Origin of the sequence: Polynucleobacter aenigmaticus (genome assembly GCF_002206635.1) — a bacterium.
GTDB classification, from domain to species: domain Bacteria; phylum Pseudomonadota; class Gammaproteobacteria; order Burkholderiales; family Burkholderiaceae; genus Polynucleobacter; species Polynucleobacter aenigmaticus.
The window spans coordinates 1-55,197 of sequence record NZ_NGUO01000009.1; the positions used below are offsets into that span (position 1 = coordinate 1).

Below are 55,197 nucleotides of genomic sequence, written 5' to 3' on the forward strand. Positions count from 1 at the left end.
GTTACGCTGCAGTAAATTGGGAGCTGTTTTACCAACAGCGCCCCTATAGGACTGATAGCGCTTAGGGCGCACGGTGGATTTAAGCCCCAGTTGCCCCATCAGCCTTTGCACTGTCTTGGGGTCAAGGTAATGCTGCTCATTGCGTAATGCCAAGTGCACCCGTCGATACCCATACCGCCCCTGATGCCGGTGGAAGATCTGATGGATCTGCGCCTTCGCCTCAAGATGGCGATCTGCTTTACTAAGGGCACTCGCCTGGTAGTAATAGACACTTCTAGGCATCCCAGCCATCGCCAAGATGGCTGGTAACCGGTATTTTTGCCTTAACCCCGTAATTACTTGGACTTGTTCTTGCTTGCCAAGTGCTTTTGCTGGGCTAAGGCTTCGAGCTTTTTTAGGTAATCGGTCTCCATCCTGCGGTACTCAAGCTCTTGCATGAGCTCATCTGGAGTCATCTGAGTCACTGGCTTATTGGTTGGGGTGAACGGTTTGAAGGGTTTGGGCATGGGAGCTCGTCCTTTAGGCTTAGCTTGCAAGGCTGCAAGACCACCTTCATTGTAGAGTTTTTGCCATCTCCCAAGGGTGGCAGGAGAGGCGATATTAAAGTGGGCGGCAGTCTGGTTAATGGAGAGCTGGTGCTCGGCCATATATTGCAAAACAGAATGTTTAAAGATGTCCGTGTAGGTTTTATGGCCTTGAATCAAGCTACTTTGCCCATGTATCTTGAAGGCATAAACCCATTTTTTTATAAAGGCAGGGTTGACCTCGTAGAGGGTTGCCGTTGATCTAAATCCGTCCCTAGTTGATAGGTAGTGGTTAATAACGGCTAATTTGAACTCTTTGCTGTATTTGGACATGAAAACTGCACCTTAGTGGGTTGGAGGGGTGTCCAACTTTTGTGGTGCAGTTCAATTGCGGGCCTTTTCTTTTGCAACAAAATACTAAACTGCTAGTTTTAGACCTCTTTTATTGCAGTATCGGTGGAAGCTCTTTTGTGAGTGCGCCACGCTGAGCGGTGGCGGAACCTAGCAGAGCAAAACCTAATAGCTTGCCATCACTGGATTCAAAGCGCGCCTCGAGTCCATCGTTCAGGGAATTGATTTTCCAATCACCTACTGCACCTTTGGCTGGTGGCGAGACAATGGTTGGGAGGGCTGGAGTCTTCACCATGACTGGCATAGCTGGGTAGCTAAGAGCGGTTACTTGGCCAAGTAGAGTGGGCGCCAAAGCTCGTGCAGCCTGCATGATCGGCATGACGTAAGGCAGAACCAAGCCATCCACTTCAGCACAATCGCCGATGGCAAATACATGTTTAGCGCTAGTTTCAAGTTGGCGATTAACGGTGATGCCAATGTCCGTTGCAATTCCGGCGGCTTTAGCTAAATCAAGGCGGGGCTTTAGGCCAACTGCTGATAAAAATACATCGCTGCTAACGATCGATCCGTTTGCGAGAGTGATTGAGAGGGATTCGCCATTGCGATCTATCGATTGAACGGTGGTGGCAAAGTGCCAGCGTACTCCAGCCTCACTTAATTTTGATTGAAGAGCCTGTGCTGCTGCTTCAGGAAGTAAGCGACCTAAAGCTTGTGGCGCCAGATCAATCACATCCACTTCGTAAGAGCCTAAAACCAAATCATTCGCAAACTCACAGCCAATCAGGCCGGCACCTAAAATAGCGATTCGCTTCTTACCTTCAATTGCCTGGCGAAATTGGGCATATTCTTCAAGGTCGTTTACCGTGATCACTTCATTAGCTGCATTGCCTTGTAAGGGTAGGCGAATTTGATCGGCACCCAAACCGAGCACTAGCTTTCCATATGAAATTACTCCTTTGGAGGTTTCAATGGTTTGTGAAGCGGTGTTAATAGCAGAAACATCGGCATCCCCCAGAATGGTAACTTCCAGTTGAGCTGCCATGCCCTCAGCACTGGTAGACACCAATTGCTCTGGAGTCTTCTTGCTAGCTAGTGCTGTAGAAAGCATCGGCTTTGAATAGAAGTAAGCGGGCTCACGGGTCAACAAAGTAATTGGAATAGTTTTGTTGAGTTTGCGAACCTCGCGAATGACGGTATATCCGGCCAATCCGCTGCCAATAATGACGATGCCCGATTGAGTAGATTGATTCTGATGATCCAAAGCTGGGCCCCCTAATAATGCAGTTAAATATTTTTAATTAATGTTGATAGAGTCTAAGTAGTTTGCGGGTGAATTAACCCATCTGAACCATCTCAAAGTCAGATTTCGCTACGCCACAGTCAGGGCATTCCCAATCCTCTGGAATGTCGGCCCAAGTAGTGCCGGCAGGGATGCCGTCTTCAGGCAAGCCTTTTGCTTCGTCATAGATAAACCCACATACGATACATTGCCAAGAGTTCATGATATTTCCTTTAAGATAATTGCATTAGTTTAGATTTAATTACGTTTTATTTCTGAGTTTGCTCAAGCAGCGGTAAATGCTTTAGCTTTTTCCAAGGCCTTCTTATAGTGATTAGCGTGACGCTCCTCTACATTGGCCAGGGCTGCAAAGCGTTTTGCTGCTTTCGACAACATCGCCTCGAATTGCTCGGCATGCTCTTTTGACTCTGCAATTTGCTCATCAATTTCTGCTACAGCCGCTGCATTACCTTCATCTACCGCAGTTTTACGGAAAGAAGGATACATTTCGGTGTATTCATAAGTTTCACCCTCGATAGCTATCTCCAATGCGCGAGTTGGGGTAATGGTGCTGGCGGGATAGAGTAAATCTAGATGGCCAAAGGCATGCATCACTTCTTGATCAGCGGTTGCCTCAAAGATCTCGGCAGTTTCAATATCACCAGCGGCGCGAGCCAATTTAGCAAAATAGCGATATTTAATATGTGCCATAGATTCACCTGCAAAGGCGGATTCTAAATTTTGGATGGTTTTAATTTCTGGGCGAGCCATTTTCATTCCTTTTGGGTTGGTTGGTAGGGGGTGTTTAAGCACCATGGAATGAATTCTGAACCTAAAATGTCAATCATTCAATTAAATAATAATGATATTATTTATCTAATAAATTGATTATAGGGATAAAGGTAAATTATGACCGCTCTTCCTTCATTGCGTCAGCTCCGCTATTTTGTGGCTATTGCTCAAGAGCTCAACTTCACTCGGGCTGCAGAAATCTGTTTTGTAGGGCAATCGACCCTGAGTGCGGGCTTAAAGGAGCTTGAGGATGGTCTAGGTGTCCGCTTGGTGGAGCGGGATAGGCAAAACGTGGCGCTTACTCCAGTCGGCTTTGAGATTCTAGATAGGGCAAAGGCAATCTTGGCAGCCTCTGAAGATTTGGTGGAATACGCTGATGCCGCCGGTAAGCCGATGGCTGGAACGATCCGACTTGGGGTGATCCCAACCATTGCACCATTTTTACTGCCGAATGTATTGCCCGATATTCGTACGCGCTGCCCCAGTTTGAAAATTGCCTTACGTGAGGATTTGACAGCCAACCTCTTAACTAGGTTGGCTGAGCACCAATTGGACTTTATTCTGATTGCATTGCCCTATGAGACCTCAGGCCTGCTTGTTCAAGAACTATTTGATGATGAGTTTTGGTTGGTGGCCAGAGAGGATGATCCAGCGCTCAAAGGAAAAGAAATTCATTTGCCAGCAAAAATGGCTGAGCGTTTATTGCTCTTAGAGGAGGGGCACTGTTTGAGGGAGCACACTTTGCAGGCATGTAAGCGTTCCGATATTCGCAAGGCTGATGGCATGGAGGCTACTAGCCTGCTTACACTTCTGCAGATGGTGGACTCTGGTATGGGGATTGCACTGTTGCCAGAGATGGCTGTTAGAGGTGGCCTATTAAATGGTACGAGCTTGGTGGCACGACCCTTGGCGCCTCCTGCGCCTAAGCGAGTCATTGCCTTGCTTGCTCGATCCTCTACCGCTCATTTAGAGGAGTTCAAGGTATTTTCTGATTGCATCCAAGAGCGCTTCAAAAGGGGTGCAAAGAGTAGTCGTGGAGCAGTGAAGGGCTTACGCAAAGATTAAGTGAGCCTCAGCAAGAACCCATCTTTCTTGCTAAAGTCGACGATTAAATAATTTATCAGTAAAAAAGAAAGAGCTTCATGTCCGGAAAAGAAATCATGTTTACACCCATTAAGCTTGGCGCTATTGAATTAAAGAATCGCTTAGTGATGGCGCCTTTGACGAGAATGCGTGCTATTGCTGGTGAAGTGCCCCATCCTCTGGCTAAAACTTACTACAGCCAAAGGGCGGGTGCAGGACTCATTATTAGCGAGGCAACTCAAATTGCTCCTATTGGTCAAGGCTATCCAGCAACGCCTGGAATTTACTCTGCAGCGCAAACGGTAGCGTGGAAAGAAATTGTTGAAGCGGTACATTCAAAGGGCGGCAAGATTGTGGCTCAGCTCTGGCATGTAGGGCGTATTTCTCATTCATCCTTGCATCCAGAGCAAGGCCTTCCCGAAGCCCCTTCTGCGATCGCTCCAGCTGGTCAAACTTATGGCGCTGATTGGAAATTGCATGACTATGAAGCCCCCAAAGCGATGACTAGTGAAGATATTGCGCGACTCTTAACGGATTTTGAATTGGCCGCCAAGAATGCTAAGACCGCTGGTTTTGATGGCATTGAAATCCACTCTGCCAATGGTTATTTATTGGATCAATTTTTGCAAGATCAAACCAATCAACGCACCGATGAATATGGCGGCTCTATAGACAATCGCATGCGCTTATTGGGTGAGGTGATTGAGTCGATTGCTAAGGTCTATCCCAGTGATCGCATTGGTGTTCGCTTATCACCATATGGTAGCTTTAATGATATGGGTGATAGCGATCCAATCGCCTTGTTTAATGCGGTCATTCAGAAATTGAATGGTTATCAACTTGCTTATGTGCACATGATTGAGCCACGCTCTACTAGTGCGGGCGGCAATGATCAAGTCAATGTAGAGGCGCCCATTACTTCAGAGATTTTCCGAGCGGCCTATCAGGGTAAATTTATTAGTGCTGGTGGGTATGACCAGGCTATGGGTGAGGCCGTATTGGATGCGGGCTTAGCTGATGCCGTAGCTTATGGGCGTTTGTATATTGCTAACCCGGATTTAGCAGAGCGATTTGAGCAAGGCGCGCCCCTGAATCCGTATGATCGCGCGACATTCTATGGTGGGGCTGAGGTGGGCTATACCGACTACCCAGCTCTATAAGCTTTAATAAAAATCTGAAGCAGGACAAGACAAGTAAGGTCTCTTTCGGAAGAAGGAGGCCTTATTTTTTATCTTCAGGATCCTTTAGAAGGTCATAGTGGTTCGCAACCAATAGTAATGCGATCGAAGCGCAACCCATGACAAAGAATTGCCATTGATGCAACATCGCAGTTCCGATCACTGTCATCAAGATGGTCCATCCGATTGCCATCTTGGCTTTTTTACTGAGTGCTTTCATGGGAGAGGGTTCTTATTTAAATATTATTTAACGGCTAGTCGAGCTTTCGCGCTCAGCTCACCAGGAGCCCCACGCTTATCCAATTGAGAAAGTCTGAGTGCCTCTTGCTCAAAGTCAGTTTGAGCTGGATGAAATTCAATATTGCCTAGGTGAATGATATAAGTCCATACCAATTCACGGCCCCTGTCTTTATATACATCTACAACTCGTTTCATTTTTGATCGCCTATGGAGTGGGTAGCGCTATTTTTCGGAGCAATATTCTGCTTGAGGTCAATGAGATTGCGTGGGTCGATGCGAATAACACCGCCTCTGGGGCTATCAATATCTGCAATCAAGAAGAAGGAAATTGAAATCATTACTGGAAATATCATAAAGAGACCAACATTGCTCTTAAAGTTTCTTGCCCCAAAGCCTACTAAAATATTTGCGCCAATGGCAATCGCCGCCATCAACCACCAGGCGGCGCCGGGGATACGGTTCCACCAGGCTGCCTGTGTGTAACCCTGCGAGTTAATGAGATCATTCATGCCGGAGACCGCTAGTGCGATAGTAGGGGTTGGTTGGGTGCGTGCGATGGGCAGCAATTCATTCCATAGGGCACCCTCTAAGGCATTAGTGCGCCGTCTGATTTGCTGGATCGTTTCTTGATCTTGCTTGGAGTAAAACAAGATGCGTTGATCAAGGTATTCGTTGAGAAGCCCTTTGATGGTTTCTGCGGTTTTACTGGGTAAGAGGTCCGCCCTCAAGAACTCAGTACCAATTGCATTGGCTTCAGCCTCTTCATAAGTCTGCCTTAAGTCATATCGTGCAATTGCCATCGAGAAGGTAAAACCGATGATCAAACCAAGTAAGGTCAGTGTTGCTGTCTGAATAATCCCTAGGTCTGCCGATGTCTCAGTATCTTTTGTGCGGTACTTACTTAACACGGCATTGCCAAACCACACTGAGCCTGCAAGGGCTGCAGCAGAAATGGCAAAGACCAGTTCAGGAGAGTTGGCTAAGTGTGGAATTTTAAAAAGTTCCTGGGTACAAAATATCTTTAGTCACATTTTGGATATCGCGGTGACCTGTAAAGGCCATCGTGATATCCAATTCATTATGAATAATATCGAGGCACTTGGTAACGCCAGCTTCACCCATGGCGCCCAAGCCATAGAGAAAAGGGCGACCAATCATCGTACCGCGTGCACCCAGCGCCCAGGCTTTAAGAACATCCTGCCCTGACCGAATGCCACCGTCCATCCAGACTTCAATATCTTTGCCAACTGCATTCACAATGCCTGGTAGCGCTTTGATGCTAGAGATTGCACCATCTAATTGACGGCCACCATGATTAGAAACAATCAAAGCATCTGCGCCGGAGTTCGCGGCAAAGCGAGCATCCTCTTCATCCAAGATACCTTTAATGATTAACTTGCCGCCCCAGAGTTTCTTAATCCACTCCACATCATCCCAGCTTAAGCCTGGATCAAACTGCTCCGCAGTCCAAGAGGCGAGCGAGGACATATTGCCGACACCACTGGCGTGACCAACAATGTTGCGAAAGGTTCTGCGGGGGGTCATTGCCATTCCCATGCACCAGCGTGGCTTGGTCATCATATTGATCATGTTAGCAATCGTCAGTTTCGGCGGCGCAGATAATCCATTCTTTAAATCTTTATGACGTTGTCCCAAAATCTGTAAATCTAAAGTCAACACTAGGGCAGAGCACTTGGCTGCTTTGGCGCGCTCAATCAGGCGCTCAATAAAGCCGCGGTCTTTCATGACATAGAGCTGAAACCAAAAAGGTTTAGTGGTTCTCTCTGCTACATCTTCAATAGAGCAAATGCTCATGGTGGATAAGCAGAAGGGAACCCCAAATTTTTCTGCAGCACGGGCAGCGAGAATTTCGCCATCAGCGTGTTGCATGCCCGTTAACCCAGTAGGCGCGAGCGCAACTGGCATAGCAACTTCTTGACCCACCATGGTTGTCTTGGTGGTGCGATTAGTCATATCTACAGCTACGCGCTGGCGTAATTTGATCTTCTGAAAATCAGACTCATTCGCTCTGTAGGTAGATTCAGTCCAGGACCCAGAGTCTGCATAGTCATAGAACATCTTAGGGGTGCGTTTTTGGTGTAAAACTCGTAAGTCTTCAATATTGGTGATGATTGCCACTTAAGCCCCTTTGTGTATCACTATTACCTGATAGCTTTTGCTAATTTAAGCTCTATCTTAGCAATACTGGGCATTTGTTTCTACAATGCGTAGGCAAGGCCCTTCTTGGGGGTCAAAATCCTCACTTATTCTCCAAATACCTTTTAATGCCTCACCTAGCCCTTTCGACTGTGTTTTATTTATCGCTATCCACCATCTTGTGGGCTGGTAATGCGGTAGCGGGGCGAGTGCTGGTTGGAAGTATTTCCCCCATCACCTTAAGCGCAGTTCGCTGGGGCCTTGCGGCTTTGATGCTGCTTCCCTTGGGATGGCGAGTTTTCAGGCCGAGCAGTGCCCTATGGCAAAACAAGACTCGCTTTTTGGTCTTGGGACTTTTGGGGGTGGGTAGTTATAACGTTTTGCTTTATCTTGCATTGCAGACTTCAACTGCGATTAATGTCACCTTGATTGGCGCTAGCATGCCCATTTGGATGCTCTTTATTGGCGCTGTTTTTTATCAAGTAAGGCCGACATTTCTTCAGCTTGTGGGGGCGATTGTTTCCTTGGTGGGAGTTACTGTGGTCTTAACGCGAGGCGATCCCGTTAGCTTGCTTGCCCTGCAAGTGGTAACGGGTGATCTACTCATTATGTTAGCTACGATTCTCTGGGCTTTCTACAGCTGGATGATTAGTCGTCCTGGGCGGAGTCCAGAGCGGCAGTGGCCGTGGGCTGAGTTTTTGATGGCACAGGTCATGATTGGTTTTCTGTGGACGATGCTGTTTGATGGCATGGAGATTGCTACTGGGCATGCATTTATTCAACTGAATTACTTTACTGGCGCCTTGATCCTATTTGTGGCAATCGGACCATCCTTGATTGCCTACCGCTGCTGGGGTTTGGGGGTTAATGGTGCTGGGCCAACGATGGCCGCATTTTTTGCCAACTTGATTCCGCTCTTCACGGCCTTGCTCTCGGCTGCCATTTTGGGGGATCCTCCCCAGCTTTTCCATGGGCTCGCTTTTGCCTTAATTGTGATCGGAATATTGATCTCCTCCAGCAGGCAACCAAGCAATTAACCTATCCCATTTGCCCTAAATGCCCTTTGGGGCCAGTTTTTAGGGTTGCGCTACCCATATGGCACTAAATCAGTATCATTTAGAACTAATCACTTGATTTACTAGGAAATTACTATGCCAGGCTTACTCCCGAATGTTGATCCAGATGGTCTATTAGAGTTCTCGGTTGTTTATACCGACCGCTCTTTGAACCACATGTCTGAAGAATTCAAAAAAGTCATGGTGGATATTTCTAGCGTCCTGAAGAACGCTTATAACGCTAGCTCTGCAGTCATCGTTCCGGGTAGCGGCACTTTCGGCATGGAGGCAGTTGCCCGCCAATTTGCCAATAATGAAAAGTGCCTCGTATTACGCAATGGCTGGTTTAGTTATCGCTGGACTCAGATTTTTGATTTGGCAAACATTACACAGGACATTAGCGTCCTTAAAGGTAAGCAATTAGAGGATTCAGTGCAAGGCGTATTTGCGCCCGCACCCATTGATGAGGTCGTTGCTTTCATCAAAAAGGAAAAGCCAGCAGTGGTTTTTGCTCCGCACGTAGAAACTTCTGCCGGAATTATTTTGCCAGATGACTATCTTAAGGCGGTCGGTGAAGCGGTGCGCTCAGTCAATGGATTGTTTGTGCTTGATTGCATCGCTTCAGGCGCAATGTGGGTAGACATGAAAGCTTGCAATGTTGACGTGTTAATTACCGCGCCACAAAAAGGTTGGAGTAGTTCACCATGTTGCGCATTGATTGCTATGGGTGATAGAGCACGCGAGCGCATTGAGTCAACTCAAAGCAGTAGCTTCTCAATGGATCTCAAGAAGTGGCTGCAAATTATGGAAGCCTATGAAAAGGGTGGTCATGTGTATCACACCACTATGCCGACGGATGCTCTCAAAATCTTACGCAATGTGATGCAAGAAACGCAGACCCTAGGATTTGCAGCTCTTAAAGAAAAGCAACAAGAATTGGGTGATAAGGTTCGCGCCTTATTGGTATCTAAAGGCTACCATTCAGTTTCAGCAAAGGGCTTTCAGTCCCCCGGTGTAGTAGTGAGCTTTACCAAGGATCCTGATATTCAGTCAGGTAAGAAGTTTATTGCTCTTGGTTTGCAAACTGCCGCTGGCGTTCCTTTGCAGTGTGATGAGCGTCCAGACTTCCGTACATTCCGCATTGGCCTATTTGGCCTGGAGAAGTTAGCTCATGTTGATCGTACTGTTGGTCACCTTGAGGCGGCATTAGAAAAAATTACCGAGACTGAAGCGCAGCCAGCTTAAGCGGTAGAAATTGCTTCAGTCTGAAAGGCCGTCTTAGGACGGCTTTTTCATTGCCTCTAATGCCAGTGGATTGGGAGTTGCCTCTCCCACCTTTGTCAGCACATTAGTATCGAGATGATGAAAGGGTTCAGTCTGCCCCTGAATCATCATTACCGTATCTTGCTCATAAGACCAAGTGCCATCCTCCAAGAGGGTCACCATGATGCGGTACTCAATCGTTTTGAAGGCGTAGTCTAAAAATGGGCTAGACGAGATACCGGCGGTCGGATCATCAATCTTAGCGATACACTCAAACTGGGTTGCGCTTGCAGCTTCTTTACCTGTTGCCATGGTGACCATGCCTCGGGGTATCGTTAGCGTATGAACAATAAGTTGTGTTGCGGGCTCCCACAGCCAATAGCCAACCTGATCATGATAAGTTTTCACCTGATCAGGCTTAGTGATATGAAGGTGATGCCGTAAACCATAAAACAGCTGTGGCCCATTAGTTTGTGGGTCAATCGGCTGCATCTCAATCCGCTCGGTATAGACCTGCTTCTTTGGACCTTCTGCTTTAGGTTTGATATCTAAGCCCCGCTGACCTTCCCAGATGCCCGCTAAGCGTGAGAGAGGCCCAAGATTTTCTAGGGTATTAACTGAGTACCCTTGGGGCTCAGTGTAGATATCGGTCGGAAATGGACTCATGGAAAACCTTTATTAAATGAAGGATTTGTGACAAATAATTGGGTATGATCAAATTATCCATAAACCTCTTGGGAGTCTTAAATGCTTTCTCGTTTTGCAAAACTCAGTATAGCCACGCTCATTTCCGTCACCATTGGTTTGTCGCCTCTCGCAGTGATGGCTGCTGATCCAGCTCCAGCGGGTGCACCAGCAGCAACGCCTGCGACTCCAGCACCAGCTGCTCAATCCGAAAAAGCTGCCGAGAAAAAGGCTAAGAAGAAGACAAAGAAGGACAAAAAAGCCGAGAAAAAAGCTAAGAAGAAGTCTAAGAAGAAAGCAAAAGCAGCTCAAGAGCCAGCAGCGGCTCAGCAGTAAATTGTCAGCATTGAACTTAGCAATTCACTAAGTTTATTAATTTAAGGGGTCGGATCCCTCAAGGTCTACGGACTTTCTGGAGTTCAACCCCTTTTGCTTGCTCGGAGCATCGTTGCGTACTAGTAGCCACATCGCTCCAATTACTAAAGCCATTCCACCAATCTGAATCCAAGTAATCGGTTCGGATAAGACTATCCAGCCCATAAATAATGTGGAGATGGGCCCCAGAATTCCAGCTTGAGCAACCAGGGGCGAACCAATGCGATTGATTGCAATCATGATTAACAACATGGGGATAACAGTGCACAAGCTCGCGTTGAGTAAGCTCAGCCAATAGATCTGTTGTACTTGGACAAATACCGCTGCCGGATCGTAAATCAGAATTTGAATAACACTGAGTAGTGCTGAGGCAGAACTGGCATACACCACTAAGCGTACGCTCCCCACTCTTCGAACCATTTCGCCAGAGCCAATCATATAGATTGCATATGAGCATGCGCTGGCAAAGACCAGCAACATGCCGAGCAAGGCCATCGAGCCGGCTGAACTCGCATCCTGAATAAACACCACGATCACACCAAGATAGCCTACAACTAGTGCATACCATTGCAGGCGACTAATCGATTTATTTAAAACAAAGTAAGAGATCAATAAGACAATGGTTGGAGTGAGGTAGAGAACGATGCGCTCTAGTCCAACTGAGATGTATTGAAGACCCAGAAAATCTAAGTAGCTAGAAAAGAAATAACCCATAAATCCCAGCGCAAATATTTTTACGTGATCTAACCTGGTCAGTGGACTCATTACTTGCCTGCGTGCTTGCCACCAATAAATTCCCCAGAAGAGGGGTAGGGCCATTAGCATTCTTAAGGCAATGAGGGTTTCAGCATTGGCGCCATAAGTAAATGCAAGCTTGACCAGAATTGCTTTTCCGGAAAATAGCACTGAGCCTAGGCCGGCCATAAAAAGGCCGTATACGTAACGACGATGAAGAAGAATTCCGCTTGCTGATTGCATGCTGTTTTATAACAGCTTATTGAGCAGGCTTCGCATCTCAAAAATGACTTCTGTTGGAGTGAGTCCAATGGGGCCTACTTGCTGAGCAACCAGACTATCCGCCGCGGTTGCATGCAACTGCACCCCAATACAACTAGCCCCCCAAAGGTTGATATTGTGGCGTATACCTTGGGCGGCGATTGCGGCAATACTGCCAGTTAAGGCGTCGCCCATTCCGCCAACAGCCATACCTGGGTTGCCTTGATCGCATTGCACGGCTGCATTTGTGGGTGAAGCTATGAGAGTGTGCTGACCCTTTAGTACCACAATGGAGTTGGTGAGTTTTACTAAGTTGGATAAAGCGGCAATACGATCTTCTTGTACTGATGCTGCGCTTGTATTCAGAAGATGTGCAGCCTCTCCGGGGTGAGGGGTAAGAACGCTCGTCCCAGGGAATGTCTGATTACGCTGTTTCAGAAGATCAAGAAATTGAGGGGTATCTGCTATTAAGTTGAGGGCATCCGCATCGATCACTAGTGGCACCTTGGGGTAGCTCAAAACTGTACTCAGCCAGTCTCTAGCAAGAGCAGAAAAACCCAAGCCTGGGCCAATTGCAATCAAATCTGGGGTAGTAGCTGCCAGTTGTTCTTGGGGATTAAAACTAGCCAAGCGCACCATCAGCTCAGCCTGCTCGGGTAAGGCATGAGCAGCAGTGGGGTCGAGCATCTCCAAGATGGTCCACCCAGCACCTAGGTGCAGGGCAGCGCTACCCGCTAACATGAGAGCGCCAGACATTCCGGGCGCGCCGCCAACGAGCAATACCTTGCCAGCATTGCCTTTATGTTCCGAGGGTCCACGCTTGAGACGATGAATCAGTTCCAACGCTTGCAGTTTGGTAGGGGTGCTCATGCGAATAGTATCGCTCCAGTAATTGGCTTCACCATCAATTTTATCGGGAGTATTCTGTAACCATGAAAATACAATTTCTTGGGGCGGCTGGAGAGGTTACCGGATCCAGGCATTCGGTAGAACTTACCTTGGGTGGGCGTAAAACAAGGTTTATGGTCGATTTCGGCATGTTCCAAGGTGGGCGCGAGGCTACAGCAAAAAATCTAGAGCCCTTGCCCTTTTCCCCAAAAGAAATTGATTTTGTCGTATTAACCCATGCGCATATTGACCATAGCGGTCTACTGCCACGACTCTGTGCACAGGGATTTTCAGGGCCAATCTATTGCACCGATGCTAGCTTTGAGTTATTAAAAATCCTATTGCCAGATAGTGCGCATTTGCAGCACTCTGATGTGGATCGAGCGGAGCGTAGGCAAAAGGCGGGTAAGTGGCGTGGAGAACTCCCGGTTGCGCTGTACTCCATGGAAGAGGCTGAACTCGCTCTTGCGCAATGCGAAGTGCTTGCCTATGGTAAGCAGATAGAGCTCTGCAAGGGTATTAATTTGGAGTTCCAGAATGCGGGACATATTCTGGGCTCCGCGATTGCTATTCTCGATATTACCGAAGATCAATCTAAGAAAAAGCGCTGCGTATTTTCTGGAGATATTGGTATGAAAGGAAGGCTGTTAATGCCCAATCCCGCCATAATTTCTCAAGCAGATGTCGTAATAGTGGAGTCAACTTACGGTGATCGCCTGCATAAAACTCTAGCCGATACAGAGGCTGAATTAATCCAGGTTGTTACTAGCACCATGAATACCCATGGAAATATCGTGATCCCTGCCTTCGCCGTAGGCCGTACACAAGAAATTCTTTTTCTACTTATTGATTTAGTAAGGCGGAATTTATTGCCTCATCTCAGCATTTGGGTGGATTCCCCGATGGCTACTGCAGCTACGCATTTAACGCAACACTTCTTTGCGCAACTAGACCAAGAGTCGCAATCTACTTTTGAGTGGTTTAAAAATAATCCCAGCGCAGTTGATCTGCGTTTTATTGCGGATGTAGATGAGTCTAAAGCACTCAATAAAATTAAGGGTGGAGCCATCATCATTTCAGCGAGCGGCATGTGTGATGCTGGACGCATCGTTCATCATTTGAAAAATAATTTACCGCGTGCACAAAATGCGATTGTGATTACTGGCTTTCAGGCTTATGGTAGCTTAGGACGTCGGCTTGTGGATAAGGCGACGAAAGTGCGCCTCTTTGGCGAAGAGGTTCCAGTCAGGGCATCGATCCATACTATTGGCGGGTTATCCGCCCATGCTGATCAGGCTGGTTTACTAGAGTGGTTACAAGGATTTGAGGTGGCGCCACAATCTGTTTTTGTGGTGCATGGAGAGCCCGAGGCCTCCGCTGTATTGGGAGAGGTGATTCGTGAAGAGCTCGGGTGGAAGAATGTCATTATTCCGGAGCGCTTACATACCTATGCTTGCTGAGATTTATTCGGCCACTTTAGCGCCATGGATGCCATGTTGTTTCATAGACTCGCTGATAAAGCCAGAAGTCTTGAGCCCTGCAATCACTTTAGTCAAGAAGGCAGTCGTTTTTTCAAACTCAGGGCGCGATTTAGGCACCCCAATTGCTTGATTAATAACCATGAAGCGGCCCGGAAGGATGCGCAAGCCTTCGTACCGCTGGGCATCGCTTTCTAGTTGTTGTTTAACGCCAGCGGCAACATTGCCTTTGCCTTTCATAAAATCATCTACAACCGTTTGGGAGCTCGCAGATCGCAGTAGCGTCGCATGTTTAATTTCTCTAGTTAGGTAAAGGTCATAAGCACTTCCTTTGCCAACCACAATTTCATTTCCAGCTACATCAACCTCTTCATTCTTCCTCAATGGGGATGATGCTTTGACCATATAAGCCCCTTCGATTTGAATGTAGGCTGGGGTATAGCTAATATCAGCCCCGCGAACAGGGTCGATGGCGACGAAGATAAGGTCAAGCGTGCCAACTTTGAGTGCTTCAACAGTCTCGCCGGCAGTCTGAAACGAGACAAACTCAATTGGCAATTGAATTTGTCTGGCAATTTCTTTCGCAATATCAATTGTCACCCCTTTAGGCTGAGGTGCAGTCTTGTCAGATGAGCCTGCTAATACAGGATTTCCTAGGTTGATTCCAACGCGAAGGATTCCAGTGGGGGCAAATGATTTAATCATGGTCTTATCTACTGTATTAGGGGGCATTGAGCTCACGACTTGACTAAATACCAATTGAGAAATCAGCAGAAGTCCAGCGCCAATGATTTTATTCATGGAATTTTCATATGAAATTACCAGGCGTAAAAAAACCGCGGCGGACCGCGGCTTGATTTCTCTAGTCGAGATTATTTCTTGGCTTCAGCTGCTGGTGCAACTGGAGCTGCAGGAGCATCTTTCTTAGCATCTTCCATGTGAGCTGCTTCAGCACCATGCTTCTCGCCGCCCATATCAATGTCGCCGTCGCCTTTGAAGAGTAAATAGGCTGTAGCGCCAACTAATACTAGTACCATGATGATGATTGAACGGTTGCTCATTGCTTTTCCTTCAGTTTGGTTAATATCCGCCAATATTAACTCCTGTAGGACGCTCGGTAAATCCGCATAAGCCCTAGATGCCAAATTAGTGCAATATTCTAGGTAGTAATACTGACTTGGCTGAAGATGAGCCGCTATTTTTAAGGGTTGTGACATGAGCTCCAAGTTACCGGTAAATAATTCTCAAACAATCACTGATTTTCTGAGCCTTCAAAAAGGTCAGCTAGCGGAAGACAGTTCTGAAGACTCCTACAAGTTTGCATTTGATGATCAGGCCTTTTTAGCTCGACGAGAAACCCTGGGCCTACGCTTTCAATTGGAGTTGCTAAAGCCAGAGATTTTGTTACATGAGCATGGAATTGAGCATACGATTACGGTATTTGGCTCCACCCGATTTGTGAGTTGCCAAACAGCTCAGGAGATGAAGGACGGCGCAAACACGCCTCCAGAGATCGCAAAGGCTCAAAGAGCATTACTTCACTGCAAGTATTACGATTCAGCAAGAGAATTCGGAGCAATCGTAGCGGTCTATAACGCGACCCAAACGGAGGGCCGAAATAAGTTATATGTCGCCACCGGAGGTGGCCCTGGAATTATGGAGGCCGCTAATCGAGGTGCTTTTGAGGCCGGGGATAACACCATTGGTTTTAATATCAGCTTGCCAAAAGAGCAACATCCAAATGCCCACCTTACGCCAGGCTTAAGTTTTCGATTTCATTATTTTGCCATTCGCAAAATGCATTTCATGCTCAGGGCGCGGGCGATTGTGGTTTATCCGGGCGGCTTTGGATCCTTTGATGAGCTCTTTGAGGTGCTCACCCTGATGCAAACCAAAAAGGTAGAACACTTTCCGGTCATCCTGGTGGGGAAGGATTTTTGGCAAGGGGTCATCAACTTCGATCAGATGCTTACTCACGGGGTTATTGAGCAGGCTGATATGGATTTAATTCATTTTGTGGAAACAGCTGAAGAAGCTTGGGCAGTCATACGGGACTGGTATCAGTTGGCTTAAGGTGTTTGACTCAGAGATCTGTAAAATAAGTACAAGACACTATGACTATCTCTAATACTGTTACCCTCACCGCCGAACTGGATTTGCCAGCATACTTGTTTGGCATCACCATGCTTCTCATTGTGATGCTCGTGCACGGGCTTCTTTTGCTCCAGATTGCGAAGCGCTATGAGGTCAAGTCATTCCTTTACCTGTCAGAACATAAATACTCATCTGTTGCTGTTGTTTTCTATATCAGCGTTCTGTGCTTATTCCTTACCCACATCTTTGAAATCATTCTTTGGGGAATCTCATTACGGGCACTTAATCTCTTGCCGAATTTAGGTCAGAGTATTTTATTTAGTGGTAGTACCTATACTGCGATGGGCTTCATGGACGACCTGCTGCCAAGTGGATGGAAAATGCTAGCGATCATTATTGCTTTTTCTGGGATGTTTGCTTTTGCTTGGACAGCATCGGTCATGATCTCCATGACTAAAAATTTTCGTCAAGCGTATACCCGTTTGCATATGCAAAAACTGAAGCTGCCGGCTGAAGTCATTGAGCGCTTTAAGTAAATCATGAGTAAAACTTGGGATGCCATCGTTATTGGTGGTGGCGCAGCTGGACTCTTTTGCGCTGGTGTTGCTGGCCAACTGGGTAAAACAGTACTAGTACTCGATCACGCCGATGTCTTGTGTGAAAAAATTCGGATTAGTGGCGGAGGTAGGTGTAACTTTACTAATCTACATAGTAGCCCCGCTAATTTTTTATCACTCAATCCTCACTTTGTAAAAAGTGCTTTAGCACGCTATTCCGCAAAAGACTTTATTAAGCTAGTTCAGTTTTATCGCATTGCCTATCATGAGAAGCATCAGGGCCAGCTATTTTGTGACGACTCTGCTAGGCAAATTATCGAGATGCTCCTTGAGGAATGCGCCAAAGGGAATGTTCATATTCGTCATCCAGTGAGGGTGGAGTCCGTCTCCAGTGAGGCGGGTGAGTGGGTTGTTAAGACGAATGCTGGAATTGAGCGATCAAAATCACTGGTGATGGCAACAGGGGGCCTGCCAGTTCCTGCAATTGGCGCAACGGCTTACTCATTAGACATTGCTAAGCAGTTTGGCTTGAAAGTGATAGAGCCACGTCCTGCGCTGGTACCGCTCTCGTTTACCTCCGGTGAGTTTGATAATCTGATTGAATTATCTGGCCTAAGTTTGCCGGTTCGCATTGCGGCAGGATCTAAAGGTAATCGCTATGGCGCCTGCCGTTTTAATGAGGATTTGCTATTAACGCACAAAGGCTTGTCAGGGCCGGCAGTCTTGCAGGCAAGTAGTTACTGGACTGAAGGTGAGGTCATCCACATTGATTGGCTTGGTGCGGTCGAAGCCAATGGACGTTTTAGTTGCGATGAGCTTTTCAATAACGAAGATAACCGCCTGAAGTTGACTGAGAACATCTTGGCATCAGTGATGCCTTTGCGCTTATCAAAAGCATTTGCTGAACAAAAAAAACCTATTAGGAAAAAAATGGGCTGAGGTATCTAAAAAGGATCGTCAAGCTCTTAAAGAACTCATCACCAATTGGTCTGTCAAGCCAGCTGGAACGCTAGGCTGGAAAAAAGCAGAGGTCATGTTGGGTGGCGTCGATACCAAAGAGCTAGATGGCCAAACAATGATGTCCCGCAATCATCCTGGTTTATTTTTTATTGGTGAGTGTGTCGATGTCACAGGGCATCTTGGCGGTCATAACTTTCAGTGGGCCTGGGCAAGTGGTTTTGCTTGCGCCCACTCTATCTAGAGAAATTGCCCAATACGCATTGGCTTAATTAGTTTGGCTGGTTTCTCATCCAGTCAGCGGTATTGAAAAAAGACTCCTCTAGCTGAGCCCCAATCTGACCATCAATACCGCAATCTTCCATGGCGCGATACATACAGGCTAGCCATTGATTGCGCTCTTTAAGGCCAATCTTGAATGGCAAGTGTCTGGCACGCAGCATCGGGTGACCATATTTGGGGGAGTAGACGTCTGGACCTCCCAGCCATCCCGTTAAAAAGAGCTTGAGCTTATCTCTGGAGCCCGAAAGATCTTGGGAATGCATGGCACGTAAGTCTGCAAAGACTTCCTCTAGGGACATTAAGTCATAAAAACGATCGACTAATTCTTCGACCTTACCTGCGCCACCAATAATCTCGTAGGGGTTTTTTCTTTCGCTCATGCCCTGATTTTAATGCTAATAAAGCAGGGAATTGGCAAGGAGCTGATTCTGGTATAGAGTTGAAGCGTAGGTTTGTTGATGTGTTAATACTTTAATTTAACCAATGGAGGGGTGTAATGGATAAGAAGGACATTCAAGCATGGCAACAAGAAAAGGCAAAGGAGTTATTTGCCTATTCTCATAAATTATTAGATGCCGCTAAAGATCTGAGCGAGCACCATCTTGCAGAAATTCAGTGGGGCATGAAAAATGCCATGGAGAGTGCAAAATCTGCAGCAAAAAATGATCTGGCCAAATTACGAGATTTGCAAGAGGCCGCAAGTAAAGAAGCTGCAAAACGTGCCGCCGCTTATCAAAAGAGGGTGAAGTCTGTTCTCAAGGATATTGGTGATGATGCTGCCGTTGAAACTGAAAAGCACTTAGAAAAAGTTCGCAGTTCTTTAGTTGGCTGGCTGGAGGATGCTGAAAGCAAATTACCAAACCATGCGGATAAGTTATCTAAAGTGGTTCATGACATGTCTACTGCAGGCCAAAAGATGTTTCAAGAAGGTAGAAAAATTGTGAATCAAGTGGCTGATACTGCAGAAAAGAATATCGAGGAGCACCTCAGAAAGGGCTCTGAAACCAAGAAGAAATAAAGTAATTGCCTTAGTAAATAGAAAAACCCCATTGGCTGGACTTGATGTCCAACTTTTGGGGGTCAGTTCAAGTGCAGGCGGTTTTTTATACCCAGCCCTGAAGCCATACTGCACTATTACTCAATTCACGCCATGCAATCAGCCGGCTTTGCTTATCGATTACGGCCTCTAATTCCACATATTCAATTGCTTTTTCAGGTAGATCTGGAAGTATGACTTTGCTGACCAAAAAGTGCTTCCGCTGATGGGTGGGGTGAACTGCAGTCCATTTACTGAGCAGTAATTTCTTGGGGCTTAGTGGATTTTTCTGTTTAGAGGGCATTGCACTGAAATTCAGTTGTATCGCTGATGAGAAGTCCGCTACTAGGTGAAAATACTTTGCTTGAATCTTTGATCTCAATAGGACACTTTAAATCAAAATAGCTCTGAGGGCCAAGGCTTCCGCAGTAATCATATTGGCGATCCTGAAACTGCATCTGCGCTTTTTTAAGAATCATGGAGGATTTCTCCCCCATGGAATCTCTGCATGACCATGTGGTGTAGGTATCACGACTACAAGCAGTAAGCAGGACTGTCAGTATCAATAGGGCATGAAGTAGGCTTGGTTGAATCATTTTCCTAAGATTCTCACAGAACCCAGAAGTGATGGGTTCCATCCTTACCGAGTTGCTCGACTAAGCCAAACTCCCAATCTAGATAAGCCTGCATTGCTGCAGGATCAACGCTAGTGCCTTCATAGGGACGTTTATAACGATCTAGCGGGAGTGATGCTAAATGAGCGCCCCCTTTTTCGACTTCAAAATCTGCATCTATCCAAGCTTTATTGCCACCGGATAAAACCACAATCTCGGCTTTTGTCAGCGCCTGAATTTCTTTGGCAGCGAATACGGCCAGTTCGCCCGTGGTACTAGTAAGTACATAGCGATCTGATTTTGGTAATTTGGCCATAGCGGTGGCGAACTGTGAGCGTAGTGCAAACCAGCTTCCTGGAATATGCGCTTTCACATAGTTGGCGTGTGTACTTAAGTCTACAAAAGTCGTGCTACTGTCATTTCGAAGCCATGCTGAAGCCGTCTTTGCGTCTACCATTTGTATCTCATTTGCTAAAGGCAGAGCTTGAACCCACACACCTTTTTCTGTCAGGTCTGAAGTTTTGATGCCATCAATGACATAAACATCCCATGCCATCTGTGCAAGCCATGAAGCCGGCATATTCGCTCTAACGCCGCCCGGATCAGACAGGACGATGCGTGCTCCACGAACGGGTGCAACCATTTCTGTCTCTTGCACTAATTGACCGCCAGGAGTCGAGCGAAATCCTGGCAGATGACCAGCTTCATATTCTTCTGGGGTTCTGGGGTCAAAGAAGTAGGTTGTTCGATCAGTTTGGGATTTCCACTCTTGCATATCGGCAAGGCTAACCCGTTTAACCCCAGCCTTGTCGGCAACACTACGTGCTCGTTGAGCAGCTTCGCTTGCGGTACTCTCGCTAACCTCTTTGAATTTTCGACTCTGCCCTTTGTCCAGCTCTTGTCCAGCTAAGGTCCAGCCAATTGTGCCGTTTCGTAAGGCATTCACTTCATTTGGGATGCCCGCATTAATCAATGATTGGGTTCCAATGATGCTGCGGGTCCTTCCTGCGCAGTTAACAATTACTCTAGTCTTTGGATTGGGTGCAATCTCTGGAACACGTAAGACTAGCTCGGCGCCTGGTACGCTAATACCAGTGGGAATGCTCATGGTTTGATATTCATCAAAGCGACGAACGTCCACAACAACAACGTCCTCATGATTATCGATAAGTTTCTTTACTTCTTGTGCGGATAAAGAGGGCGTATGCTTTTTAGATTCTACGAACTCACCAAATGATTTGCTGGGAACATTCACGTCCTTAAATACTTCGCCGCCAGCAGCTTTCCATGCTGTAACGCCACCCTTGAGGACGGATACATCTAGGTAGCCAAGCTCGGTAAGTCGCTGCGCCGCTAACTCCGAATAGCCTTCGCCATCATCAAGCGTCACAATTGGAACATCTTTTCTTGGAAGTTTGCTCAATGCATCCACTTCAATGCGGGACAGCGGAAAATTGGCTGCAAATAAAGGATGCTCTTGAGCATGAGGATCTTCTTCGCGAACATCCAGCAAAGCAATCTCTTCTTTTTTAATCAGTTTGTTTCTGACAAATGCATAATCTTGATTTTTAATCGACATAAATTCTTTTCTTTTTGTTGTAGTTATTAATTTATGTATTAATCTAATTTAGCATTAGATTTCTTCACTACTTCGCTCCAGCGAATAATTTCTTGGTTGATATAGCTTGCTAACTCTGGGCGACTCATTTTAGGTGCCGTGGCCCCCATCGATGCCCAACGCTCTTTGATGTCAGGAGCGGCAAGGGCAATCTGAACTTCTGCACTCATTTTGTCGACTATATCTTTCGGCGTGCCTTTGATAGCCCACATGGCATACCAGCTATAAACCACAAAGTCCTTGATGCCAAGCTCTTGCGCTGTTGGAACATTGGGGAAGGCATCTACACGTTTTTGGGTGGCAACAGCTACCGCAACGAGTTGACCATTTTTAATGAAGGGTGCTGCTCCAGCTAGAGTGTCAAACATCATGTCTACCTGTCCGGCTACCAAGTCTTGTAATGCTGGTCCAGTGCCGCGATAGGGAATGTGGGTAATGAATAATTTGTTTTGCATCTTAAACAATTCACCAGTCAAATGTTGGGATGTTCCATTGCCGGTTGATGCGTAGTTGTATTTGCCAGGGTACTTACGAATTTCTTCCATGATCGATTTCAGATCATTTTTGGGAAACTTCGTTGGGTTCACTACGATCACATGCGGGACGCTTCCAATCAGAGCCACCGGCTCAAAGTCTTTGGTGATGTCATAAGACAAATTGGCGTACATACTCGGTGCAATAGAGTGGTGAACTGCTCCAAGAAGCCAGGTATAGCCATCTGGAGCCATTTTCGCTGCCACTGCCGCACCAACTGTGCCGCCAGCACCACCTTTGTTATCGACGATGATGGAGGTGCCCATTTGGCTGGAAAGCTGCTTGGCTAAAGGGCGGCCAAAAGCATCAACTGCACCTCCAGGTGGGAAGGGGTTAATAAAGGTAATGGGTTTATTTGGAGTGGGCCAGTTGCTCGCTTGGGCGAAGGCCTGCAGGCTAATGAGGGCGCTGGCCAATAAAACGAGGATATTTCTGATTTTCATGTTTGTCTCCGATTTTTTTAGTGTTTTTCTTATTTTGGAGGATTTACGGGATATAAGCGTTATCCCTTATGTAACCCTGCATTTACACTAGTTTTTCTAGGGATATACTAATTCGGCTGTATGCAAATAATTATCTGATTAATAGGAGACAAGATGTCACAACACGATACATTGTTGGCTGCTTTTGAAGCTTACAAAGCGGAAAACGAAAAGTTTATTGAAAAAGGCATTAAGGCATCTGCTGCACGTGCACGTAAAGCATTGCAAGAAATCGCTGGCGCATGCAAAGAGCGTCGTAAAGAAATTACCGCCACTAAAGAGGCAATGGAAGCTAAGAAGTAATTCAAATTACCCCCGAATGAATGCAGCCCGGCTCCCACAAAGAGTCGGGCTTTATTCTTTTAAGATGCAATAGAAAATAAAGTCAGCCTCATCGCTTTGCTACGAATTGCTAACAAATTTAGATACTCTAGACTGTTGGCCCAAGACTGTGAATGTTCTAGGTCCGGAAATTCTAACTCCACAAATGCATTAAAGGGGTCGCACTTTAATTCATTCCAGAGGAAGGAGCTGAATTCTCCTCGAGAGGTAATCTTCCCTTGATACAGGGCTACCGTATCTCCAACTTGACTGCGGTATTCCTCAAAAGCCTCAAGATCGTTTAGCTGAATGAGGCCGATCACTTTAATGGTCATTTTGTCTCCGCGCAATTTATCCTGCTAGTGTATAAGCAGTCTATAGTGAGATATTGGAACTTCACCATCGCATACGAGGCACACATGAAAGTCGCATTTTTAGGTTTGGGTAACATGGGATTGCCCATGGCCCTCAATTTAATTAAAGCGGGCCACCAGGTCAACGGCTTTGATTTGGTTCAGGCGCAACTTGATGCTTTTCAGTCGGCGGGTGGTATTCCCGCGAATAGCGCATCGGAGGCTGCCCTCGATGCAGATGCGATCATCAGCATGCTCCCTGCGTCACGACATGTGGAGGCTTTGTATTTAGGCGACTCAGGTTTGCTTGCTACAGCCAATCCCAAGTCCCTACTAATTGATTGCTCTACGATTTCTCCTAAGATTTCTCAGGTTGTAGCAGCAGTTGCAAAGTCCAAAGGCTTTGCCATGATTGATGCCCCAGTTTCTGGTGGCACCGCAGGAGCGCAAGCCGGAACCTTGACCTTTATGGTTGGTGGAGATGCGGCCGATGTCGATCGAGCCCGTCCATTGCTTGAGAAAATGGGTAAGAATATTTTTCATGCGGGCGCAAGTGGTAGCGGTCAAACCGTCAAGGTCTGCAACAACATGTTGCTCGGTATACAGATGCTGGGGACTAGTGAAGCCTTGCGTTTGGGTGTGGCCAACGGCATGGACCCTAAGGTGCTCTCAGACATTATGTCCAAGAGTTCGGGACGCAATTGGGTTTTAGAACTCTACAACCCTTGTCCTGGAGTAATGGAGAACGTGCCATCTTCAAAAGGGTATGTCGGCGGTTTTGGAGTAGACCTGATGTTAAAGGATTTAGGTCTAGCAACGGAGAATGCTAGCGATCTAGATGTGAGCGCTCCTTTAGGGGAGTTGTCCCGAAAACTATATGAGGAGCATAGCAAAGCTGGCAACGGTCAGCTCGATTTTTCGAGCGTGTTTAATCTTAAAGCGGATTAGAGCGATACCGTTAAATGCTGATCTTGCTTGCTGTTCATTTTCCCAATGACACAAGCACTAAAAAATTCATGTTGTTTAAAGATTTCTAAAACATCATTTACAGCATCTGGGCTGCAGGAGACTAGTAGGCCACCACTAGTTTGCGGGTCGGTCAGTAGCGCTTGCTGTCCAGGAGTAAATTGCTCAGGCAGAAAAACATCTTTTCCATAGCTTTGCCAATTGCGATCTGATGCACCGGTAATCACGCCTTGATCAGCCAGACTCTGAACATTGGAGAGTAGGGGAACTAGTTCCCAGTTGATCTGCGCAGTAAGATTTGATCCCCGAGCCAATTCTAGAGTGTGGCCCGCCAGACCAAAGCCTGTAACGTCCGTCAGAGCATGTACCCCGGGAAGTTTTGCTAGTTCTGGGCCGGCAGAGTTCAGCTTAGTGGTGTTCGCAATCATCTCTCGATAGCCTTCATCATCTAAAAGATCTTTCTTGAGTGCGGCAGACAAGATGCCCACTCCCAGTGATTTTCCTAAGATCAGGACATCACCAGCTTGAGCGGCAGCATTGCTCTTGACTCGTTTGGGGTCAACTATCCCAATAGCAACTAAGCCATAAATAGGTTCAACTGAGTCAATCGTGTGACCTCCAGCAATCGGAATGCCAGCCGATCTACATGCTTCAGCACCACCTTCAAGAATGCGTGCAATCGTCGCATTAGACAATACTTTAATTGGCATGCCTACGAGAGCCAGCGCAAATAGTGGGGTGCCACCCATAGCATAAATATCACTGATCGCATTAGTAGCTGCAATCATCCCAAAATCGAATGGGTCATCAACGATAGGCATAAAAAAATCGGTGGTGGCAACAATCGCCTGAGATTCATTGATCTGATAGACGGCAGCATCATCAGATGTTTCAATGCCAATTAAGAGTTCTTTGGGGAAAGGCAGTTGTGGAACGCTCTTGAGAATCTCAGATAGAACGCCAGGGGCAATTTTGCAGCCGCAACCACCGCCATGCGAGAGGGAGGTAAGGCGGGGTTCCTGGGTAGTTGTATTAGTCATAGAGTGCTTCAGTCAGTTTATCCAAACATATCATCAAACATCAACCCAGCCCACTTGAAGTTCTCTGCTACAAATGCTGCTGAGCGTTGGTTGTAGTCAATTTGCGTCTGCTCGATAATGCCCTGAGCATTGATCTTATAGTCAAATTGCACATTGATTGCTTCTCTTGGGCTGCCATTTACCATCATGTAGCAAAGGTTGTCGGGTAGGCTAACCTTTGGATCCCTACCTGCTAAACGTTCACTGATATAAGCGGCGACAATTTTTCCATGGCGATTAGCAATATGTCCGCTTTTTGGGTAGAAGAGAAATTGTGGGGAAACAATACCTACCGCATCACCGATCACGTAAACACGATCATCTTTTTTCAAGGTCAACATCTTGTTATCAACATCTGCCCAACCAGTAGCTTTGCCTTGGGGATTTATACCAATGCCGTCAGCCTTCCAAACTAAGTCGCCAGCTTGATGGGGCGCCATCAAAATAGCATGGTCAAACTTCATATCTCCAGCGGCAGTTTGGATGCGCTTATTAAATGGATCAACCTTTTGAATATGGGCATTAGGAACATACTCGATGTAGTCCTTATAGAGCTCTCTAAATGCCTGCTTAAAGCCCGGTCCGATAGGGCGAACATCATCTTTGTGATCCAGGATGGTAACTTTTGCCTTGATCTTATTGGTCTTGAAATACCAGGCGATCATGCAGGCTCGCTCATATGGAGAGGGCGGGCAACGTTGAGGTGGAGGGGGTAGTGTCATTACCCAGTCGCCGCCCTTAAAGCTATGCAATGCACGTTTTAGGTTGAAGTGTTCGCTATTAGGAATATAAGCCGCCGGAAAGCGCGCTTTAGTAGCGTTTGCAGTCTCACGATCATCACCAAACCAAGCCTCGTAGTTGTAGCGAATACCAGGTGCAATAACGAGGTAATCATATTCAATGGATCCCTGGTTTGTGATCACATTGCGGGAATCACGATTGATGTTCAGAATCTCACATTGAATAAATTGATAGCCGTACTTTTGGGAGACCTGTAAGTAATCCTGAATTAAGAAGTTGGTATCCACCATATCAACCAACCACTTGTTACTGATTGGGCAAGAGAAGAATACAGGGTTACGTTCAAGTAATACCACCTCAGCCTGCGGAGACATCTTGCGAAGGTATTTGGCAGTAACCGTTCCGCCCCAACCACCACCAGCTACCACAATGCGTGGCGCTTTACCTTTAGGCATTAATACTTTTTCTGGATTGCCAATAAAGAAGGGTGTTGCAATTTTTGATGTCTGATTAGTCTGTGCTGTTGAGCACCCTGCAAGGTATGCGCTAGCACCTAATGCGGCAGTTGTTCCTAAAAAATTACGACGATTGATTTTCACAGCAAATCTCTTTGTTCATGGATGATGGTTATATTGTAAGGAGCTACTTTATCGGTTAAAACTGCGCTTTGGCGGGCTGCTGCGCTTAGCTGCAGGCTTTCCACCACCACTACCACCGGCTGGACGGGGTTTTTTAGATTGCTGATGTTGTTGGCTACGCAATTGAATCGGTTGTGCCACTGCGTTGGGGTCTGGCTCAAATCCCGCAATCACTTCCTGTGGCAGTTTTTGCTTGATGAGTTTTTCAATATCTCTGAGCATTTGATGTTCATCAATGCAGACTAAAGATACTGCAACTCCGTTAGAGCCCGCTCTTCCAGTTCGACCAATGCGATGCACATAGTCTTCTGATACGTTTGGTAAGTCGTAGTTCACAACATGGGGGAGTTGATCAATATCGATACCGCGTGCAGCGATATCCGTAGCAACTAAGACGGTAATTTTTCCATCTTTAAACTCTGCCAATGCTTTGGTGCGGGCACTTTGACTCTTGTTGCCATGAATCGCCATGGCGGTAATTCCATCTTTTTCTAATTGCGTCACTAATTTATTGGCACCATGTTTAGTGCGAGTAAATACCAGCACTTGATGCCAATCATTTGTTTTAATGAGATGCGCCAGTAAGGGATGCTTCTGAGTTCTGTCGACTGGGTGAATCAATTGAGCAATTGCATCATTAGTGCTATTGCTGCGAGCCACTTCAATCAATGCGGGGGAGTTGAGCAAACTATCAGCTAAAGCCTTAATCTCGGTAGAGAAGGTTGCTGAGAACAGCAAGTTCTGACGTTGCTTAGGCAGTGCAGCCAAAATCTTTTTAATGTCGCGCAAGAAGCCCATATCTAACATGCGATCGGCTTCATCAAGCACGAGGATTTCAATATTGGCAAGAGATACACAGTTCTGAGACATTAAGTCTAGTAAGCGACCAGGTGTCGCTACCAAGATATCGAGTCCTGCAGCAATTGCTTTGATTTGTGGGTTGGCGCCGACACCGCCAAAAATTACAGTGGATTTGAGGTCGGTATATTTTCCGTAGGTAACTACGGATTCTTGTACTTGAGCGGCTAATTCGCGGGTGGGAGTCAAAATCAACACACGTAATTGACGTTTACCACCGGTCTTTGCGGTACTGCTTAAACGCTGAAGAATCGGCAGGGTAAAGCCAGCAGTTTTGCCGGTGCCTGTTTGGGCTGCGGCAAGTAAGTCACCACCCTTTAAAACTGCGGGGATAGATTTTTCTTGGATGGGGGTAGGGCTTGTATAGCCTTCCTCGCTAATAGCGCGAAGAATGGATTCTGATAAACCGAGATCTGTAAATAACATAAGGGCCAAATAAATATTGGCCCGTATTCAATTAAACGACTGTCCCGGCCAATGGGGTGAGCTGCCACACTTGAAGTGTTTGCAGAAAGAGGCCTTATTTTAAGCTATGAAGCAGGATTGCCGGCTGTATTCCAGAGGTTCGGGGTTGCCGTGTTGGCATAGCCAGAGATAAATAATTTTTCAATGCCGGTAATGGGGTCAAAAACTGCCCGCTCAATACGTCCAATATTGCCGCCATACACATGAATACTGATGGAGGTTTGATCGCTCAAATCATTCTCCACCACGTGAATATCGTGTGTTTTGGGAGACACCGTTGCCACTTGCCCTGGTTTGAAAACGAAGGACTCCTCTGCTGTGTAACTGCCATCCGCCTGTTGGTAATAATTGGCGCTTCGTTCTTGCCCTCGAAGCTGACCGACCATTCCCCAGACGGTATGGTTATGCAGTGGTGTTTTTTGTCCAGGGCCCCACACAAAGCTGACCACTGAAAAACGATCCAGTGGGTCTGCATATAGCAGGTATTGCTGGTAATAATCAGGGTGTGGTTTGCAGAACGCTTCTGGCAACCAGTCATCTGTAGCTATTAAGCTTTCTAAAAGCTTTCTTCCATTAGAAAAGATGAGCTCTTCACTTGGATGCATCTCCAGAAGTGTAGCGAGACTCTTTACAAATATTAGTAACTTACCTTCTTTCATGAAAGCCCCTTAGATATATGATTATTGATCAGCAACAAAAAGCCAGTCAGGCAGGCCCTTGGGTTTAAGGGTTGTGGTATCAACGCAAACAATGTGGAGGAGGGCACTAGCAATCAGCTCTGGCTCAGCGCCCTCAGTAATGCGTTTAGCCGTTTGCTTGACGGCAATTTGGGTGCGACCTCGATGTTCGATGATTTGATCGATGCTCAGAAGATCGTCTAAGCGCCCCGGCCTATGAAAGTTCATGGTGATTTCACGAACTGGCAACAGAATGCCAAACTCATTGATGAGTTTAGTGGGACTCAATCCTCTTTGCTGAAGCCATTCGGAACGACTTCGTTCAAAAATCTCCAAATAGCGAGCGTGATAAACGAATCCTGCAGCATCTGTATCTGAGTAGCAAACGCGAAATAGAAAGGGTGGATTGGCTAATTGGGTCATGAGTAATGAATAGCTTTTAGATAGTTAGGATCATATCGCGATGCGCAATACCCGCTTCATCATAGATGGCGCCCTTGGCGACAAATCCAAATTGCTCATAAAACGGGATGGCTGAGAGCTGAGAATGCAGCTCGAATTCAGTAATACCTTGGGATTTACCGTTCTCAAGTAAGGCACAGAGCAATTGCCTGCCAATCCCTTGTCTTCGATATGCTGGCAAGACCGCCATCCGACCGATTCGACCCTGATGCCCTGGTAAGGCAACAAGTCGGGCGGTTCCAATGCAGTCCAATCCCCGGTACGCTAAGGCGTGCTGGGCAAGGGGGTCGAATTCATCGAGCTCCATTGCCTCCGGAACCCCTTGCTCCTCAATAAAGACCGCTTGGCGGATGGGGTAGGCATCCTTTTCTGCTTCCTGCCAGGGTTTAATCAATATCACGGTATCTATCTATCAAAGGCGGGGATGGGGTGTCTAGCGCTAATGTAACAAATTGAACTTGTCTGAAGCATCAATATTAGTCTTAAGGCTTATCAGTAAGGCGCTTCATGGTTAAAATGGATTCGCGGTTCCGGCAGTTTGGTACCCCCTTACATAAACCTTTATTTAGGAGTTATTTTGAAGAAATCTTTACTTGCTGCATTAATTGCTTCACTTGGCTTGGTTGCTGCAAACACCGTGTTTGCTCAAGCTCCAGCAAAAATGTTGCCATTGGCAGCCGAAGCGATCGTATTGACTGCTACTGTTGATTCAGTGGATTTGAAAAAGCGCATCGTTGTTTTGAAAGATGCTAACGGTAATTTGGCTCAAATGAATGTATCCAAGCAAGTGAATGATTTGGATAAAGTGAAGAAGGGCGATGTATTTGTAGTTGAGCATGCTCAAGCGATTGCTGTTGGTTTGATCGCTGCACCTAAGGATGCTAAACCAGGCGTTTCTGGCGTACGTTCAGTGGTGATCTCTGGTAAAGGTTCTGCTAAGCCATTTGAAGAAACTACAGATACTGTTTATGCAACAGTCAAGATCAGCACAATCGATGCAAAAACTCGTGTTGTGACTTTCACATTGCCTTCAGGCGAGAAGCAAAAAGTGAAAGTGGATCAAAGCGTTTTAGGTCTTGAGAAATTCAAAGCTGGTGATGATGTCATAGTTGAGTTTGTTGACGATACAGCGATTGGTTTTGTAACACCAAAGAAGTAAGCATTCAATACTTTCAATTCAGTACTGCAAAGTGCTGAAGTGGTAAATAAAAAGGGCCCGCATTGCGGGCCTTTTGCATGACTATTACAGATTAAGCGTCTTTAGCAATCATCACATCAGAGGCTTTCACTACGGCCCAAGCGTGATCGCCTACTTTGAGTTGAAGTTCATCAACAGCTTCGTTGGTAATGGATGCAGTAACAATGTGACCGCCACCAATATCTAATTTCACATGAGAAGTAGTTTGACCCATTTTGAGTTCGACCACTTTTCCGCTTAATGTATTGCGGGCGCTGAGTTTGACTTTAAGTTCCATGATTTTTCCTAGTGGACATATTGTTTTGCGTAAACAGCATCATTGTAGAGGGCTTCTTTGTATTGAGCTTTCCCGTAGTTGCGAATGATGGCTTGACCTTCATCAGAGGCCACAAATTGAATGAACTTCGCAGCGGTATCGCGATTTTCAGTGGCGCCTACTGGTGCCACCAAAGCATCATAGGTATTGACTAGGTAAGGATCACCGCGATATAGAATCTGCAATTCAGGAGCGACATTCTTCTCCGCCACCCAAGTACTGCTATCGGTCATGAAGTAGGCCTTATCCGCATTCGCCCTCTTAAGAGAGGCTGTCATAAAGTCATTGGTCACGATGTACCAGCTTCCCTCAGGTGTAATCCCCGCTTTTTTCCAGATATCCATTTCTTTCTGGTGAGTGCCGGATTTGTCACCTCGGGAGATGAAATTAGTCTGTGCCTTGGCAATCTTTGCGTAAGCATCTGCGCCGCTGCTAGCGGATTTGATCTTGGCTAAATCCGCCTTTGGGCCGACAATATAAAACTCGTTAGAACCAATCAACGTCCTACCGGTCGCCCATCCTTCAGCAATGGCCTTGTTCACTCCCTCAGGCGCATGCACCATGATCATGTCAACCTGTTGTGTTTTCAGCAGGTTGAGGGAGGCACCACTTCCAGCCTTGATCCACACTAAGCGCGCGCCTTCCTTTTTATCGAAGGCTTCGCCAAGTTGTTGCAGAAGACCTAATTCACCAGGACTGCCAGTTGCCAGCTTAAAAATCTTGGCACCTTGCCCATACGTGGCTTCAACTTTAGGATTGGTTTGTGCGACAGATGCTTGCATGAATATGCCAATCAACAGAGTGGAAAGTAGCGCGCTGAAAAAGTGAGGATTTCTCATGCTAATTATTTCCTTGCATTCGGGAAGAAGAGTTGCTCGCCACCAATTTGATAGCTAGCAATGACGTCTTGACCATTCTTGGAAGTAATCCAATCGATAAATGCTTGCCCTTCTGCTTTTTTCACATGAGGAAACTTAGCTGGGTTAACCAGCATGACGCCGTATTGGTTAAACAGTTTTGGATCGCCCTGAACCAAGATCACTAAATCACCACGGTTCTTGAAGGAAAGCCATGTAGCGCGATCAGCCAAGATGTAGCCATTCATTGCGGATGCAGTATTCAAGGCTGGACCCATACCTGAGCCAGTTTCTTTGTACCAAGTGAGGGTAGGGGCAACTGCTACGCCAGAGTCTTTCCAGTAACGCAACTCTGCTGCGTGAGTACCGCTTTTATCACCGCGAGATACGAATGGCGCTTGAGCAGTAGCGATTTTCTGAAATGCCGCCTTGATATCTCTTCCACCGGCAATTTTTGCTGGATCAGATTTTGGCCCAATCAGCACGAAGTCGTTGTACATCACCTCAACCCGTTTGGTGGCGTAACCTTCGGCAACAAATTTCTCTTCAGCGGGTTTGTCATGTACGAATACAACGTCAGCATCGCCACGGCGACCGATATCGAGGGCTTGTCCTGTACCAACGGCAACTACCTTTACTTCAATGCCAGTCTTCATTTTGAAGATTGGCAATATGAAGCCAAAAAGACCAGATTGCTCTGTGGAGGTGGTGGAGGACACCACAATACTTTTCTCTTGTGCAAAAACTGGACCGCTCAATAGCGTTAATGCTGTGACAGCGGATAGCAAAATGCGGGTGATCGTGGATTTCATCTGAGTTCGATTCCTTAAGAATGTTCGGTTAACATTTGTTATCTTACAAAACATGAATATGCAAAAAATTACATATGAGAATTCAGATCCGGCCTACCCTCGTTTTTGGTAATAAGAACGCTAAAGACCCGGCCGTTGTGGATTTGGTATGGCTGACCAGTCTTTTAAAGGATATCGAGCAGGGCAAGACTTTAATGTCTGCTTGCAAAAAGATGGGGCTTTCTTATAGAAATGTATGGCAAAAACTCAATAACGTTGAGCAGGCCTTGGGTTTTAAGTTAATGGATCGGGTGCGGGGTCATGGATCCCACTTATCCGAATATGCTAGATATCTGATTCAATTTACCGATGATTTTGATCAAAAGACAATCCGTTTAGGTCAAACCAGCCTATCTCACCTGGAAGAAGGCTTTGCTCAATTTAGAGTCAAGGCGAAAAAACAGTGGCGTCTTGCCAGCAGCAGTGATCCGATTATTCAGAAGGCGGTGATTGATATTGGCGGCTTTGAGTTAATTACCGCTGGTTCAGGCGAAGCATTAGAGCGTCTATTGAATTACGAGGTCGATATTGCGGGTTTCCATGTATCGGACCCGCAGAGCTCAAAAATTATTTCAAAGCGCCTGCAAAAAGAAGGAATGCAAATATTCCCAGTCATGAAGCGGGTTCAAGGATTGATGGTGGCAAAAGGTAATCCCCACAGCATCACTTCGACAAAAGATTTATTGCGCCCCAAGATCCGTTTTATCAATCGGCAGAAGGGGTCTGGAACGCGGCTGCTATTAGATACGCTTTTGATTAAGGAGGGTATGGACCCCCGCGCTATCAAAGGCTATGAGAATGAGGAGTTTACGCACTCCGCAATCGCCATGTCTATTTTGGCGAAGAAGGCAGACGTAGGTATGGGTGTTAAAAGTGTTGCCATCGAGAATGGTCTGGACTTTATTCAACTTAAGGATGAAATCTTTTTCCTGGCTATGGGCGAAGAGTTAAGTGCTAATAAAGATCTCGCTAAGCTTATTCGGAAAATTCGCGCGCTGTCTGGTCAGACCCCGGGCTATAAATCGATTGGACTTAAGAAGCAGATCCTGGGTTGGCTATAAACTATTCCTCATGTTAAAAATCATTTGCGCACTGGGATTTCTGGCCTGGAGTTTTGGGGCCTCCCTTTCTTATGCGCAACCAGTAACAGTCGCTGTCGCCAGTAACCTCAAGCCCGCATTTGAGGAGATCTATAAGGGCTTCAGACAGACTCATCCGCAAAGCAAAATCGTTCGGATTGTTTATGGATCATCGGGCAACCTTGCCAGTCAAATGAAACAAGGTGCACCGTATGATTTGTTCATTTCTGCAGACGAGTCCTATCCCTTGAAATTGGCAGAAGCTGGACTGACCCGTGACCGTGGGGTAGTTTATGCGGCCGGGCATTTAGCACTCATTACAAATTCTGCTGCCGGCTTTGTTTTAAATTCAGACCCAGAGAGTATTAAGGCTTTATTAAGAGGTTCCAAGAAGATCGCGATAGCTAATCCCGATTTAGCGCCTTATGGCAGATCCTCCGTTCAATATCTTCAGGCAATGAAGTTGTGGGGCGAGCTTCAGGAGAGATTGATATTTGCGGAAAATATTTCTATTGCGGCTGTTTATGTCAGTACGGGAGCTGTCAAAGTCGGCATTACAGCGCTATCTTTGGCAAAGTCGTCTGAATTGAGCTCAACAATTCAATATATCGCTCTACCCGATGATTTATATGCCCCCATTCGGCAACGCATGGTTTTAAAGCGCGATCCAGCACCTACTGCGGTCACGCTTTATGAGTATCTTCAAGGCCCTGTTGCTAAGCGAATCCTCGTACATAACGGTTACTCCATTCCCCAGCAGGACTAAGTCACCCCTTTTTTGTTTCATATCAAGATAGTCGTCGCTTAAATAGGCGATTATTGAGCTCCAATCTTTACCCTCGGAGAATGATAGTCATTCTCATGTGGGGATATAATGAGTTAATCATGAATCTTGAAGAAATCCTCCCGGGTATCAGAGCTCGCGTTAGTAAGATTGCCAATACAGGCAATCATCAGGAGGATATTCGCGGTCAACTCGAAGATATTGGTTTTCTGCCTGGCGAGCAGGTGGAGGTATTGCGCAAAGGATTTTTGGGTCAAGGCCCCATTTTGATCAGAGTTGGATCATCCACATTTGCTTTGCGAGAATCTGAGGCTCGAATGGTTGAGGTGGAAACACTTTAAGCATGTCTGAAGCGAAGATTCATTTCTTTCCAAGTGAGCCCTTAGTTGCCTTACTGGGTAACCCTAATTGCGGCAAAACGGCATTATTTAATTTGCTTACGGGAAGTCGCCAGAAGGTGGCTAATTACTCTGGCGTTACCGTAGAGAGAAAAGAAGGGCGCTTAACGCTCGAATCTCAAAAGGTGATTCGTATTTTAGATTTGCCTGGAGCATACAGTTTGTATCCACGCTCTTTGGATGAGCGAGTGACTTGCAATGTTCTCCATGGCAATGCGCAAGGTGAAAAGCGACCAGACCTCGTATTGTGTGTTCTCAATGCCATGAACCTCAGGCGTAATTTACGCTTGGTGTTGTCGGCAAAACGCCTAGGATTGCCCTGTCTCGTTGTCTTAAATATGGTTGATGTGGCGAAGCGCCAGGGTCTAGCTGTGGATGCGAAGGCTTTATCTCAAGAATTGGGATTGCCTGTAATTGCTACTGTCGGTATTCAGTCAGACGGTGCTGATCAGCTCAAGCAATATCTCAGTCAACTAGACTGGAAAAACTTATCAGCCTTATGTGCTAGTAATGTGGATGAGGGTGTTGAAACATCGACAGATCATACGGCTCATACTGAGTCTGATAACGTACAAGTGCATCACATTTTGCAGAATCTAGACTTAGATCAGATTATTCCAGATCGACTGAGTGACCGCTTAGATTCTGTATTGCTTCATCCGGTATTTGGCCCAGTCATTTTGGCAGCCGTTCTATTCTTTATCTTTCAAGCGGTATTTACTTGGGCAACCTTACCCATGGAGGCGATTGAAGTCGGAGTGGATTGGCTCGGGGCCTTATTCACCCAAATGCTGCCAAATAATTGGTTACGCAGTTTATTAGTTGACGGTATTTTGGCGGGCGCTGGTGGTGTACTGATTTTCTTGCCCCAGATTCTGATTCTGTATTTCTTCATTCTGATTTTGGAGGAGTCTGGATATCTTCCACGCGCCGCCTACTTATTAGATCGTTTGATGGGGCGAGTTGGTCTATCCGGTAGGTCTTTTATTCCACTGCTGTCTAGCTTTGCCTGCGCTATACCCGGGATTATGGCAACCCGTAGCATCTCTAATGCACGCGATCGTTTGGTCACAATTTTGATTGCGCCGATGATGACTTGCTCCGCGCGCCTTCCGGTTTATGCCTTATTGATTTCCGCATTTATTCCTGAGCGTAAGTTATGGGCGGGTTTAGATTTACAGGGCCTAGTATTGTTCTTGCTCTACGTTGCCGGCATCGCAGGTGCGATGGCCGTTGCGTGGATATTAAAGCACTTTACGAGTGAAAAATTTCAGCTCAATGCTTTGATGATGGAGTTGCCAAGTTATCACTTGCCACGTCTAAGTAATCTAGCGATTGGCTTATGGCAACGTGCAGAAATATTCTTGCGTCGTGTGGGCGGGATTATTCTCATCATGACGGTGTGTTTATGGGCGCTCTCTAGCTTTCCGCTTCCTCCAGAAAACGCTACTGGCTCACCGATTCAATACAGTATTGCTGGAATGATGGGTCAAGCTTTGGCTGTGGTCTTTGAGCCGATTGGCTTTAATTGGCAAATCAGTATTGCCTTGGTCCCCGGCATGGCAGCTCGAGAAGTTGTCGTGAGCTCTTTAGCCACGGTTTACGCTCTTTCTAACTCAGGCGTTGATGCAGCCGATGCTTTACTTCCTTTGATCACCAAGGGCTGGAGTTTGGCGACAGCCTTGTCTCTACTGGCTTGGTTTGTTTTTGCCCCGCAGTGCTTATCGACGATTGCAGCGGTGAAAAGAGAAACCGGTGGCTGGAAGATTCCAGTCATCATGCTGAGCTACCTTTTTGTTTTAGCCTATCTGGCAGCCTTCATTACTTATAGGGTTGCAAGCCATTTTGGTTTAGCTTAGGTCTAACTTAGTGCTAAGTTGGGCATACCTTTGAAAATTGAGATAAATTATTGCTAATAACAATTCACTATTCTTAATGTTGGCCATATGACTACATCCCTCCGCCCCTGGATTCTTGTTGCTGTTTCTGCTGTTAGCTTTGCCGCGTTTGCCGATCCTGGCGAAAATACCTATAAACAAGTTTGCGCAGCCTGTCACGGTGCCGGTGTTCTGAATGCGCCTAAGTTTGGCGATAAAACAAAGTGGGCACCTTTAATTGCTGAAGGGCAAGTCACATTAACTGCACACGCTTACGTTGGTGTACGCGCAATGCCTCCTAAGGGCGGCAATCCAAATCTGAGTATTGAGGGATTCTCTGATGCGGTTGCTTATATGGCTAATAAGGCCGGTGGCAACTGGAAGTCACCGGATGCAAAAACGCTTGTAGCTATCAATAAAGAAATTGAATCGCGAAAAGCCGGCTTAATTCAAAAGCAATAATCTCCATAGCAAGTGCGTATATCGCCCCAATGATTCTGCAGCCACATCAAATTGAGATCATCGGTTACTGCGCCGCCTTTCTGACGACAATTGCATTTCTGCCGCAAGCGATTCAATCGTGGCGCACCCGAGATCTCTCGGGGATTTCAGTAGGGATGTATAGCCTGTTTACTGCGGGCGTGGGTTTGTGGCTCATCTATGGCCTCATTATTGAAAAGTGGCCCCTGATTTTGGCCAATGCCTTGACCTTTGCTTTAGCACTGAGCATCCTGGTGCTCAAACTCCGTACCGCCAGTCCAAAATGACATCCATCCAAGTGATGTCATAATTAATTCACATATTATTTTTATTAAAAAACGAGACTCCAATTTGAAGGGCTATTCATGAGCACCGCATACGTTATTGATCCACCTACCGTTCCCTCACTTCCTGTGGTGGGCGAGGCCCGTCGCTTTGCAGTGAATCGCATTTATTGCGTTGGTCGTAATTATGCTGACCACGCACGCGAGATGGGTCATGATCCCGATCGTGAGCCACCTTTTTTCTTCATGAAGCCAGCGAACTCGATTGTGGCTGATGGCAAAGATATGGCATATCCCAATCTCTCCAATGATGTGCATCATGAGATTGAGATGGTGGTTGCTATTGGCAAGGGCGGCGCGAACATTCCGGCTGATAAGGCGCTTGAACATGTTTATGGTTACGGTGTCGGCCTAGATATGACACGCCGCGATTTGCAAGGCGAAGCTAAGAAGATGGGTCGCCCTTGGGACACAGGGAAGGCATTTGATCAATCCGCACCTTGTGCCGCTATTACGCCTGCTGCTCAGTGTGGTCATCCCAGCGCAGGTTCGGTCAGGCTATTAGTCAATGGTGAAGTGCGCCAGGAAGGTGACTTAAATCAGTTGATTTGGAATGTTCCAGACACTATTGCTTATCTCTCAACTCTATTTACTCTGGAGCCAGGCGATTTGATTATGTCAGGCACGCCTGCAGGTGTGGGTCCTGTGAAAAGAGGCGATGTACTAGAAGGAAGTGTTGAAGGCTTAACACCACTCAAAATCAAGATCGTTTAAATGGAATGATTGGCGTCAAGTAGCAACTACTTACCAAGCCACTTTGGCGAACGCCCCTCAAGGAAGGCATGAACACCTTCTTTGAAGTCAGCGCTGTTGTAAGTTTCCCTCATGAGCGCAGTGCAATCGGGAAGATTGCTCTCCATCAGGCGAGCTAAGGTGAGCTTGCTCGCTTTTTGTGTGATGGGCGCAAGCGCAGCTAACTTGACTGCCAAGGCATCAGTCACGCCGCCAATCTCTTCAGGCGAAGTAGTTTGATAGAGATAGCCTGAATTGAGTAACTCCGGTGCCTTGATCAGTTCTGCACTCAAGAGCATGCGTTTGACCATCGGTACACCTAAGTGACTAGCGATCCATGACAGATTGCTTGGCGATAGGCAGTTCCCCAAAGTCTTTGCCACTGGAATACCAAATCGAGCATCACTTGTGGAGATTCTGAAATCACATGCTGTGGCAATGAGCAAGCCACTACCAACAGCCAATCCCTCAATCAGTGCAATCGTTGGAATAGGTAAATGTTGCAAGGAATGAAAAATGGCATCTACAGAAACTTCATAAGCCTCATTCGTTTTCAGGTCAACAAACTGCTGAATATCACTACCAGAGACAAAGGCCTTGTCACCGGCACCTCTAAAAATTGCCACCCGAATTTCTGGCTTATTGGCTAAGTCATCGCAAATCTGTTTGAGCTCTTCATACATGGGCCAAGTTAAGGCATTGCGCGCCGCTGGATTATTAAAGGTAATGCGGGCAATAGATCCCTCTAGCTTTAGATCAATGCGGGGTGGGGTGGAGTTCATGGCTCATTCTATACAAAAGACCCTCCTAAACTCTTGTTTTTAGAGTCTAGATCGACCTGCGATAGAATTCTCCCATGTATATGTTTCTACCTTTCCTGACGGCCTTTATCGGTCTTGTCCTCGTGTGGTTTGAGAAGCGCCTGGCGGGTTTAGTGGTTCTTGCTATTACTGTTGGCATCTTGATGTTCTGGTTTCGTGTTCACGCTACCGACCATCTCAATATTAGTCTGTGAGGAAATGTGAGTAAGCATGACTTTCCCTCTCTAGCGGCTCTTGGTAATCAACTGGCTTTGGCGGCAATTATTGGCATGCTGTCCTATGCCTTTATTGATCAACTCTACTTTGGTGAGCTGCCTTGCCCTCTATGCTTGATGCAGCGCATGGGTTTTGTGATCATTGGTTTTGCGCTGGTGTTAAACATGCGTTGCGGTGCGCATTCAGCGCATTACGGGTGGGGCATCATCGGCGGCTTAGTAGGCATGATGGTTTCCTTGCGCCAAGTGCTTTTACATGTTTTGCCGGGTGATAAAGGATTTGGTGCCACCTTTCTAGAGCTTCATTTTTATACTTGGGCGTTTGTTGGGTATATTGGTCTGATAGCGGGTCTTGCTATTTTGCTGATGCTACCGAACCGTGATGTGCGTTCACGTTCACTGTTTGCTAACATCTTGGTGATCTTATTCATCACCATTGTTTTTGCAAACATAGCATCTACTCTGCTTGAGTGTGGCATTGGCCCTTGTGCTGATGATCCCGTTAAATACGAAGGATGGATTTGGTTGCGCACGCGTTTTGGTTTTTAATCTTGCGCCGGTGATCTCATGACTACCGTTTTAAAGGTGGCGAAGAGCTTAGCAATACTGCTAACTTGCCTTGTCTTCAATAGTGCTGCCCAAGCCCAAGCTAGTAATCCCATTAAGCCCAATATCGCTTGGCCTAAGCAAGCCATTAGAATTATTGTGACATTCACCCCGGGCGGTGCACCCGATATCTTGGCGCGCGTACTTGCTGAGGGTTGGCAGCGAAGTTTGGGCGTGCCAGTCCTCGTTGAAAATCGTCCAGGCTATGGTGGCAACATCGGCGCCGACGTGGTGGCCAAGAGTGATCCTGATGGCTACACCTTATTAATCGGTACGGTCGGAATTCATGCGATCAACGGTGCGCTTTATGACAAGATGTCATTTCATCCAATTAATGATTTCACGCCCATTAGTTTTCTAGCGAGCACACCGAATGTGTTGGTTGTGAACAAGAAGTTGGGTGTGACAAGCTTGCATGAGCTCATCGACTTAGCTAAAGCAAAGCCCAATGAGCTGACTTTCGGTTCATCTGGCATTGGCACTTCCTTGCATATGTCAGGTGAGTTATTCAAGGAGATGACCGGTGTACAGATTCGACACATTCCCTACAAAGGTAGGGCGCAGTCTTTGCCCGATCTCATCAGTGGCCGCATTTCCATGCTCTTTGACAATCTTTCTTCATCTTTGCCGCTGATCAAGGCGGGAGAGGTGCAGGCTTTGGCGGTAACCACCTTAAAACGCTCTCCAGCGGCTCCGGAGATTCCGACAATGGCAGAGCAAGGCTTGCCTGGATTTGAGGCAACCTCGTGGTTCTCGCTCATGGCACCGGCAAATCTGCCACCAGCCCTGCAAAAACGCTTAAATACCCTCACTCGCCAAACCCTGAATCAACCCGAAGTCAGAAATAAGCTCCTCTCAAGCGGTCTTGAACCCGCACCCGGAAGCCCCCAAGAGCTCTCCAAGTTGATCCAATCTGAAGCCAATAAATGGGGTAGAGTAATTTATAGATCAGGCGCAAAATTAGAGTAGTTAGCCTCTAAAGCGATAAATATTCTAATCAAAGCCCAATTCCTGTCAGCTTGGATTTGGATGAAGCGTTAAGGGTAGTAGGAGGCGACCAATTAATGGGGTCCACTATGAAATCAAGTCAAAAACACTTTAAATCAGTTATATGCAAAACAATTCTGACGCTCCTAGCGACGGCTGGTTTATGCGCGCTTGCCCCTGTGACAGCGCAAGCAGGTAATGTTGGTTGGGCTGTTTCAGTCGGCGGCGGTTACGGCGGAGGTTACGGCGGAGGCTATGGCGGCGGTTGGCGTCCAGCAGCTTACGGCCCAGGCTGGGGCGGCGGCTGGGGTCCTGGCTGGAGGGGTGGCTATTATGGCTCTGGCTATGGCTACCCTTATGGAGCTGGTTACTATTCACCACCAGTGGTGTATGCAGCTCCGCCCGTAGTTACTTATGCAGCACCGCCGCAGCCCTTGGTTTTGGCTTCTCAACCCCAACCCCCAGTTTGGTATTACTGTGAGGCGAGTGCGCAATATTTTCCTTATGTACAAAGTTGCGCATCAGGCTGGCAGACTCAGCCAGCGATGCCACCCTCCAGTACATCTAGCAACGCTGTACCTCGGCGTACTCAGCATTAATGAGATCAAAAGATAACGAGATTGAAGGATTCAATATGAAACGTGTTGTACTTACCCTAATCGCAATCAGCTCTTTGGCAGCTTGTGTCTCTGCACCAACTGGCCCAACCATCGCCATCATGCCGCGTGAAGGCAAACCTTTTGAGGTGTTCCAGCAGGACGACCAGCAATGTCGTGAGTTTGCTGCAAATGCAATTAAAGATACGAGTAATGCCGCGTTAAAAGAGGGTGCTACTAGTGCAGTGATTGGTGCTGCTTTAGGTGCGGCAGCGGGTGCAGTCATCCAGGGCGGCAGTAGTCAGAACATTGGAACTGGTGCTGGCATCGGTTTATTGGGTGGTGCTGCGATGGGCGCCATGAACTCTTCTGGGAAACAAAATCAAGGACAGGTTCAATACAACATTGCCTATCAACAGTGCATGTATTCCAAAGGCAATCAGGTGCCCAGTTATCCAACGCAGGGCGGTAATCCGAATTACGCCCCTCCTAACAGTGGCTTTAAACCTATCCAGTAAGTCAGATGGCTTGATGGTTAGACTTCGACCGGCGGATGCGTTTTCTCAAAGCGTGCCGCCGTTTTTCTAAAGAGGTAGAGTAGTAAGAGTGCTGCCAAGCCGAGGCTCATACTATTGCCGGCCCAAAAGCCATTGGCCCCTTGTAAAAATTCAGGAGTATTGCCCAGCACATTAAAGCCCATCAAGTAGCCACCACCTAAGCCAACGCCCCAGAGTGAGCCCGCATAAATCAGCATTGGCCAGAAGGCAATGCGATAGGCTCGCAGAATAAATGCCGCAGTAATTTGCAGGGCATCAAATACTTGGTAGAAGGCAATAAACAAAAAGAGTGGAATCGAAAATACTTTCACTTCTTCAGGTGGATCATAGAGATCGAGTAGGGTTGCCCTGAAGATCCACACCGCTACACCAATTGATACGCACAAAGTAGTTGTGAAGAAAACCGATGACCAGCCAATTTCTTCAGCGCGCTCTTGTTGGTTAGCGCCAATCGATTGAGAGACTAAAGTCATCGTCGCAATCGAAAGAGATAAAGGAACCATATAAATGACAGTACCCATATTGGCCACAATTTGATGTCCAGCCAAAGCAGTCGTTCCTAAGCGCGCAATAAACAGCGACATAAAGGTAAAAGATGTTACTTCAATCAAGTAACTAAAGCCTATCGGCGCACCTAATTTCAGGAGAGTCCAAATGCGATGCCAATTGGGCCAGCTAAAGTGCGCAAAGATCTTGAAGGGCTTGTAAAAACTATCAAACAGCACGAAGCCTAGAGTGATGATGAGCCAGAACCAATTGATGATGACAGTCGCCACAGCGCAACCTGGTCCGCCCATACCTTCGATACCGAAGCCGCCATATATAAATAAGAGATTAAGTGGCAGCTTTAAGCCCAGGCCAACGAGTTGCACCACGGTAATCACTACTGGTCTAGAGACGGCATTATGCAAAGCCATTAACACGCGCATCGCCATGCTGGCGGGCAATCCTATTGCGAGGATGTTGAGATAGAGCTTAGCTTTACCCTCGATATCGGGCGTGACTTGAGAGATTTCTAGTAAGTAGTCGGCATTGAGCAAGATTGCGCCGCCCAACAGAGTGAGGCCGACTGCAAGCCATGTCGCCTGCCGCACTTCTTCGCCAATGTCATTAAAGCGTTTAGCGCCAAAGAGTTGCCCGGCAATAGGCGCAAGCGCAGAGATCACGCCAGTCAGGCCAACATAGACGCTGATAAAAATAGCTGAAGCCATTGCCAGCGCTGCTAAGTCATCAGCAGAATAGCGGGCTGTCATGGCGGTATCCAAAACGCCGAAGGTAATCACTGCCAGTTGACCAATCAGTATTGGTCCGGCTAGCTTTAAAAGGGAGGCGACATCCCCGCGCAAGCGCGATAACTTAAAGTGCAACACGATTTATTCTTTACTGGCAGGAGTAATTTGGTAGAGGCGTAAACGCTCATCGCGGTCAGATGCGCGGCGATCTTCCCAAAGTAATTCAATTTTCTTTTTATTGAGGCTGGCGTATGCCTTTGCCTCAAGGGAGCTATGAGTCAGCATGAGATTGCAACTGGGATCATCACGTAGTGGCAGCTTAGTAAAGTAACTAAATGAGGCTAATTGGGCGGAGCCTAGGTTGCTGGTATCGATGCACCCTGGAGTGTTGGCAATAATGGTTTCCAAGCGATCGGACACATAGCGATATGTTTTAGCGTAATTAATCGTTGGCAACCAGAGTGTCATTAATAATACCCACATCAGTGTGGTGCCGGATGCAGAGATGATGAGGCAGCGCCAGATTTCTTTTGGAGCGCGAGACGTTCTCCAGCGAACGATGGCCAGCCATATTCCAGTAATGATGATGGCGACGATAAAGCCAATGTAATCAAATTGCGCCTGAAAACCTGGCAAGAGACGGGCTAAATTTGCGGCGGTTGTTTCTGGGTAGCCAGTGACCTTTGCTAGCCAAATAATCCAAATAGCCAAGGCGATTATGGTGAAACTAAACATCGCAAACCAGTCAATAAAACTAATCAAGTCGCGCTTGAGAATGGGCAAACTAAATGCAGCGATGATCGAGAGACTGGGAATCAAAATGATGAGGTCATGTTCATTGGCTTCTAGTCTGAACAAAACATAAATCAAACAAGCAGTAAACAAGCTGAGCGGAATGCAAAGGTGGGGTGCGCGCCATTGCCCCGCTTCTTTTGCTCGACCCCAGTGTGCGAGAGAGATGATAGCCAATGGCCAAACTGGCCAAGCATAGGCCCAGAAGTTGACGCTCAAAAATCCGAGTGACTCAATAGATGGGGTGGCTCGCATTTCTGGCATATTGCGCCAGCCTTCTTCAGCGATATGACGCCATTCAGGGGTGAGGTTGCCGAGATACCAAAGTGCCGGCCAAATTGCAAAGCCAATTAAACCTAATACGGTACTGGTTAACGTCCAACGAAAGCGCAACTTTGCATTACTAGCAATGACTGCAATGATGGTAGAGCTCACAATCAGCAAGCTGAGCGTGAGATTGCTAGAGAGGGCAACAATAGTAATTCCGAGGCCAGTCCATAGACCGCCTTGCCATGGTTTATCTAGACCGCGTACTGTGCCGTACAAGACAATACTGATACCCATGAGTTGCGCCATCATTGGCGTGGTCTCGTGCGCACGCTGGGCAAGACCAACGCAGGCCAAGAAAATGAGCAAAGCGCCATCAGCTAAAGTCATGCCATAGTTTTTGCGACCTGGTTGACCACCGACAGCAAGTGCCATCGGTTGCACCTCTTGGCGACGGCCCAATAGGTAGGTGGCATACCAAATTGCCACAGCAGATGCAAAGAAACAGACTGCAGAGTAAAGGCGTGCAGCATTACTCATGCCAATAAATGGCCCAAACAGATCCATGAGGGTGGCGCCTAGCCAATACGGGAAGGGTGAGCCTAAGGAGATATCGCGGCCAGCAAGATGCGGAACAATCCAATCGAGTGCCTGGCCGTGCCGCAGAGTCCACATGCCACCAAAGCCGATTGCATCCTCGTTCTTCCATGGATCACGTGCAAAAAGACCGGCGAGACCATAGACGATGGTCAACGCAAAAATAATGATGCGGGGAATCGAGGTAGTGGCGGCGGCGGTGAGTTTAACCATGCGTTAGGTAGCTCATTTGGGCAATACAAATTAGTGCAACTAAAACGGGTAATAAAAAAGGCAGCAAACGCTGCCTTGATTATCTCGCAGGGGGAGGGTTAATGCCCAATCCCTGTATTGAGTAAGCCTATTATTAAGCCTTCTTTTTAGCTGGCTTTTCAGCAGCTTTAGCTTCTGCAGCAGCAGCTTTTTTCTCAGCAGTCTTAGCGGCGCCATCACCAGTCGCCTTAGCAACTGCTTTAGTACCAAACTTCTGACGGAATTTCTCAACACGACCAGCAGTATCCATAATCTTCTGGGTACCAGTGTAGAAAGGGTGTGACTCAGATGAAGTCTCGATCTTGGACAGCGGATATTCATTGCCATCTTCCCACTTGATTGTCTCTCTAGTAGACATAGTGGAGCGAGTCTTGAAGCTGAAGTTATTAGAAACGTCTACAAAGACGATTTCACGATATTCGGGGTGAATGCCAGGTTTCATTATTAAGTCCTATTAGCAGGCAGCCGTTTGGGTCCGAAGACCTAAATACTTACCCAAGTTAAATGCAAATTATTAAAGCGGTAAAGGCGAAATTATGCCATGAAATCAACAACAAAGCGCACTTTTACCGTCTACGAAAGGCTAAATTAGCTGCCTTTACGCATCAAATCGAAGAATTCGCCGTTATTTTTGGTGGATTTGAGCTTATCAACAATAAAGTTCATCGCCTCAATATCGTCCATATCGGCCAATAATTTACGTAAAACCCAGATTTTCTGGAGGTTTTCTGCTTTAACCAGTAACTCTTCTCGGCGGGTGCCAGACTTGTTGAGGTTAATCGATGGGTAAACACGGCGTTCAGCTAAGCGACGCTCAAGGTGCACTTCCATATTGCCGGTACCTTTGAACTCTTCGTAGATGAGGTCATCCATACGGCTACCGGTTTCAATCAATGCGGTGGCGATGATGGTGAGTGAACCACCTTCTTCAACGTTACGCGCAGCACCAAAGAAACGTTTTGGACGTTGCAAGGCATTGGCATCCACACCACCAGAGAGTACTTTTCCAGATGAAGGGATCACGGTGTTGTAAGCGCGAGCAAGGCGGGTAATCGAGTCAAGCAAGATGATGACGTCTTTTTTCATCTCGACTAAGCGTTTGGCTTTTTCAATCACCATCTCGGCAACCTGAACGTGGCGTACAGCTGGCTCGTCAAAGGTCGAGGCAACAACTTCACCGCGAACAGAGCGCTGCATCTCAGTCACTTCTTCAGGACGCTCATCAACCAACAGCACAATAAGGATCGCATCCGGATTGTTTGCAGCAATGGCGTGAGCAATATGTTGCATCATCACGGTCTTACCAGATTTAGGTGAAGACACGATCAAGCCACGCTGACCATAGCCAATCGGGGAGATCATGTCGATGATGCGACCTGTTAAATTCTCTTCCGCTTTGATGTCACGCTCTAATTGAACCACGCGATTTGGGTGCAAAGGCGTTAAGTTTTCGAACATGATGCGGTTCTTCAAAGCCTCTGGAGGCAAACCGTTGATCTTGTCTACTTTTACCAATGCAAAGTAACGTTCGCCATCTTTAGGGGTGCGAACCTCGCCTTCAACGCTGTCACCAGTGTGCAGGTTAAAGCGGCGGATCTGTGCGGGAGAGATATAGATATCGTCCGGAGAAGCCATGTAAGAGGCATCTGGGGAGCGTAAGAAACCAAAGCCGTCAGGCAATACTTCCAAAGTACCATCACCGAAAACAGACTCGCCTTCTTTAGCGCGTTTCTTGAGGATGGCAAACATTAATTCTTGTTTACGCATCCGTTGGGTATTTTCAATCTCCAAGCTAGATGCCATTTCAAGCAGAGCGGATACGTGGAGTACTTTGAGTTCAGATAATTGCATGTGGTTCTCGGGTGTAGATAAGGGTATGAATGTGTTTTTGGGTATCGCTGTCTAGATGGTCATCAGACAGTTTTGGGGAAACGGAATTTTGGGGGAGTTTGCTAAAAAAGAGGGAGGAAAATTGCTAAAGAACGGGGCACTGAAAGTGCGTTGGAATGCTGATGAACTAGATACTACACTAAAAATAGCTAAAAACCACAGGCTCACCCAGTGAACCTGTGGTCAAAGATTATTTACAGATGACTATCAATAAATGCAGTCAACTGGGATTTAGCCAAAGCGCCTACTTTTTGAGCAGCAACAGTGCCGTTCTTAAAGAGGATCAAAGTCGGAATGCCGCGAATATTGAACTGGGCAGGAACGCCTTGGTTCTCATCGACGTTCATCTTTGCGATTTGGATCTTATCGCCGTACTCGCCAGCGAGTTCTTCGAGGATAGGGCCAATCATCTTGCAAGGGCCACACCACTCAGCCCAGAAGTCGAGGAGAACGGGTTTATCGGACTTGAGAACGTCTTGCTCGAAAGAAGCGTCAGTTACATATTTGATGCCGGCACTCATGAAAATTCCTTATTTGGTCTTATTTAGTTTTATATAGTTAATGCGTTACAACGCTTATATTAGCAATAAGCCACACTTTCTGCCCAAAATTCCGAAGAAGTCCCAAAACGCAACCTTCATGACCCGTCCATTTCCGACCATTTCTAATCAAGAGCAGCCATACGCATGGGCTATCGTGCCCAATGCTGGTGCCTTGGAGGAACTTGCCGAGGGTATTTGGAATTGTGCAGTGCAAACCCATCAACGCCCCTTAGTGGTGCTTAGTACTGCAGGCCCCTTAATGGGGGTCAGAGCCGCTCTAGAAAAGCATCGACCCAAAAACCTACCCACCCAGATTGCTTTCCTGCCTCAAGTGATGAGCTTTAACGACTGGCTCGAAGCAGCGCCAGGTGGATGGAAGTTTCCCAAAAAACAAACTGACTTAGAGCGTTGGTTATCTGTTTACGTCAACTTACGAAAACATAAAACTTTACAAAGCTGGTTTAAGGCGGAGAGTGAGGCGGGGGCCTGGGGGCTGGCGCAAGCAGTTATTGATGCTTGCGATGCATTATCGGAGGCAGTTGTTCCCCATATGCAAGGCGAGATTAATGATTTAGTTCAAAGTCGTTCGCTAGATGCAGATGCATGGGTAAAAAAAGTAGAAGTGCTGCTTGATCAAGCAATAGCGAAAGCCTATGTAGGTCTATCTCGCAAAGTAGTTGATCAAGAGTCTATTGTCTTGCTTGCTTTTTGGCGCTACCTCAGCAGCCCTGGTGATCCTGTTATGAGAAAGCATTTCGCATTAGCGGCGCATCTCGAAGCAGCCAGTATGAATAAAGATCTGGCCAGGCCTTTGATCTGGGTTCAAACAGCAGACCCTAAGCCAATTGATCAAGAGACCATCTCCAAATACCTTGAGGACTATGCGCAATTTGCTCCGGTAGTGAATGTGGGTATTGATTGGCAATCAGTCGCACTTTGGTCTGAGGCTCTAATTGGCGCAGATGGAGTGGGGCAACTCACACAGGCAAATGAAGGGCAGAACGTACAGATTAATCGCAATATTCAGGCGAGCTCACACGAAGGGTGGCACTTGCTTGCCGCAAGACGTTTCGAGGAGTTAGCGTGGGCAGCCGCAAAATCTATCGAAACCCATTTAATTGCTGGCAAGACCAACATTGCCTTGGTCGCACAAGATCGTTTGGCCGCTAGAAGGGCGCGCGCCCTGTTGTCACGCTTTGGTCCTAAGCTGCGGATCCGTGATGAAACTGGCTGGAAGCTTTCAACTACGCGTGCTGCCGCAGCGCTCAATAGCTGGTTGGAGCTGATACGCTCACCCAAGGAGGGGCCGAGCGCTAGTGCCCTATTAGAGTTTTTGCAAAACCCGTATTTTGATATTGCCCATGCCCTACAAAAGACGCCTGAAGTCTGCATGAGTCTGATTGCGCAATTAGAAGACATCTTGATTGCAAGTCAGGCAAAGTCTGGTTGGGAAACGTTTAGGATCGCAATTGAGCGTGCTAATGCTTACGCATCATCGGGCGGCAGCGTGCCTCATGAAGCACTCTTGCAACTCATGGGCTTGTTACAAAAACGCCATTTGCGGTGGCTAGAGCTAAAACTCGATTGCGCAAATGCCTATGCACTCTTGCAAGCCAATTTGCAAGAGATGGGAATGGCCCGGCAGCTTGAAAAAGATTCTGCTGGCAAGCAATTGTTGGAAGTTCTCAGGGCCTTTGATCTCGGTGCTAGCGTCTACCAGCAGGTCACGATGCGTTTGCCAGAATGGCTCAGCTTACTCAAAACAGTGATTGAAGAGGCTTCTTATCAAGAGGCTGGTGAAGAGGCGCAAGCAACTTTAAGTATCTTGCCATTAAGTTCGACACGTCTGCGGGAGTTTGACGCCGTAGTATTGGTAGGCTGTGATGAGCAGCAGTTGCCTGCGTTTTCTGAACCGCCATTATTTTTCTCGGACGCGCTCAATCAATTATTAAAAGCGTCCACCATCACGGCGCAATATATTCAGCAAGCGAGAGATTTATCTCAACTGCTAGTTTCTTGTCCTCAGGTGGATTTACTTTGGCAAAGTAAAAGCAAAAGTGGCGAGCCACTTAGGCCATCTGCGTGGATTAGTCGACTTCGCACGCAATTGCCCGATTGGCCCATCTTGGAAGCTAAGCCTGATATTCATGCGGATCAGTCAGATCCATTGCAAGAGGCAGTCAGCACCGTTAATCCAGATATTGCTTTGCCAATCAGCATGTCGCCGAGCGCCTATAAGGCTCTAAGAGACTGCCCTTATCGCTACTATGTCCGCAGTGTTTTGGGTTTACGTAAGGCAAAAGAATTTGAAGAGGGTTTTGATGCTTCATTGGCAGGTCAAGTTTTACATTCCCTGCTTAAAAACTTCTTCCAAGCTTTAAAAACGGAAGAGCAAAAGTCTCATTCCAATATTCAGCAAGATGCGGATGTGCGTCGCCTGTGGATGCTGGAGCGCTTAACAGCACATTCAGAAAAAGAGTTTGAGCGCTTGATCAAGGGTGATGCCAGGATTATGGGCACCTTACGTGATTGGCAAAAGCAAATTCCTAGCTTTATCGATTGGCAATTAAAGCGTGAAGCAGAAGGTTGGGAATACCACGATGCAGAATTGCCGGTTGGCTTTATGGTCACGCTGACCGATCCAGATGGCGTGCAAAGAGTGATTCAGATTGCAGGTCGCGCCGACCGCTTTGATGTGAGCTCACAAGATTCCACTGCGGCAGCGGTAGTTGACTACAAGAACCAGGGAATCACCAAAATTAAGAAGCGGGGAGAGCATCTTTTGGATGATCCGCAATTGCTGATCTATGCCCGCGCTGTAAATGAGAATGCCATAGCAGCACATCTTCCTGGCCGTACTATCGAGCAGGCCGAGTGGGTGTCATTAAAGGCGAATATTAAGAAAGCGGATGACAAGATTGTCAGAGTGCACCCGGTTGAGAATATGCCGGAGATGATGGAGCAATTTGCAGATCAGCTGAGCCATGATCTTGAAGTGTTGTGGGCGCGCAAGCCTATGAAAGCCTTTGCACCCGATAGCGTTTGCCAATATTGCGAAGCCAGAGGCATTTGCAGAAAGGGGATGTGGTGAGCGATAAGTTTGATTACCCCGTAGCCTGTAACCCGAATAACTCGGTGATTGTTTCTGCCTGTGCTGGCAGTGGCAAGACTTGGCTCTTGGTTGCTCGCATGGTGCGCTTGTTGCTTGCTGGTGCCAAGCCCCAAGAGATTTTGGCGCTCACCTTTACCCGCAAAGCTGCGCAAGAGATGCGCGATCGCCTATATGGCTTACTTGAACAGTTTCCCCAAATGGATGACGATCAACTCATTCATGAGCTCACCTTAAGGGGCTTAGATGATGCGCAGGCTAAGCAACTGCTACCGCAAGCCAGAGCGCTGTATCTCAAGGTGTTAATGAGTCCTCAAGCGATTGTGATTGATACCTTTCACGGTTGGTTTGGAAGGCTTCTTGGGGCGGCACCGATTTCAGCAGAAGTCCAACCTGGATTTAATCTTCGCGAAGATGCCAAGCGTTTGCAAGAAGAGTGCATGCAAGATTGGTGGGGAGATTTACCTGCTGATCTCAAAAAACACTATGACGTCTTACTCAAAGAGTTTGGCGCCTTTGAGACAGACAAGTTCTTGATGGGTAATTACAGCCTCTTCAAACAAAGAGGTGCGTGGACATTCTTTTTGGCCTCCTGCAAAGCCAAGGGCATTAGTCCGGTCGATGCCTTAGCGCAATGCTTACCCAATCTATCTTTACCGAACCCGCTAGAAGAATTTTGGCGACGCCCCGGTACAAAAGCAGATTTACAGGTGATGCTGGACTGCTTTAGTAATGGTACTGCCACCCAAAAGAAAAGGGTGCCACTGATTCAGATGGTGATCGCCCTTCACGCTGCAGGGCAATCTATTGAGGAGATCGCGGATGCGTGGCAGAGCTGCTTCCTCACTAAAACAACATCCACTCCATTAGACGATATAGCCAAAATCTCTGCACCTATGCAAAAGCACCTCGCTGCGATTGGCGGCGATCCGATACAGATCACCTCTATTCGCAACGCTTGGGTAGATGCCTATCAAGCGTGGTTTATTTGGCAAAACGACCAAGATGCCTACGCTATTAACGCTGCCTGGTTTGCTATGAGCGAAGCAATGCTAGGGCATATGCAAAAAAGCAAAGAGTCGATGCGTGTGCGTGACTTTGATGATTTAGAAATTGGTGTGAGCCAGCTCATGGCCGATCCTGCAAATGCTGCTTACCTGCAAGCAAGATTAGATGCCAAGTACAGCCACATTCTGATTGATGAGTTTCAAGATACCAATCCACTGCAATGGCAGATTTTGCGTTCTTGGTTAGATGGTTATGGACAAGATGGATCTCGACCAAGCGTCTTCATTGTGGGAGATCCGAAGCAGTCGATTTATCGCTTCCGCCGAGCTGACCCCAGATTATTTGACAGCGCCAGAGCGTTTTTAACTTCTACATTGCAAGCTAAAGACCTCCAGAAGAACACCACCCGCAGAAATGCCACCGCTATTAATGAGGCTGTAAACAGCATCTTTTTGATGGATGTCGTTCCACCAACTTACGTGTTTGCTAAACAAGATACCGATTGGAAAGCGCCATTAGAGGGTATTGCTGAGCACGAGTTTGCTATTCAGGGCGAAGCCAAGTTATTGCCGCTGATTGAGCGTATTGAGCAAGTACAGCTTGATCGCACTGGTAGCGCTTTAGATAACCCCATAGAGGATGCAGGGCTTACTGTAGGAGTACAGCAACGCTATTGGGAAGGCCAGCAAGTAAGTCGCTTGATTCATCATGTTCTGGCTACACGTCAAGTGATTGATAGGAAAGATGGTAAAGAGTATTGGCGCCCAGCAAGAGGCAGCGACTTTATATTACTCGTCAAACGCCGTGCTTACTTATCCCAATTTGAAAGAGCGCTGCGCGAAGCAGGGCTAGCTTATGACAGTTCTCGCCTCGGTGGCCTGCTCAATACTTTGGAGATTGACGACTTAATTGCCTTGCTGACCGTCTTGGTATCCCCAAGGCATGATTTGCCATTGGCACAAGTGTTGCGTAGCCCGATCTTTAGTTTTACTGAGCAGCAAATGCAGGTGCTCAGCAGTCATGTTGGTGAGAGCTATAGTCAACACGAAAGCCACGCACAAGCCCAAGCTTCCTGGTGGGATGCATTGCAAAGTAGCTCTGATATAAAAATTCAGAAGGCAGCGCGCTATTTAGAGCGTTGGAGAGGTCTAGGCGAAGTATTGCCAGTGCATGACTTACTGGATCTGATTTATCAAGAAAGTAATTTGCGAGTGAGTTACGCAGTGGCCTCGCAAAATCTAGCGCGTGCCCAGGTGCTGGCCAATTTAGATGCTTTTTTGGAACTTGCTTTAAATCAAGATGGTGGTCGTTATCCTAGTTTGAGTCGCTTTATTGAAGAGATTAATGCGATGCGTCAGGGCGATGATGATGAGACCCCTGATGAAGGGGATGTTGAAGCAGAAGCCGAAGAAGATATTGGTGAAGTAGATATAGATGGTGAAATGTCTGAAGAGGATCAGCATAAGCGTGTACGCTTGATGACCATTCATGGTGCCAAGGGATTAGAGGCACCATTTGTGATCATGCTCGATGCCAACCATACAGAGTGGAAAGCACCTCATCGTGGCGTATTGCTCGATTGGTCGCCAGAGGAGACTAGCCCAGGCCACCTTTCTCTTTATACCGCCAAGTCCTTGACGGAAAAGCGCGAAGCAATCTATCAAAAAGAAAATGAAGTTAGCCAAAACGAGAATTGGAATGTCCTCTACGTTGCTATGACTCGTGCGCAACAAGGCTTATGGATTAGCGGCGTTCAATCCCATATCAGGGATGGTATTCATCAGAAGTCTTGGTATGGCAGAGCACTCGCAGCCGGCATGGAAACCTTGGATCCCACCCAGTTGAGCGAGGTACCGGTTCAAGAAACGCAGAAGATGGTCTCTAGTAATAGCAATCACAACAGCGAGCCATTTCAAATGGATCATTTCCAGCTGTCATGGGATGCAGCCAAACAATCCCATCAAGAAACCATTGCTAATATTGAGAGTGGCGCACTAGCAGTCGCCACAAAAGCAAAAGAAAAAGCCCAGGCAGCAGAGCAACCCGATCCAGAGATTCTGGAAGAGGGCACGCATTTTCATAAATTATTGGAGTTCCTAACAGCGCACTCAGGCAATACAGTAAATACGCCAATGCCAAGCGAGCAAGAGCTCATGAATTGGCTAGGCATTGATCAAGCGCATGACCAAAAAACTAATGGAACGAGTGCAGTTAGTCATGGATACACCCAAACTAAAGCCTTACCTCACAGATAATCAGTGGGTACAAGCTTGGAATGAAATTGACATCGCCGACGAGCAAGGTAGAAGCTACTGTATGGATCGCTTAGTGGAGTTTGAGGATCATCTCGCTATCTTGGATTACAAGCTTACGCTCCCAGAAGTGGGTAGTGAAGCTCACGATAAATATCGCGCGCAACTGAATAACTACAAGCAAGAGCTCGGCAGGATTCGCCCAGATAAACCGGCTAAGGCATATTTAATATCTGCCAAGGGTGAGATCGCTGAAGTCATCTAAGCTCCAGACCCCTTGAAATCCACCCTAAAGACCCTATATAGGTAGGGAATAGCAAAAATCCCCAAACTAGGGATAATGAAATTTGCACGAAACATCCTACAAGGAGTCTTGATGAATATTCGTAAAGTAATTAATTTATTAGTTGGCGTATTCGCAACAGCGGTATTGCTCACTAGCAATGCAGCATTTGCCGAGGCAACTTTGCCAGAGGTATATCAAGCGGTGCAATCTGGGCAGATGGCTAAAGCCGATGTCATGATGAAAGAAGTGCTCCAAAATCATCCTAACAGTGCAAAGGCGCACTATGTAGCGGCTGAGCTTTACCTCAAAGAAGGTAAGTTAGAGGTAGCACGTAATCATTTCATCAAAGCGCAAAACTTAGCTCCTGGTTTGCCTTTTGCGCAGCCTGAGTCTGTACAAAAACTGCAAGTGCAACTCGCGAGTGGCGCAGGCAGTTCTGTTGCTGGTTCATCCTCATCATCTATCTTTAGCAATCCACTCTTCTGGGGTTTGATTGCCATCTTGGTAGTGGGCGTCATCATTGTGATGAGACGTCGCAAGGCTGAGGCGGTGCAGGTCTATAACGCTCCAGGCGCTGGTTACCCTGGTACTCCAGGCGGCCCCGCTGGCTACCCCGGCGGTCCTGGTTATCCTGGAGCCCCAGCTGGCGGTATGGGTGGTGGCTTAATGGGCAGCTTAGCTACTGGCGCAGCTTTAGGTGCCGGCATGTATGCTGGTCAAGCATTGGCAAGCAGCCTGATGGGTGGTCACGATAACGGCCCTTCCAATGCCAACCCTAACCTTAATCAAGTGGGCGGCCCGGCATCTTTAGATCCAAACTTTGGCGTGCGGGATGCCAGCTCTTGGGATGATGGTGGATCAAGTTCTTGGGATGACAGCGGCGGTGGCGGCGATTTCATGAGCGATGTTTAAAGACCATGCATCGTTTGGCTGAGATCATCGAGGTGGGACATGCTTGGTTTTACCGAGCGAGCATCTACACCTCGAATGCATTCTTAGATGATCCAGCCATCTTGGCATTCGCTTTTTGCTAACAAGAACCCAGTCAACCCCCTTATATCAACCACCTTCGGGTGGTTTTTTCTTGCCTAATATTTAAGCAAATATCTCAAAAGCAACAAAAATTGAGTCATTTTTAAGGTTTTTACACATACTGTATGGATATACAGTATATTAATCACTATGACAACTCAGA

At 47.0% G+C, this 55,197-nt stretch carries 62 protein-coding genes and 2 pseudogenes (1 of these 64 only partly in view); 30 read left to right on the forward strand and 34 right to left on the reverse strand.

From position 1 onward, the window contains the following. From CBI30_RS11305 to CBI30_RS05495, 4 genes and pseudogenes are all read right to left on the reverse strand, one after another. Positions 1–857: pseudogene (locus CBI30_RS11305) on the reverse strand (helix-turn-helix domain-containing protein); the annotation flags it as partial. Between the two features lie 109 nt (positions 858–966). Continuing rightward, positions 967–2,136 carry an NAD(P)/FAD-dependent oxidoreductase gene (locus tag CBI30_RS05485; RefSeq protein ID WP_088527319.1) on the reverse strand — a complete coding sequence of 390 codons (1,170 nt, stop codon included), beginning with the start codon at positions 2,134–2,136 and terminating at the stop codon, positions 967–969. 73 nt (positions 2,137–2,209) lie between these two features. After that, entirely contained in the window at positions 2,210–2,377 is a 168-nt protein-coding gene (locus CBI30_RS05490; protein WP_088527320.1) for a rubredoxin, read from the reverse strand. Between the two features lie 62 nt (positions 2,378–2,439). Then, positions 2,440–2,925, reverse strand: coding sequence for a rubrerythrin family protein (locus tag CBI30_RS05495; RefSeq protein ID WP_088527321.1), 486 nt, complete (start codon positions 2,923–2,925; stop codon positions 2,440–2,442). A 138-nt stretch (positions 2,926–3,063) separates the two neighbouring features. On the opposite strand from CBI30_RS05495, the gene CBI30_RS05500 reads away from it, so the two are divergent. Then, positions 3,064–4,011, forward strand: a complete 948-nt coding sequence (locus CBI30_RS05500) for a hydrogen peroxide-inducible genes activator (RefSeq protein WP_088527322.1) — start codon at positions 3,064–3,066, stop codon at positions 4,009–4,011. Positions 4,012–4,088: 77 nt separating this feature from the next. After that, entirely contained in the window at positions 4,089–5,189 is a 1,101-nt protein-coding gene (locus CBI30_RS05505) for an alkene reductase (RefSeq protein ID WP_088527323.1), read from the forward strand. Positions 5,190–5,250: 61 nt separating this feature from the next. Here the strand turns inward: CBI30_RS05505 and CBI30_RS11165 are convergent, their stop codons facing one another. From CBI30_RS11165 to CBI30_RS05520, 4 genes are read right to left on the reverse strand one after another with little or no spacing between them, the layout of a single operon-like run. Next, positions 5,251–5,427: a hypothetical protein gene (locus CBI30_RS11165; RefSeq protein ID WP_169711252.1), complete on the reverse strand. Its 177-nt coding sequence runs from the start codon at positions 5,425–5,427 to the stop codon at positions 5,251–5,253. 23 nt (positions 5,428–5,450) lie between these two features. Beyond that, positions 5,451–5,642 (reverse strand): hypothetical protein, encoded by a 192-nt coding sequence (locus CBI30_RS05510; RefSeq protein ID WP_088527324.1) that lies wholly within the window; start codon positions 5,640–5,642, stop codon positions 5,451–5,453. Continuing rightward, a complete protein-coding gene (locus tag CBI30_RS05515) occupies positions 5,639–6,466 on the reverse strand; it encodes a bestrophin-like domain (protein WP_476704252.1) in 828 nt (275 codons plus the stop codon). Before CBI30_RS05515 ends, CBI30_RS05510 begins: the two co-directional genes overlap by 4 nt. Further along, positions 6,441–7,586, reverse strand: coding sequence for an alpha-hydroxy acid oxidase (locus CBI30_RS05520; protein WP_088527325.1), 1,146 nt, complete (start codon positions 7,584–7,586; stop codon positions 6,441–6,443). Before CBI30_RS05520 ends, CBI30_RS05515 begins: the two co-directional genes overlap by 26 nt. A gap of 146 nt (positions 7,587–7,732) precedes the next feature. Between CBI30_RS05520 and CBI30_RS05525 the strand changes: the two genes are divergently transcribed. Beyond that, positions 7,733–8,641, forward strand: coding sequence for a DMT family transporter (locus CBI30_RS05525; RefSeq protein WP_088527326.1), 909 nt, complete (start codon positions 7,733–7,735; stop codon positions 8,639–8,641). Positions 8,642–8,755: 114 nt separating this feature from the next. Next, complete coding sequence (locus CBI30_RS05530) at positions 8,756–9,904, forward strand: aminotransferase class V-fold PLP-dependent enzyme (protein ID WP_088527327.1); 1,149 nt, start codon at positions 8,756–8,758, stop codon at positions 9,902–9,904. Positions 9,905–9,937: 33 nt separating this feature from the next. On the opposite strand, the gene CBI30_RS05535 is transcribed toward CBI30_RS05530, so the two are convergent. Then, positions 9,938–10,588, reverse strand: a complete 651-nt coding sequence (locus CBI30_RS05535; RefSeq protein ID WP_088527328.1) for an FABP family protein — start codon at positions 10,586–10,588, stop codon at positions 9,938–9,940. A gap of 81 nt (positions 10,589–10,669) precedes the next feature. Between CBI30_RS05535 and CBI30_RS05540 the strand changes: the two genes are divergently transcribed. Further along, positions 10,670–10,942, forward strand: a complete 273-nt coding sequence (locus tag CBI30_RS05540) for a protein tyrosine phosphatase (RefSeq protein ID WP_088527329.1) — start codon at positions 10,670–10,672, stop codon at positions 10,940–10,942. A gap of 36 nt (positions 10,943–10,978) precedes the next feature. Here the strand turns inward: CBI30_RS05540 and CBI30_RS05545 are convergent, their stop codons facing one another. Together CBI30_RS05545 and CBI30_RS05550 are read right to left on the reverse strand one after the other, a co-directional pair. Beyond that, positions 10,979–11,959, reverse strand: coding sequence for a DMT family transporter (locus tag CBI30_RS05545; RefSeq protein ID WP_088527330.1), 981 nt, complete (start codon positions 11,957–11,959; stop codon positions 10,979–10,981). Between the two features lie 6 nt (positions 11,960–11,965). Continuing rightward, positions 11,966–12,847 (reverse strand): NAD(P)H-hydrate dehydratase, encoded by an 882-nt coding sequence (locus CBI30_RS05550; RefSeq protein WP_088527331.1) that lies wholly within the window; start codon positions 12,845–12,847, stop codon positions 11,966–11,968. 62 nt (positions 12,848–12,909) lie between these two features. On the opposite strand from CBI30_RS05550, the gene CBI30_RS05555 reads away from it, so the two are divergent. Continuing rightward, positions 12,910–14,325 (forward strand): MBL fold metallo-hydrolase RNA specificity domain-containing protein, encoded by a 1,416-nt coding sequence (locus CBI30_RS05555; RefSeq protein WP_088527332.1) that lies wholly within the window; start codon positions 12,910–12,912, stop codon positions 14,323–14,325. 3 nt (positions 14,326–14,328) lie between these two features. On the opposite strand, the gene CBI30_RS05560 is transcribed toward CBI30_RS05555, so the two are convergent. Both CBI30_RS05560 and CBI30_RS11310 read right to left on the reverse strand, forming a co-directional pair. Next, the gene (locus CBI30_RS05560) at positions 14,329–15,144 is read right to left on the reverse strand and encodes an ABC transporter substrate-binding protein (protein ID WP_088527333.1); all 816 of its coding nucleotides are present in this window, start codon (positions 15,142–15,144) and stop codon (positions 14,329–14,331) included. Positions 15,145–15,215: 71 nt separating this feature from the next. Next, entirely contained in the window at positions 15,216–15,560 is a 345-nt protein-coding gene (locus CBI30_RS11310) for a hypothetical protein (protein ID WP_240553511.1), read from the reverse strand. Here CBI30_RS11310 and CBI30_RS05570 point away from each other — a divergent pair. The 3 genes and pseudogenes from CBI30_RS05570 (at position 15,559) to CBI30_RS05580 (ending at position 18,195) form a co-directional block, all read left to right on the forward strand. Beyond that, on the forward strand, positions 15,559–16,416 hold the full coding sequence (locus CBI30_RS05570) for an LOG family protein (RefSeq protein ID WP_088527334.1): 858 nt from the start codon (positions 15,559–15,561) through the stop codon (positions 16,414–16,416). The genes CBI30_RS11310 and CBI30_RS05570 overlap by 2 nt on opposite strands. A 41-nt stretch (positions 16,417–16,457) precedes the next feature. Further along, positions 16,458–16,973, forward strand: a complete 516-nt coding sequence (locus CBI30_RS05575; protein WP_088527335.1) for a hypothetical protein — start codon at positions 16,458–16,460, stop codon at positions 16,971–16,973. A gap of 3 nt (positions 16,974–16,976) precedes the next feature. Then, positions 16,977–18,195, forward strand: a pseudogene (locus tag CBI30_RS05580) (BaiN/RdsA family NAD(P)/FAD-dependent oxidoreductase). A 28-nt stretch (positions 18,196–18,223) separates the two neighbouring features. On the opposite strand, the gene CBI30_RS05585 reads toward CBI30_RS05580, so the two are convergent. After that, positions 18,224–18,613, reverse strand: a complete 390-nt coding sequence (locus CBI30_RS05585) for a group II truncated hemoglobin (RefSeq protein WP_088527336.1) — start codon at positions 18,611–18,613, stop codon at positions 18,224–18,226. 116 nt (positions 18,614–18,729) lie between these two features. Between CBI30_RS05585 and CBI30_RS05590 the strand changes: the two genes are divergently transcribed. Then, positions 18,730–19,251 (forward strand): hypothetical protein, encoded by a 522-nt coding sequence (locus CBI30_RS05590; RefSeq protein WP_088527337.1) that lies wholly within the window; start codon positions 18,730–18,732, stop codon positions 19,249–19,251. An 85-nt stretch (positions 19,252–19,336) separates the two neighbouring features. Here CBI30_RS05590 and CBI30_RS05595 read toward each other — a convergent pair whose 3' ends face one another. From CBI30_RS05595 to CBI30_RS05610, 4 genes are read right to left on the reverse strand one after another with little or no spacing between them, the layout of a single operon-like run. Continuing rightward, the gene (locus CBI30_RS05595) at positions 19,337–19,573 is read right to left on the reverse strand and encodes a TIGR02450 family Trp-rich protein (protein ID WP_088527338.1); all 237 of its coding nucleotides are present in this window, start codon (positions 19,571–19,573) and stop codon (positions 19,337–19,339) included. Beyond that, on the reverse strand, positions 19,563–19,865 hold the full coding sequence (locus CBI30_RS11055) for a hypothetical protein (protein ID WP_143744365.1): 303 nt from the start codon (positions 19,863–19,865) through the stop codon (positions 19,563–19,565). The genes CBI30_RS05595 and CBI30_RS11055 overlap by 11 nt, the downstream gene beginning before the upstream one ends. A gap of 13 nt (positions 19,866–19,878) precedes the next feature. Next, positions 19,879–21,462, reverse strand: coding sequence for a rhodanese homology domain-containing protein (locus CBI30_RS05605; protein WP_088527340.1), 1,584 nt, complete (start codon positions 21,460–21,462; stop codon positions 19,879–19,881). Between the two features lie 38 nt (positions 21,463–21,500). After that, positions 21,501–22,478, reverse strand: a complete 978-nt coding sequence (locus CBI30_RS05610) for a Bug family tripartite tricarboxylate transporter substrate binding protein (protein WP_088527341.1) — start codon at positions 22,476–22,478, stop codon at positions 21,501–21,503. Between the two features lie 153 nt (positions 22,479–22,631). Here CBI30_RS05610 and CBI30_RS05615 point away from each other — a divergent pair, with 153 nt between their 5' ends. After that, positions 22,632–22,820 (forward strand): hypothetical protein, encoded by a 189-nt coding sequence (locus CBI30_RS05615; RefSeq protein ID WP_011903187.1) that lies wholly within the window; start codon positions 22,632–22,634, stop codon positions 22,818–22,820. 59 nt (positions 22,821–22,879) lie between these two features. On the opposite strand, the gene CBI30_RS05620 is transcribed toward CBI30_RS05615, so the two are convergent. Then, complete coding sequence (locus CBI30_RS05620) at positions 22,880–23,173, reverse strand: DUF1330 domain-containing protein (protein ID WP_088527342.1); 294 nt, start codon at positions 23,171–23,173, stop codon at positions 22,880–22,882. Between the two features lie 84 nt (positions 23,174–23,257). Here CBI30_RS05620 and mmsB point away from each other — a divergent pair, with 84 nt between their 5' ends. Then, positions 23,258–24,139, forward strand: a complete 882-nt coding sequence (mmsB, locus tag CBI30_RS05625; RefSeq protein WP_088527343.1) for a 3-hydroxyisobutyrate dehydrogenase — start codon at positions 23,258–23,260, stop codon at positions 24,137–24,139. Here mmsB and selD read toward each other — a convergent pair. The 6 genes from selD to CBI30_RS05655 form a co-directional block, all read right to left on the reverse strand. Further along, positions 24,136–25,197 (reverse strand): selenide, water dikinase SelD, encoded by a 1,062-nt coding sequence (gene selD, locus CBI30_RS05630; RefSeq protein WP_088527344.1) that lies wholly within the window; start codon positions 25,195–25,197, stop codon positions 24,136–24,138. The genes mmsB and selD overlap by 4 nt on opposite strands. 17 nt (positions 25,198–25,214) lie before the next feature. Further along, a complete protein-coding gene (locus tag CBI30_RS05635) occupies positions 25,215–26,570 on the reverse strand; it encodes an FAD-dependent oxidoreductase (protein WP_420812044.1) in 1,356 nt (451 codons plus the stop codon). Between the two features lie 54 nt (positions 26,571–26,624). Then, the gene (locus CBI30_RS05640; protein WP_088527346.1) at positions 26,625–27,899 is read right to left on the reverse strand and encodes a DEAD/DEAH box helicase; all 1,275 of its coding nucleotides are present in this window, start codon (positions 27,897–27,899) and stop codon (positions 26,625–26,627) included. Between the two features lie 104 nt (positions 27,900–28,003). Then, entirely contained in the window at positions 28,004–28,597 is a 594-nt protein-coding gene (locus tag CBI30_RS05645; protein WP_088527347.1) for a cysteine dioxygenase family protein, read from the reverse strand. 21 nt (positions 28,598–28,618) lie between these two features. Next, positions 28,619–29,038, reverse strand: coding sequence for a YbgC/FadM family acyl-CoA thioesterase (locus CBI30_RS05650; RefSeq protein WP_088527348.1), 420 nt, complete (start codon positions 29,036–29,038; stop codon positions 28,619–28,621). Between the two features lie 16 nt (positions 29,039–29,054). Further along, positions 29,055–29,477 carry a GNAT family N-acetyltransferase gene (locus CBI30_RS05655; RefSeq protein WP_088527349.1) on the reverse strand — a complete coding sequence of 141 codons (423 nt, stop codon included), beginning with the start codon at positions 29,475–29,477 and terminating at the stop codon, positions 29,055–29,057. A gap of 177 nt (positions 29,478–29,654) precedes the next feature. On the opposite strand from CBI30_RS05655, the gene CBI30_RS05660 reads away from it, so the two are divergent. Beyond that, positions 29,655–30,236, forward strand: a complete 582-nt coding sequence (locus tag CBI30_RS05660) for a hypothetical protein (RefSeq protein ID WP_088527350.1) — start codon at positions 29,655–29,657, stop codon at positions 30,234–30,236. Positions 30,237–30,327: 91 nt separating this feature from the next. Here CBI30_RS05660 and CBI30_RS05665 read toward each other — a convergent pair whose 3' ends face one another. Genes CBI30_RS05665 through CBI30_RS05675 form a run of 3 tightly spaced genes read right to left on the reverse strand, consistent with a single transcriptional unit; the run spans position 30,328 to position 32,260 of the window. Further along, positions 30,328–30,552, reverse strand: a complete 225-nt coding sequence (locus CBI30_RS05665) for a TOBE domain-containing protein (protein WP_088527351.1) — start codon at positions 30,550–30,552, stop codon at positions 30,328–30,330. Between the two features lie 8 nt (positions 30,553–30,560). After that, complete coding sequence (locus tag CBI30_RS05670; RefSeq protein ID WP_088527352.1) at positions 30,561–31,430, reverse strand: ABC transporter substrate-binding protein; 870 nt, start codon at positions 31,428–31,430, stop codon at positions 30,561–30,563. 5 nt (positions 31,431–31,435) lie between these two features. Beyond that, positions 31,436–32,260 carry an ABC transporter substrate-binding protein gene (locus tag CBI30_RS05675; RefSeq protein ID WP_088527353.1) on the reverse strand — a complete coding sequence of 275 codons (825 nt, stop codon included), beginning with the start codon at positions 32,258–32,260 and terminating at the stop codon, positions 31,436–31,438. A 74-nt stretch (positions 32,261–32,334) separates the two neighbouring features. Here CBI30_RS05675 and CBI30_RS05680 point away from each other — a divergent pair, with 74 nt between their 5' ends. The 7 genes from CBI30_RS05680 (at position 32,335) to CBI30_RS05710 (ending at position 37,975) form a co-directional block, all read left to right on the forward strand. Then, on the forward strand, positions 32,335–33,360 hold the full coding sequence (locus CBI30_RS05680; protein WP_088527354.1) for a substrate-binding domain-containing protein: 1,026 nt from the start codon (positions 32,335–32,337) through the stop codon (positions 33,358–33,360). A gap of 10 nt (positions 33,361–33,370) precedes the next feature. Beyond that, positions 33,371–34,144, forward strand: coding sequence for a molybdate ABC transporter substrate-binding protein (modA, locus tag CBI30_RS05685; protein WP_088527355.1), 774 nt, complete (start codon positions 33,371–33,373; stop codon positions 34,142–34,144). A gap of 119 nt (positions 34,145–34,263) precedes the next feature. After that, entirely contained in the window at positions 34,264–34,503 is a 240-nt protein-coding gene (locus CBI30_RS05690; protein WP_088527356.1) for a FeoA family protein, read from the forward strand. Positions 34,504–34,505: 2 nt separating this feature from the next. Then, positions 34,506–36,419 (forward strand): ferrous iron transporter B, encoded by a 1,914-nt coding sequence (gene feoB, locus CBI30_RS05695; protein WP_088527357.1) that lies wholly within the window; start codon positions 34,506–34,508, stop codon positions 36,417–36,419. Positions 36,420–36,506: 87 nt separating this feature from the next. Beyond that, positions 36,507–36,899: a c-type cytochrome gene (locus CBI30_RS05700; RefSeq protein ID WP_088527358.1), complete on the forward strand. Its 393-nt coding sequence runs from the start codon at positions 36,507–36,509 to the stop codon at positions 36,897–36,899. Positions 36,900–36,928: 29 nt separating this feature from the next. After that, a complete protein-coding gene (locus tag CBI30_RS05705) occupies positions 36,929–37,204 on the forward strand; it encodes a SemiSWEET transporter (protein WP_088527359.1) in 276 nt (91 codons plus the stop codon). A gap of 78 nt (positions 37,205–37,282) precedes the next feature. Beyond that, positions 37,283–37,975 carry a fumarylacetoacetate hydrolase family protein gene (locus CBI30_RS05710; RefSeq protein WP_088527360.1) on the forward strand — a complete coding sequence of 231 codons (693 nt, stop codon included), beginning with the start codon at positions 37,283–37,285 and terminating at the stop codon, positions 37,973–37,975. A 26-nt stretch (positions 37,976–38,001) separates the two neighbouring features. Here the strand turns inward: CBI30_RS05710 and CBI30_RS05715 are convergent, their stop codons facing one another. Then, positions 38,002–38,775 (reverse strand): enoyl-CoA hydratase/isomerase family protein, encoded by a 774-nt coding sequence (locus tag CBI30_RS05715; RefSeq protein ID WP_088527361.1) that lies wholly within the window; start codon positions 38,773–38,775, stop codon positions 38,002–38,004. Positions 38,776–38,849: 74 nt separating this feature from the next. Here CBI30_RS05715 and CBI30_RS11170 point away from each other — a divergent pair, with 74 nt between their 5' ends. The 5 genes from CBI30_RS11170 to CBI30_RS05735 all read left to right on the forward strand — a co-directional run bounded on the left by CBI30_RS11170 (position 38,850) and on the right by CBI30_RS05735 (position 41,736). Continuing rightward, positions 38,850–39,008, forward strand: coding sequence for a DUF5993 family protein (locus tag CBI30_RS11170; protein WP_169711253.1), 159 nt, complete (start codon positions 38,850–38,852; stop codon positions 39,006–39,008). Between the two features lie 6 nt (positions 39,009–39,014). Next, positions 39,015–39,578, forward strand: a complete 564-nt coding sequence (locus CBI30_RS05720; protein ID WP_088527362.1) for a disulfide bond formation protein B — start codon at positions 39,015–39,017, stop codon at positions 39,576–39,578. A gap of 18 nt (positions 39,579–39,596) precedes the next feature. After that, on the forward strand, positions 39,597–40,604 hold the full coding sequence (locus CBI30_RS05725; RefSeq protein WP_088527363.1) for a Bug family tripartite tricarboxylate transporter substrate binding protein: 1,008 nt from the start codon (positions 39,597–39,599) through the stop codon (positions 40,602–40,604). Between the two features lie 107 nt (positions 40,605–40,711). Further along, positions 40,712–41,221 (forward strand): hypothetical protein, encoded by a 510-nt coding sequence (locus tag CBI30_RS05730; protein ID WP_169711251.1) that lies wholly within the window; start codon positions 40,712–40,714, stop codon positions 41,219–41,221. Positions 41,222–41,256: 35 nt separating this feature from the next. Continuing rightward, positions 41,257–41,736, forward strand: coding sequence for a glycine zipper family protein (locus CBI30_RS05735; RefSeq protein ID WP_088527506.1), 480 nt, complete (start codon positions 41,257–41,259; stop codon positions 41,734–41,736). Positions 41,737–41,753: 17 nt separating this feature from the next. On the opposite strand, the gene CBI30_RS05740 is transcribed toward CBI30_RS05735, so the two are convergent. From CBI30_RS05740 to trxA, 5 genes are all read right to left on the reverse strand, one after another. Continuing rightward, positions 41,754–43,145 carry an MATE family efflux transporter gene (locus CBI30_RS05740; RefSeq protein ID WP_088527364.1) on the reverse strand — a complete coding sequence of 464 codons (1,392 nt, stop codon included), beginning with the start codon at positions 43,143–43,145 and terminating at the stop codon, positions 41,754–41,756. Between the two features lie 3 nt (positions 43,146–43,148). Further along, positions 43,149–44,876, reverse strand: coding sequence for an ArnT family glycosyltransferase (locus CBI30_RS05745; protein WP_088527365.1), 1,728 nt, complete (start codon positions 44,874–44,876; stop codon positions 43,149–43,151). 133 nt (positions 44,877–45,009) lie between these two features. Further along, positions 45,010–45,357 (reverse strand): type B 50S ribosomal protein L31, encoded by a 348-nt coding sequence (locus tag CBI30_RS05750; protein ID WP_088527366.1) that lies wholly within the window; start codon positions 45,355–45,357, stop codon positions 45,010–45,012. 146 nt (positions 45,358–45,503) lie between these two features. Continuing rightward, on the reverse strand, positions 45,504–46,766 hold the full coding sequence (rho, locus tag CBI30_RS05755) for a transcription termination factor Rho (RefSeq protein ID WP_088527367.1): 1,263 nt from the start codon (positions 46,764–46,766) through the stop codon (positions 45,504–45,506). 233 nt (positions 46,767–46,999) lie between these two features. Further along, entirely contained in the window at positions 47,000–47,326 is a 327-nt protein-coding gene (gene trxA / locus CBI30_RS05760; protein ID WP_062309025.1) for a thioredoxin TrxA, read from the reverse strand. 40 nt (positions 47,327–47,366) lie between these two features. Here trxA and CBI30_RS05765 point away from each other — a divergent pair, with 40 nt between their 5' ends. From CBI30_RS05765 to CBI30_RS05780, 5 genes are all read left to right on the forward strand, one after another. Continuing rightward, positions 47,367–50,438 carry a PD-(D/E)XK nuclease family protein gene (locus CBI30_RS05765; protein ID WP_240553512.1) on the forward strand — a complete coding sequence of 1,024 codons (3,072 nt, stop codon included), beginning with the start codon at positions 47,367–47,369 and terminating at the stop codon, positions 50,436–50,438. Next, positions 50,435–53,719, forward strand: coding sequence for a UvrD-helicase domain-containing protein (locus CBI30_RS05770; RefSeq protein WP_206075579.1), 3,285 nt, complete (start codon positions 50,435–50,437; stop codon positions 53,717–53,719). Before CBI30_RS05765 ends, CBI30_RS05770 begins: the two co-directional genes overlap by 4 nt. Next, positions 53,682–53,981 (forward strand): hypothetical protein, encoded by a 300-nt coding sequence (locus CBI30_RS11220; protein WP_206075580.1) that lies wholly within the window; start codon positions 53,682–53,684, stop codon positions 53,979–53,981. Before CBI30_RS05770 ends, CBI30_RS11220 begins: the two co-directional genes overlap by 38 nt. Before the next feature lie 111 nt (positions 53,982–54,092). After that, positions 54,093–54,914, forward strand: coding sequence for a tetratricopeptide repeat protein (locus tag CBI30_RS05775; RefSeq protein WP_088527368.1), 822 nt, complete (start codon positions 54,093–54,095; stop codon positions 54,912–54,914). A 270-nt stretch (positions 54,915–55,184) separates the two neighbouring features. Then, on the forward strand, positions 55,185–55,197 hold the 5' end (the start) of the coding sequence (locus CBI30_RS05780) for a LexA family protein (RefSeq protein ID WP_206075581.1). Its footprint extends 476 nt past the window's final position; the window shows 13 of its 489 coding nt (coding positions 1–13); its start codon is at positions 55,185–55,187; its stop codon lies off the right edge, out of view.

Bases quoted from the DNA above. Each gene is read 5' to 3' on its own strand.
- CBI30_RS05490 (WP_088527320.1), bottom strand. From the start codon at position 2,377: ATGAACTCTTGGCAATGTATCGTATGTGGGTTTATCTATGACGAAGCA.
- CBI30_RS05495 (WP_088527321.1), bottom strand. From the start codon at position 2,925: ATGGCTCGCCCAGAAATTAAAACCATCCAAAATTTAGAATCCGCCTTT.
- CBI30_RS05500 (WP_088527322.1), top strand. From the start codon at position 3,064: ATGACCGCTCTTCCTTCATTGCGTCAGCTCCGCTATTTTGTGGCTATT.
- CBI30_RS05505 (WP_088527323.1), top strand. From the start codon at position 4,089: ATGTCCGGAAAAGAAATCATGTTTACACCCATTAAGCTTGGCGCTATT.
- CBI30_RS11165 (WP_169711252.1), bottom strand. From the start codon at position 5,427: ATGAAAGCACTCAGTAAAAAAGCCAAGATGGCAATCGGATGGACCATC.
- CBI30_RS05510 (WP_088527324.1), bottom strand. From the start codon at position 5,642: ATGAAACGAGTTGTAGATGTATATAAAGACAGGGGCCGTGAATTGGTA.
- CBI30_RS05525 (WP_088527326.1), top strand. From the start codon at position 7,733: ATGCCTCACCTAGCCCTTTCGACTGTGTTTTATTTATCGCTATCCACC.
- CBI30_RS05530 (WP_088527327.1), top strand. From the start codon at position 8,756: ATGCCAGGCTTACTCCCGAATGTTGATCCAGATGGTCTATTAGAGTTC.
- CBI30_RS05535 (WP_088527328.1), bottom strand. From the start codon at position 10,588: ATGAGTCCATTTCCGACCGATATCTACACTGAGCCCCAAGGGTACTCA.
- CBI30_RS05540 (WP_088527329.1), top strand. From the start codon at position 10,670: ATGCTTTCTCGTTTTGCAAAACTCAGTATAGCCACGCTCATTTCCGTC.
- CBI30_RS05545 (WP_088527330.1), bottom strand. From the start codon at position 11,959: ATGCAATCAGCAAGCGGAATTCTTCTTCATCGTCGTTACGTATACGGC.
- CBI30_RS05550 (WP_088527331.1), bottom strand. From the start codon at position 12,847: ATGAGCACCCCTACCAAACTGCAAGCGTTGGAACTGATTCATCGTCTC.
- CBI30_RS05555 (WP_088527332.1), top strand. From the start codon at position 12,910: ATGAAAATACAATTTCTTGGGGCGGCTGGAGAGGTTACCGGATCCAGG.
- CBI30_RS05560 (WP_088527333.1), bottom strand. From the start codon at position 15,144: ATGAATAAAATCATTGGCGCTGGACTTCTGCTGATTTCTCAATTGGTA.
- CBI30_RS05570 (WP_088527334.1), top strand. From the start codon at position 15,559: ATGAGCTCCAAGTTACCGGTAAATAATTCTCAAACAATCACTGATTTT.
- CBI30_RS11310 (WP_240553511.1), bottom strand. From the start codon at position 15,560: ATGTCACAACCCTTAAAAATAGCGGCTCATCTTCAGCCAAGTCAGTAT.
- CBI30_RS05575 (WP_088527335.1), top strand. From the start codon at position 16,458: ATGACTATCTCTAATACTGTTACCCTCACCGCCGAACTGGATTTGCCA.
- CBI30_RS05585 (WP_088527336.1), bottom strand. From the start codon at position 18,613: ATGAGCGAAAGAAAAAACCCCTACGAGATTATTGGTGGCGCAGGTAAG.
- CBI30_RS05590 (WP_088527337.1), top strand. From the start codon at position 18,730: ATGGATAAGAAGGACATTCAAGCATGGCAACAAGAAAAGGCAAAGGAG.
- CBI30_RS05595 (WP_088527338.1), bottom strand. From the start codon at position 19,573: ATGCCCTCTAAACAGAAAAATCCACTAAGCCCCAAGAAATTACTGCTC.
- CBI30_RS11055 (WP_143744365.1), bottom strand. From the start codon at position 19,865: ATGATTCAACCAAGCCTACTTCATGCCCTATTGATACTGACAGTCCTG.
- CBI30_RS05605 (WP_088527340.1), bottom strand. From the start codon at position 21,462: ATGTCGATTAAAAATCAAGATTATGCATTTGTCAGAAACAAACTGATT.
- CBI30_RS05610 (WP_088527341.1), bottom strand. From the start codon at position 22,478: ATGAAAATCAGAAATATCCTCGTTTTATTGGCCAGCGCCCTCATTAGC.
- CBI30_RS05615 (WP_011903187.1), top strand. From the start codon at position 22,632: ATGTCACAACACGATACATTGTTGGCTGCTTTTGAAGCTTACAAAGCG.
- CBI30_RS05620 (WP_088527342.1), bottom strand. From the start codon at position 23,173: ATGACCATTAAAGTGATCGGCCTCATTCAGCTAAACGATCTTGAGGCT.
- mmsB (WP_088527343.1), top strand. From the start codon at position 23,258: ATGAAAGTCGCATTTTTAGGTTTGGGTAACATGGGATTGCCCATGGCC.
- selD (WP_088527344.1), bottom strand. From the start codon at position 25,197: ATGACTAATACAACTACCCAGGAACCCCGCCTTACCTCCCTCTCGCAT.
- CBI30_RS05640 (WP_088527346.1), bottom strand. From the start codon at position 27,899: ATGTTATTTACAGATCTCGGTTTATCAGAATCCATTCTTCGCGCTATT.
- CBI30_RS05645 (WP_088527347.1), bottom strand. From the start codon at position 28,597: ATGAAAGAAGGTAAGTTACTAATATTTGTAAAGAGTCTCGCTACACTT.
- CBI30_RS05650 (WP_088527348.1), bottom strand. From the start codon at position 29,038: ATGACCCAATTAGCCAATCCACCCTTTCTATTTCGCGTTTGCTACTCA.
- CBI30_RS05665 (WP_088527351.1), bottom strand. From the start codon at position 30,552: ATGGAACTTAAAGTCAAACTCAGCGCCCGCAATACATTAAGCGGAAAA.
- CBI30_RS05670 (WP_088527352.1), bottom strand. From the start codon at position 31,430: ATGAGAAATCCTCACTTTTTCAGCGCGCTACTTTCCACTCTGTTGATT.
- CBI30_RS05675 (WP_088527353.1), bottom strand. From the start codon at position 32,260: ATGAAATCCACGATCACCCGCATTTTGCTATCCGCTGTCACAGCATTA.
- CBI30_RS05680 (WP_088527354.1), top strand. From the start codon at position 32,335: ATGAGAATTCAGATCCGGCCTACCCTCGTTTTTGGTAATAAGAACGCT.
- modA (WP_088527355.1), top strand. From the start codon at position 33,371: ATGTTAAAAATCATTTGCGCACTGGGATTTCTGGCCTGGAGTTTTGGG.
- CBI30_RS05690 (WP_088527356.1), top strand. From the start codon at position 34,264: ATGAATCTTGAAGAAATCCTCCCGGGTATCAGAGCTCGCGTTAGTAAG.
- feoB (WP_088527357.1), top strand. From the start codon at position 34,506: ATGTCTGAAGCGAAGATTCATTTCTTTCCAAGTGAGCCCTTAGTTGCC.
- CBI30_RS05700 (WP_088527358.1), top strand. From the start codon at position 36,507: ATGACTACATCCCTCCGCCCCTGGATTCTTGTTGCTGTTTCTGCTGTT.
- CBI30_RS05705 (WP_088527359.1), top strand. From the start codon at position 36,929: ATGATTCTGCAGCCACATCAAATTGAGATCATCGGTTACTGCGCCGCC.
- CBI30_RS05710 (WP_088527360.1), top strand. From the start codon at position 37,283: ATGAGCACCGCATACGTTATTGATCCACCTACCGTTCCCTCACTTCCT.
- CBI30_RS05715 (WP_088527361.1), bottom strand. From the start codon at position 38,775: ATGAACTCCACCCCACCCCGCATTGATCTAAAGCTAGAGGGATCTATT.
- CBI30_RS11170 (WP_169711253.1), top strand. From the start codon at position 38,850: ATGTATATGTTTCTACCTTTCCTGACGGCCTTTATCGGTCTTGTCCTC.
- CBI30_RS05725 (WP_088527363.1), top strand. From the start codon at position 39,597: ATGACTACCGTTTTAAAGGTGGCGAAGAGCTTAGCAATACTGCTAACT.
- CBI30_RS05730 (WP_169711251.1), top strand. From the start codon at position 40,712: ATGAAATCAAGTCAAAAACACTTTAAATCAGTTATATGCAAAACAATT.
- CBI30_RS05735 (WP_088527506.1), top strand. From the start codon at position 41,257: ATGAAACGTGTTGTACTTACCCTAATCGCAATCAGCTCTTTGGCAGCT.
- CBI30_RS05745 (WP_088527365.1), bottom strand. From the start codon at position 44,876: ATGGTTAAACTCACCGCCGCCGCCACTACCTCGATTCCCCGCATCATT.
- CBI30_RS05750 (WP_088527366.1), bottom strand. From the start codon at position 45,357: ATGAAACCTGGCATTCACCCCGAATATCGTGAAATCGTCTTTGTAGAC.
- rho (WP_088527367.1), bottom strand. From the start codon at position 46,766: ATGCAATTATCTGAACTCAAAGTACTCCACGTATCCGCTCTGCTTGAA.
- trxA (WP_062309025.1), bottom strand. From the start codon at position 47,326: ATGAGTGCCGGCATCAAATATGTAACTGACGCTTCTTTCGAGCAAGAC.
- CBI30_RS05765 (WP_240553512.1), top strand. From the start codon at position 47,367: ATGCGTTACAACGCTTATATTAGCAATAAGCCACACTTTCTGCCCAAA.
- CBI30_RS11220 (WP_206075580.1), top strand. From the start codon at position 53,682: ATGGATACACCCAAACTAAAGCCTTACCTCACAGATAATCAGTGGGTA.
- CBI30_RS05775 (WP_088527368.1), top strand. From the start codon at position 54,093: ATGAATATTCGTAAAGTAATTAATTTATTAGTTGGCGTATTCGCAACA.